The sequence below is a fragment of the Paenibacillus sp. FSL H7-689 genome (assembly GCF_000517905.1).
In the GTDB taxonomy this organism is placed as follows: domain Bacteria; phylum Bacillota; class Bacilli; order Paenibacillales; family Paenibacillaceae; genus Paenibacillus; species Paenibacillus amylolyticus.
The window spans coordinates 57,672-115,342 of record NZ_ASPU01000055.1; the positions used below are offsets into that span (position 1 = coordinate 57,672).

Consider the following 57,671-nt stretch of genomic DNA (forward strand, 5'->3'; position numbering starts at 1 on the left):
GATCAGCATGAGTTCAGGTGTATACGCCTCATCACCAAGTGTTTCTGACGGGAAGGTAGCCCCATATGCCAGTTGAGCTCGTTCATCGTAAGCAATCTCTGCCACACCTTCGTTCATGAGTTGCCGGAATATCATATTGACCGAATGCACGACTTCTGCTCGACTACGAAAATTCCGCGCAAGATCAATACGTTGACCTGTACGATGCAGACGTTCTTCCACCATTCCGTCCTCATTTGTGCTCGCTCCATATTGGCGATACTTGTTCATAAACAGACCTGGCTCAGCCAACCGGAAACGGTAGATACTCTGTTTGACATCACCGACCATGAATCGGTTACCCGGGTTTTCTCTGGAGATCAGTTTCACGATATCTTCCTGAACCGTATTGGTATCCTGATATTCATCAAGCAACACTTCATCGAATCGCGAACGGTACTCCATAGCCGCATCGGAAGGCATCGACAGTTCAGGCGTTGAATCCTCATGTCGCAAAATGTGAAGACAGTAATGCTCCAGATCACTGAAGTCAACTTGCCCACGTTCCTGTTTGGCCTGTCGATAACGTTCTCCAAATGTACTAACCAACCTCGACAACTCCTGCATGAGTGGTGCCGCTTGCTCCAACTCCTGCCAGAACGCAAACGCACTTCTCCCGAACAATGAACCTTTCAGGTCGGTAACTGCCTTTTTCGCAGCCTCACGGAGTTCCTTCACCTGATCTTGTAAAGCAGGGTCCGTCTGATCTTTCTTGCAAGGTTTCAATTTGCCAAATGTAGCGGGTTGAAACACTTCAGGCAACCTTTCCCATGGCATAACCTGGGCCGCAGACAACAGTTCTTCTACCATCACCAGGTCTTCTTTTAACGTATCTGCATAAGGTGCCGGACCTTCAGGCTGCATGGAAATATGAATGCCTTGACGGAGCAATCCTGCTGCACCACTTAAAGCAAGAGCCGCATCACGCAAAATACTCTGAACCCATGCTGAATGTCCAAGTGCCTCTACACTTTCCACCTGAAAAGCAGATGCCATCTCCGAGAGCCAATGATCCGGCCAGGAATGACTGCGGGAGAAATCATACAAACGTTGCACCAGTCGATGCATCGCATCATCGTTTCGTTCTCCACTGAACCAGTCTACTAATTCGCGGAATGTACTCCCTTCATCTTCTTCGCCATACTTTTCCTCAAATAGTTCTTCAAGCAGTTCCTGCCGCATGATTTCCGCTTCATTTTCATTCAGGATACGGAAAGCCGGGTTCAACGGAATTTGCTGATAATAACGGCGAATGACTTCCATACAGAATGAATGCAGCGTTGTAATAGATGCCCGTCCAAGCAGCGATAGCTGCTTACGCAGATGCTCTTCTCCAGGCTGTTCTTCCAGCGCACGTTCCAACGCTTCCCGAATCCGTTGTTTCATCTCGGCGGCGGCCGCTTTGGTAAACGTAGCTACAAGTAAACGATCCACACTGTATCCTCGGGAGGGATCTGCGATCTTGCGAATAATTCGTTCAACCAGCACGGCTGTCTTGCCTGATCCCGCCGCTGCGGCAACCAGTATGTCTTCTCCGCTTTCCGAGATGGCACTCCACTGGTCATCACTCCAGAAGCTACCCTCCGGTTTTGGCATATTCGTCATGATGTTTCCCCTCCCTTGGTGTGAGATAACATATCCCAGATTTGCTGTTTGCCCGGTTTGGACAACAGGTTGTATTCATTTCCTTCTATATTCTCATCAAACTGACAAACAGGCTTATACGGACAGAACGTACACGCCACTTCCTGCTGAATACGATAAGGCTCAATGGCCACATCCCCATCCGTAATCCGGGTACCAATCTCACGGATATTACTGCGAACCGAAGCAAGCAGCGTATCCCATTGCTCTGGCGTAGCTACAGCTGCACTGCTATAAAAGCTGCCATCTGCCTTAAGGGCAACCGGAATAATCGCTGAATACCCCTTATCCAGGGTGTTGTCCATTTGAGCGATTGCATCCCGATCCGCCAGCAGCAAACCTTTCATTTTGAACCGTTTCAGCAGTTCTTGTCCTGCCTGCTCCGATGTCATGCCGTTTGCGGATTGCAACAGCGGGTTATGCACATGGAAATACAACGTTCCTCCAGGCATCGCCGTTTCCCCAAGCCATTCTTCGGCAGCACTAAGCAGCACCTCCAGATAGGTGAGCATTTGCAATGACAGACCATAGTACACTTCATGTAACTTGAGGTCCGTCTGGCTTGATTTATAGTCAATGACACGCAGGAGCAGACCATTCTCTCCTTCTGCGACATCTACACGGTCAATTCGACCCACGATCTCCATCACACAGCCGTTCTCCAGTTCAAAACGTAGTGGCGGCAGTGTTTTATCGGGTCCAAAATCAAGCTCCAATCCAATCGGTTCAAAACTTCCACGTCTGGACTGTTCACCAAGAATAACCGATGCCCGGCTAACAATGTCCTTCAATTTGCGGAAAATATAACCGTATCGCTTGGTGCTTAGCAAAATCTCCCCTTGCAGCTGTGGTGCAATCTGCTCCACAGTTTGCTCGGCTTCCTGACGACATTGGTCTGGAGTCAAACTGCCCCAACTACGATTTTCTTCGCGCAATCGCATAGCCAACTGGCTTAGTGCAGCATGAAACAGCTGTCCGATATCAGGAGCCTGAAGGCGGTACAATTGCCGTTCTTTGAGACGCAGCCCATGCGAAGCAAAATGGGAGAACGGACAAGCGACGAACCGCTCCATTCGCGAGACACTCGTCCTCACCTCTGTACCATACAGTCTGCGACTGGTAGCTGTACGTAGTGGTAATGCCCGATTACGATAAAAGATTGATCCCATCAACCGTTCCAGCTGAGGTCTGCTTGTCTCTCGAGATACATGCCAATTGTAGACCGCCCACCACATTTCAGGGATGTCTTCTCCGCGGCGCCATTTGCGCAATTGTCCAATAAGCGTTGACAGACTCTGACCCGGATGGGTGACATAGGACCAATGCGCTTCTTCCGAGTTCGCAACCGGTGGTTGAGCGAGCAATGGCTGTTCTTGTAGACCAAACATCTTCCGTACATGGCGGACAATCTCGGAAGGAAGCAGTGCTTTCCCCTCATCATCAGCAACCGGGTAACTCAGCCACAACTGGCTGCTTGCCGCTGTAAGTGCCGTATAGATCAGAAAACGTTCATCCAGCATCTGCCTTGTTGCACCTGGTCCAAGCGCCATGCCTCTTTCCGTCAGTAACGCTCTCTCCAGTTCCGTTAATACGCCATCATCCTGAGGTACGGCGGGTAATTCACCATCAACGGCGCCAAGGATAAATACGTATTTGATGTCCTGAAGGCGTGTACGGTCCATAGAACCCATCAAAACCTGATCAAGTGCTGGTGGTACCAGACCCAGCTTCAGTTCCGTCAATCCGGTCTCAATCATCCCGGAAAACAGCGTGATATCCAGCCGTTCATTCCCCATCATATCGACCATCTGATCCAATAAATCTAGCACAGCTCCCCACATCTGCCGATGTTCTCTCGACCGTTCGGGGTCACCTTGTGCCTTAGCTTCAGCAGACATGTTTTCCAGCTTCCATGCGATCTCAGCATCTTCCAGCAGTCTGTATAGTGCCTCGCACTGGGCTTTGGCTGTCTTTGCCTTTTTCATTCGTTTCTCAAAAGCACCCAAGGAATCTGTAATGACCGTTCGGCAGCTCTCCATTAAAGAAAGCATCTGATCCCGTCCTCGACTACGGCCATCCTGACCGTTGTCTTCCAGCGACAGGCTTGGTACATACTTCCACGGTTTGCCGTCAGTCCAGCGATACCCGTGAATACCACAAGCCAGTACATAATTCTCAAGCTGGTCCATATCTTCACGAGTGATGGAACCATCACGCGGAAGCAGCAGATCCGTTTTGACACAGCGAAATACATCCTCGTAACGCCAGTGGCGCCGAACAATATCCAGTGCGGAACGGATAAACTCAGATAATGGATGATGAAGTTCATTTCTTCTCCGGTCGAGAAAGACGGGTACGTCATAATCCCTGAATAACGGTTCAGCTATATCAGCGTAGGTATCCAACTGCCGGACAAGTACCGCCATGTCCCGATAACGCGCACCTTCGTTTTGTGCCAAGCGCCGCATCTCACGCAGTGCTCCCTCCATCTCAGCTCGTCGGTTCTCCGCTGCAACCAGTTGGATTCCGGAATCAAGGCCTTCACTTTTCCAACGAATTCGTCGGTCGAAACCAGCCTCCAGATGAGCAAGTCCCGGACGATCCTTGTATCTCGGTGGAATCTCCGAATCTAGCACGGTTATATCGCTCGTTACACCCAGTTCGTCAGCCATTCCTTTCAGGCGCGCATAGGCACTTGCCGTAGGAAAAAATAGTTCCAGTTCTCCAGGCAGTGCGCCATGATCATAAGGACGATCCAATGTCAGTGCAATCGTCACGGAAGAGGACTGCAACATCAGCCGACCAATCACACTCATCTCCTGTGGTGTGAATCCCTGAAAACCATCAATCCAGATCTGGGCATCCTGCAGCAATGCACTTTCCGACAAACGATCTGTCAGCTCGGTCAACGTGTCTTCATCATCAATATATAAATTGGTCAGTTCCTGTTCATAGTCACGATATATCAGATTCAAGTCATGCAACTTGTCCTCCAGAATTGGCGAAGTGGATGAGGTATTCCCTCCAGACAGCCCGTCTTCCAGCAATGATGGATCAACTTCATAACGTTTAAATTCACTATATAAGTCATTTAATTCGCCTATAAAACCCAGCTGGCTGCCGGATGCACCAAACAGCTTTAATTCTTCCTTACGGCGCTGGATGACCTTGTAGAGCAGCATCTTTTTGCCTTCGGCTCCGATCGGAATACGAGCAGAACCACCTGCTTCTTGCATTACACGATAGGCTAGACGGCGAAAGCCGAGCACTTCTGCACGCATGGTACCTTTAATTGCTCCAGAAGACACCAATACCTGCTCTGTTCGAAAAGAACTCTGTTCGGGAACGAGTAAAATCAAAGGTGTGCCTTGCGGCTCCTTTTGAAGCAGGGATGTAATTTCCCGGGTAATCAGCAAGCTTTTTCCGCTGCCTGCCCGGCCAATAACAAAACGAACGGACATGTCTAATCCTCCAAACCACACGTACAAGATTTTAATTCCCAGTATAACATATCTGACTTGGTTCGGAACATACGTTTGCCACTATCCGGTAAAACCGGAGATCATCTCCGTTAACACAGCAAAACAGCAAAAAGCCCGCAGCTATCACACTGTGGACTTTTGACTTGATCTATACTTGATTGGAACGAAAATCATACGATTAATTCTTTTTACTGCGCACTTCGAAAATAGCAAATTTCAGGTAATGTCCTTCATCCACGCCCAAAATTTGTGGGTGATCCTTACCGGCTGCTTTCCAGTCGATCAAACGAAGCACTTTGCCTGCATCTTCCGCTGCATCGGCAATCGTATCCAGGAAGAGGTCTGGACGCATGTGATACGAACAGCTGGCTGTTACCAAATATCCACCCTCATTGACCAGTTTCATTCCTTGCAGATTGATATCTTTATAACCGCGACATGCACCTTTAACTGCTGATTTCGTTTTGGCAAATGCAGGAGGATCAAGGATGACCACATCAAATGTTTTACCGCCAGCTGCAAGCGCTTTGGATGTATCCACTTTCTGTTCGCCTGCACGTGCACGTGAGGTACGTTCATCCAGCCCTTTCACTTGTTCACGCAAGTACTGGAATGCATCAGCAACTACGAACTCGACCCGGTCAGTGAAACCGTTCAGCTCCACATTTGTTCGTGCACTCTCAATGGCATGCTCCGAAATATCAAGACAAGTCACTTTTTTGGCTCCATACTTGCAAGCATTCAACGTAAAGCTGCCCGTGTGTGAGAAACACTCCAGTACAGTGGCACCATCCCAATATGGGTATGTAACTACCTTACCGCTTTTATTCACAGGCAAGAGCTGCTCTGTGCCATCCTGCTCAGTCGTTTGAAGTGTGATTCCACTCTTGTAGCCCCAACCCTTCATGAGCGGTTCGATGGCTGCACGATTCTCACGTTGGTCGAAGAAGTAACCTGTCTTCTGCCCTTCCACGATATCCACTTTAATGAGTAGCCCATTCTCTGTAACAGTGACATGCCGTGGGCACTCTCCATACAGCGGACCTTTGGTCTGTTCCAAACCTTCCAGTTCACGAATCGAGACATCACTGCGCTCATATATGCCTTCCGGCTGCATTACTTCAATGAGTGCCTGTACGATGGCTTCACGGCAACGATCCATGCCAAGTGTAAGCAACTGTACAACGAGGATGCTACCGAAACGGTCAACGATCAATCCTGGTAGAAAATCAGCTTCTCCGTAAACGAGACGGTATGCCTCTCCATCATGGATAAAACGTTCCCGGTGACGCAAGCAATCGCGGAAACGCGCTGCAAAAAACGCGGTGTCCATCTGTTCGGACTCCAGAGGTTGATACGCTACAACCCTTACAGTGATCTGAGATGCAGGATTGTAATAACCTGTCGCCAGATAGCGACCTTGATGATTCAATACATTGACCAGATCTCCCGGTTCCGGGTTTCCGTCAACAGAGGCAATTTCATTGTTAAATATCCATGGATGTGCATGTTCAAGCCGCTTTTTGCGACTGCGTTCGAGTGTAACTGATGGCAAGGTAGATCCACTTCCTTTAATTTAATAGTTCAAAAGATAGGTTTGGTGCGGCGCGTAGGTGACGTTCCGGTTACGAATCGATCTTCTGATCGCTGTTGTCTCCAGAATTTTTTGATTCCCTTTTTAAAGGGAAAATCCGGAGACAAAGGCGCACGCTTCGCTTCTTCAGATTCGATTTCGTCCCCTCCACTACACTTGCACGAATCACCGTATCTTTCGAATTGGGGTGCAGCAGTTAAGTGACGTTCCGGTTACGAATCACCGTATCTTCCGAATTGGGGTGGGGTAATTTAGGTCGCTTCCCTCTGAATTCCTTTAGGCTTGTCATGGTTGTCTCTTCTTACTCATAGGATGAGTTAAGGAACCGGACGGAAGGAATGATGTTTCTATGTTTAGAGATGTGATATTGCCCCTACTCTATGGGCTTATTATCTTTTTTGGTGGCATGAAGCTGATGGAAACGGCCTTGCAGCGCATGGCTGGGCCCATGTTGGCAGGTTGGCTCAATCGCGCCACCTCTGCTCCATGGAAAGGCATGGCCTTCAGTGCAGGCGCAACGGCCTTGTTACAGAGCAGTACTGCGGTCACCGTACTCACCATTGGACTGGCTAATGCCAGATTAATTACCTATGGGCGCACACTTGGCATCATCCTTGGCACCAACATCGGGACATGCCTGACGACGGAGCTGGTGGGACTGCAGATCGGACGTGCTTCCCTTCCGCTACTCGTCCTGTCGCTAACGGGCTGGGCCATGTTTGTTGTTCTTGGTGAACGCAATCTGGCCGCTCCTGAACGCACGCGTCAGACTCTGTTTAACATCCAGTACAGCTTCCTCGCAGCTGCGGGATTTGCACTTGTTATGACAGGCATTCAGGTGATGCAATCCATTGCCTTACCCTTGCGGAGCATGGGCGTATTTCAATGGTTTCTCGACCGCTCTGCCGACAGCTTGTGGTGGGGCTTCCTGGCAGGTGCCTGTCTGACAGCGCTCATTCACAGCAGCGCAGCTGTCATTAGCATGGCGATTACGCTGGCAGCCACAGGGGTATTGCCTGTGGAGATCGGCATCGCCATTGTGATCGGGTCCAATGTGGGGACCTGCATCACCGCTGTGATTGCTGCCGCGGGCGGAGCATCCGCAGGCAAATTTGTCGCAGCCTCCCATGTTGTATTAAACATTGCGGGAGCGCTGCTGTTTATGCCGCTGATCGGCCAGCTGCATGCAGCTTCGGCTTGGCTGTCAGCGGACAACGGGGCACAGATTGCGCATGCCCAGACCCTTTTTAACATCACCAGTTCACTGCTTGCTTTACCGTTCTGTTACTTGCCAATCTGGCACAAAAAACCACCGGTCCACGCCCCCGCGGCGAAGTCACCCGTGGCTTGATGATCTGCCTATCCAAACCCACAGAGCGCGCGGCTAACTGACTCGAACAATAGTGCGTTATACGTTAATGCCTAACTTGTTCAGGGCTACACGCAAGATATCATCGTTATTATCATATCCGCTCTGCTGCTGTAAGGACCATGCTTCTTCCGGAGCATACCAATCCACACCCTTGATTTCTTCAATCTGAGGCTGTAGATCACCACTCTCGGCTTCAACGAGATAATAATGAACTTCCTTGTCCACCGGGCCAAAATCTGCATGTTGGTACGTGTAAGCAATGATATCAACCGGCTCTACAATGCGACCCACCATACCTGTCTCTTCCAAAATCTCGCGCAGTGCCGTCTGTTCAATTGTTTCTCCATCTTCCATTTTGCCCTTGGCGAGAGTTGTTTTACCATAACGATCTACGATAAGCTGAATTTGAAGACGTCCGTCTTCCCCTGTTCTATAAACAACTCCGCCTGCTGAAATTTCTTTTTTGTTCATCGTGCTCTCCCCCATCAACTTCGATATCTTTATCTTATTTTTTGCAAAAGAAGGACCTCATCTCCCCGGGTAAGCTCCCCAAGGAAATGAAATCCTTGTTTCTGACGCCTCGATCACATCGCGGCGGACTTAAGATTCTCTTCCAACACACGTACCAGCGTAGCCTGACTCTCGTTGACGCCGGCTTTAACCACTTTGACTCGGCACACTTTACCGACCATATCCATCGTTCCGTCAAAGACCAGTTGAATGTAGTTGTCGCTATAACCGTGCAGCTTGCCACTTCCCTCGCGGCCTTTGGCTTCCCCTTCGGGAATAACATCCAGTACCTGTCCAACAAACTGCTCAGCGTACTCCAGCTGCATCTGTTCAGACAAGTCAATCAGTTCATGCACACGTGCATTTTTGACTTCTTCGTCCACCTGATCTTCCATTCGTGCTGCTGGTGTACCCGTACGCTTGGAATAAGGGAATACGTGCATTTCGGAAAAACCGATCTTCCGCATCAACTCATAGCCATTACGGTACATCTCATCCGTCTCACCTGGAAATCCAACAATGATGTCTGTTGTAATCGCTACATCAGGCATTGCTTCCCGAATGCGAAGCATTTTGTTGTAAAACTCTTCTGTCGTATATTTACGGCGCATGCGTTTCAACACCGTATCATCACCCGCTTGCAGCGGAATATGGAAGTGACGAACGAGTTTATCCGAACGTTTGATCACGTCGAGCATGCGGTCATCGATCTGACTGGCTTCAATCGAGCTGATTCGAATACGCTCCAAACCCTCTACCTTATCCAAATCCCACAGCAGATCGGTCAGATCATAGTTCTCCATGTCATCGCCATACCCACCTGTATGAATACCGGTGAGAACAATTTCTTTGTATCCGGCGTGTACGAGTTGATGCGCCTGTTGAATAATGCTGTTTGCTTCCCGACTACGTGAGAGACCACGAGACCATGGAATAATGCAGAATGTACAGAAGTTATTGCAACCATCCTGAATCTTCAGGAATGCGCGGGTGCGGTCAGCAAAATCCGGTACGTCCATTTCTTCAAACACACGGGTTTTCATAATATTACGCACCGCATTAACCGGTTGACGGGACTCCTGAATTTCATTAACGTATGGTAAAATCTTGTCACGGTCCTGTGTACCGATAACCAGATCCACCCCTGGGATGTCCAGAATCTCTGCCGGAGAAGTCTGCGCATAGCAGCCTGTAACGGCCACAATCGCCTCCGGGTTGCGCCGAATGGCACGACGAATAATTTGACGGCTCTTTTTGTCGCCGGTATTGGTTACTGTACAAGTATTAATCAAGTATACATCCGCTGTCTGTTCATCAAAGTCCACTTGATCGTAACCTTCGTTTTTGAACAATTGCCAAATCGCCTCTGTATCATAGAAATTAACTTTGCAGCCTAAGGTGTAAAACGCCACGGATGGCATAATTACATTCCTCCCATTTCTCCGGATTCATATAGCACGCAAGTTAGTGCTGCCATTCCAGCTGTCTCAGCACGCAAAATGCGTTTGCCCAGTCCAACAGATACAGCACCTGCCTGATCAGCCTCTGCCGTCTCCTTCTCAGAAAATCCACCTTCCGGTCCAACCACGATCAAAACTTCTGCACTTGCATCAGGTGCAAGCTGCTCTATAAACGGCTTCAGTGCATCTCTCAGCTGTTTACCGTTTTCTTTCTCATAACAATAACATACCAGGCTATAGCCCTCAAAAGAAGATAACAGCCCTTTCCAGGAAAGCGGCTGTTCGACGGATGGAATACGATTCCGGTGACTCTGTTCGGCAGCTTCCTTGGCAATTTTCCGCCACCGCTCCAACCGTTTGCCTTCTTTCTTGGCATCATATTGCACAATCGTACGTTCTGATAGGAAGGGTACAAATGATACCGCCCCAATCTCAGTACATCTCTGGATGACTGTTTCCATCTTGTCACCCTTGGGCAAACTCTGTGCCACGGTTACACGAATCCGTGCTTCATGGTCCATCTCGAGAGGTTCCACAATATTGGCTGTCACTTGGCCAACTTCAATACTCTCAATTTCCACGAGTGCTTCTCTGGAGTTTCCGTCACTGACAATCAGTTTATCTCCAGGTTTACCACGCATGACCTTGCCAATATGGCGTGCATCATCACCTGTGATGATCACAGCGTGTTCATTAAACTGTTCTGCAGATACAAAATATCGCTGCATTAGTCAATCCACCCATTCTGTCCTGTTATGATTGGAATTCACCCCGCCTGATGGCAGGCGTGAATCCAATCGCCACAGATGATCATACAACTTTTACGTGTTTCTGACCAGTATTCCGGTCCATAAACAATGCGCTTTTAGCGATATAATTCGATAATCACCTTTGCCAGATCCACATACATCGTTTGCGCAAACTCATACAAAGGTTGAATCGTCACATTTTGCAACGGAGGTATAACAAGAATCAATAGGAAGATAAAAATAGACCATTGCTCCACCCCTTGCAGCTTGCGGCTGATTGAAGGTGGCAGTAGATCCTCTAGAATCCGATAACCATCCAGTGGTGGGAACGGAATCAAGTTAAACAGGAACAGGAAAAAGTTGGTTAAGTTAAAGATAGCGAAGAACGTTGTGATTGCTGTCAGTAACCGCTCATTATCAATGCCACCGAGTGCTCCCGAACCAACCAGTGAAGCATAGATAATTGTACCGATGATCGCGAGCAACAGATTGCTCAGAGGCCCTGCTGCGGATACGATAATGCCCATCAATCTAGGTTTGTCGAAATTAGCCCGATTAACGGGAACTGGACGTGCCCAACCAAAGCCGGCAATAATGAGCAGCAGCACACCAAACAAGTCAAAGTGTACAACCGGATTCAGCGTGACCCGACCCAACAGCTTCGCTGTTGGATCACCAAATTTGTTAGCAAAATACGCATGCGAGAATTCATGCACCGTAAATGCGATCAGAATGGTCAGCAGGAAAAACGGAAGCTGATCAATCGGATAACGAAAGAACGAATTCCAAAAGTCCATACGTTACCCCTTTCTGGCTACAAACGCCAGCCAATCCTCATCACGGTGGATCGCACTCACTTCAAATCCGGAGGCTACCAGTGCATCATGCACAACCTGCTCTTTGTTCTTCCAAATGCCGGATACAATATAGGTGCCACCAGACTCAAGCGCATGATAGACATCGTCTACGAACAACAAAATGATCTCAGCCAGAATGTTCGCCACGACAACCTTAACCGGCAGTTGTACACCAAGTGCAGGGTCCTGACTCCCAAGGACGGACAACAGATCACTCTCTTTAACCGTAATTTGTTGCTCCAGCCCATTCAGTTCCACATTCTCCCTGGCACTAATTACGGCAACTGGATCAAGATCGAGCGCCAGTACATGTTTTGCCCCAAGTTTTATCGCTCCAATAGCCAAAATACCAGAGCCTGTACCTACGTCAATAACTTCCTCGCCGCCCTGAATAACCGTTTCCAGTGTGCGCAAGCAGAGGGAGGTCGTTGGGTGGGTTCCTGTACCAAAAGCCATGCCTGGATCAAGCTCAATAATTTTCTCATCTGGACTTTCAGGCGTATACTCTTCCCACGTTGGCTTGATCGTCAAACGTTCCGATACACGTACCGGCTTGAAATATTGTTTCCAGGCTGTTGCCCAGTCATCTTCATCCACTGTACGCGTCTCATAACGAACCTCACCTGTATCAATTCCGAATTCGGAGAGTTCCTCAACTCTCGGATTAACTTCTAACTGTAATGCAACCATATCCGTACCTTCGGAGAAGTACCCTTTGATGACTGCAAAGCCTTCCGGAATATCATTCAAAGGAACGTCGTATAACTCACCATATGTCGTGTCCCGTTTTTTATTTAAAGTACCGGACTCTTCAATCGAAACCCCACCAGCACCCGCTTCATGTAAAAAATTCGAAATCATCTCCACAGCTTCTTCTGTGGTATGTATTGTTAGTTCATGCCATAACATACTTGGTTTTTCCTCCTCATTATTCAAACATCCCAACTATTGTACTACACAAGCTAGCCGGAGCACAAAGCCGACCACTAAAAGAAAAACAAAACAGGATATCCGCAACCTGACTGCTCGAATATCCTGTCATCTATTCATACATATCTGTTTAATTTACTTCAGCATTTTGCATAATTTGAATCTCACTTAGCAAAAACGCCCACCATTCTGCGTGATCATCTCTGCGGCTTGCGGGAGCGAATCGTTGGATACGGATACGGTCAGCAAAATTTCTTGTTTTAGCCTGTTGGCCGAGTCCTCTTTGGGTGTATCATACACCTGACCATTGGACAACATTTCCGTTTCATCACTAATCAAGGCAAGTACATTCAGTTCGCCACTAAATCCTCCGACGACGGCCGTAGGAGAATTATCGGAGCCCGTAACATCGTTTGAGCCCAATGCAGACGCTTCATTGCCAAGGCTCTCAATGCTTAATTGGTTCGGGTGCAAAAATTCCAGGGCTCTGCGTGCAGACTCGGCCTCAGTCCAGCTTGTAAAAACAGCTTCGAGGGTCACTGCCGAGCGATCTTCAGTCATGAAGCTCCCGTCCCTGTCTTCGATCAGCCGCTTCACTGCGGCGTAGTGCTTCTATATCTTCATGATCCGCAACTTCAGCGCTGAATTCCACATCCTCATTTTTCGCGGATTGCATACGTTTCATCTTTTCCGTTTTCGTTAAAATCTTACCTGGACGTTCATGTTCTGCCATTGTAATGCTCCTCCTTCAAATTAAAATGAACTAATATTTGTTACACTGTAAGCTCCGATTGTAGCCCCATCCTCCGATCGCTGTTATCCCCAGATTCCTTCAACTCCCTCCTTAAAGGGAGAAATCCGGGGATAGCGTATGCTTCCGAAGCAGCTTTCTTGCGAAAGCTTTTAGGCGAACGCTTCGCTTCTTCAGATTGGTTCTACACTCTCCGTTAAAGTGTAATTATCTGTCCATCTTATATGGATTTCTTGAAACTAGATCATTCCACCGGCTTGTTCGATAATAGACATAGCGCGGTGATGTACCGATTCATCTACGATGACAGTAAGTAATACATCTCTTCCTGTAGGTCCACCCTGTCCACCATCACTCATGCCGCTTGCAGAAGGGTCCGCCGCAGCCATGATTCCAGCACTGGCATTTGTTTGCATCGAATCGGGCACCCATGATGAAAAACTGCCGGAAACGCCCGGCTTGTAGGAAGCCCCGCTTGGTCCTACACCCGCATATCGGCTGAATCGATTAATCGACAGGTCCTCCACTCGCAATGCCTCCAGTTTTTTGGCCGCCCCTTGAGCCTGCTCCGGGCTGTGAAAGTACGCCAAAATATTTTTCTCGGTCATCCGCTTCACCTGCTTCCCTAATTTCTCGCATATCAGCTATGCATATCATTCTCGCCATGCTATCTTTCCGCAAGTTTGCTCAGAATATACCGAAATGCTCCCACAAATTGCTGTCGAGCTTCGTAGCATAGATCCATGGATTTCACAAAAACCACTGAACCACAAAAAAAGGCGCACAAAAAAGGACACCCTGCGGTAAAAACCACTGTGGTGTCCTTTTGGACTTGCTTTATTTTATTCTCAGTCGCCGCGGAAGGCGCGTTTCACTCTATCAAAGAAAGATTGTTCATGCTCATGTGTTTGCTCTCCATCCAGCGAAGCAATTTGGCGAAGCAGATCTTTCTGCTCGTCATTCAGCTTACTAGGTGTAACCACAACCACTTTCACATGCTGATCCCCTTGCCCCATACCGCGCAGGCGTGGTACACCTTTGCCTTTGAGGCGGAAATACGTTCCCGTTTGTGTACCAGCTGGTACTTTCAACTTCACTTTCTCGGTGAGCGTCGGGATCTCAACTTCATCTCCCAGAGCTGCCTGAGCAAAGGTAAGTGGGATTTCGCAATAAATATCGTCGCCTTCACGCTCGAAGAAATCATGTGATTTCACGCGAATGACAATATACAGATCTCCCGCTGGTCCGCCACGCAGGCCGCCTTCGCCCTCACCTGTCATACGCAGTTGCGCGCCATCATCTACACCCGCTGGAATGCGGACATGGATTTTGCGTTGCTTGCGGACTTTACCGCTGCCACTGCACGTTGTACATTTTTCTTTGATAATTTGGCCCGAACCGCTACAGTTCGAACATGCACGACGATTAACCATACGACCAAACGGTGTATTTTGCACGACTTCCTGCTGACCGCTACCTTGGCAGACCGAGCAGGTTTCCGGTTTCGTTCCAGGTTTGGCACCTGAGCCATGACAGGTATCACAGCCTTCGGTACGCGGAATCGTAATATCGGTTTCTTTACCGAATACAGCTTCCTTGAACTCAATCGTCATCGTGTATTGCAGATCATTCCCCCGTTGCGGAGCATTTGGATCACGTCGTCCACCGCCACCGCCGCCAAAGAACATGTCGAAGATGTCGCCAAATCCGCCGCCGCCAAAATCACCGCCACCACCGAATCCACCTTGATTCGGATCGACATGACCATATTGATCATATTGTGCACGCTTCTGACCGTCACTCACTACGTCGTAAGCTTCTTTAACTTCTTTAAATTTAGCTTCCGCATCAGCAGCCTTGTTTACGTCAGGGTGATACTGACGGGCAAGCTTACGGTAAGCCTTTTTAATTTCATCGTCGTTAGCCGTTTTACTAACGCCAAGCACCTCATAATAATCACGCTTTTCAGCCACTCTTCCACCCCCATATCATTCACCATATCGCACATCGTGACAAAAGGAAAGCCAAAGCGCGGGAGCCCCGGCTATGACTTTCCCTCTAATTCGAACGTCACCGATGTTTAATTCGCGTAGAACTACGAATTAGTTTTGTTTTTTATCTTCATCCACAACTTCGTAATCAGCGTCTACGACGTTGTCACGTTTAGCAGAACCTTGTTGTTGCTCTTCAGCACCTTGTGCTTCTTGCTCTTGCGCCTGAGCTTGCTCATACAGTTTCACAGACAGTTGTTGAACGATCTCTGTCAGTTCTTCTGTAGCAGCTTTGATATCTTCCAGGTTGTCGGAAGCCAGAACGCCTTGCAGTTTTTCTTTGGCAGCATTTGCTTTTTCAACTTCGCCAGCATCTGCTTTTTCGCCAAGATCTTTGATCGTTTTGTCAACAGAGTAGATCAATTGATCTGCACTGTTTTTCGCTTCAACGAGTTCTCTGCGTTTTTTATCTTCTTCAGCATGCAACTCAGCATCTTTCATCATTTGCTCAACTTCAGCATCGCTCAAACCGCTGGAAGAAGTGATTGTGATTTTTTGAGTTTTGTTCGTACCTTTATCTGTTGCAGATACGTTAACGATACCGTTGGCATCAATATCGAAGCTAACTTCGATCTGTGGAACGCCACGTGGAGCTGGTGGAATATCACCCAACATGAAACGTCCAAGCGATTTGTTACCCGCTGCCATCTCACGCTCACCTTGCAGAACATGAATCTCAACGCTTGGTTGATTGTCTGCATACGTGGAGAACACTTGAGATTTGCTTGTAGGGATCGTAGTGTTACGCTCGATCATTTTAGTGAATACGCCACCCGCTGTTTCGATACCCAGGGACAATGGCGTTACGTCGAGCAATACAACGTCTTTAACGTCACCTGTCAGTACGCCCGCTTGTACAGCAGCACCCAAAGCTACAACTTCATCCGGGTTAACGCCTTTGTGTGGCTCTTTACCCGTCAGTTTTTTGATTGCTTCTTGTACTGCTGGAATACGTGTCGAACCACCAACCAATACAATCTTGTCGATATCGTTAGGCGTCATACCCGCATCACTCAATGCACGACGAGTTGGTTCAAGCGTACGCTCAACCAGACCTTCAGAGATTTCTTCAAATTTCGCACGGCTCAGGTTCAACTCCAAATGCTGAGGAACGCCATCAGCAACTGTGATGAACGGCAAGGAGATCGTTGTAGTCAATACGCCGGAAAGTTCTTTTTTCGCTTTTTCCGCTGCATCTTTCAAACGTTGAACCGCTGCTTTATCTTTACTCAAGTCAATGCCTTGATCTTTTTTGAATTCACTTACGAGGTAATCAATGATCACTTGGTCAAAGTCATCCCCGCCTAGTTTGTTGTCCCCGCTAGTTGCTTTAACTTCGAAGAAGCCATCACCCAGTTCAAGAATGGATACGTCGAACGTACCGCCACCCAGGTCATATACGAGGATCGTTTGGTCTTCGGATTTCTCCATACCGTATGCCAAAGCTGCTGCTGTTGGCTCGTTGACGATACGCAGAACTTCCAAACCTGCAATTTTACCCGCATCTTTAGTCGCCTGGCGCTGACTGTCATTGAAGTAAGCTGGTACAGTGATAACTGCTTGAGTTACCGTTTGACCCAGATAAGCTTCAGCATCGGATTTCAATTTTTGCAGAATGATTGCAGAGATCTCTTGTGCGGAGTAGTCTTTGCTATCGATTGTTTCCTTGTGGGAAGTACCCATGTGACGTTTGATCGACATGATGGTACGATCCGGATTGGTGATGGCTTGACGTTTTGCTGTTTCACCAACAACGCGCTCTCCATCCTTTTTGAAACCAACTACGGATGGAGTTGTACGTGCGCCCTCCGGATTTGGAATTACGACAGCCTCGCCGCCTTCCATTACTGCTACGCATGAGTTTGTTGTTCCTAAGTCAATACCAATTACTTTGCTCATCCGAAAATTTCCTCCCTCAACAATTTAAAATGAATGGGTCTGATCTGACCCTTATTTAGATGTTCATGTTGCTAATCGTGCTCTATGTGTACAAACCTTTATATTAAACTTCGCCCACATTGTTCAACCATGGAGCCGACTCATTCCTTCCTATAAGGAATTTATGAGCTGACTTTAACCATAGCTGGACGAAGCACTTTATCTTTCAGCATGTAGCCTTTTTGGACTTCCTCAACAACGATACCTTCTTCGTACTCGTCGCTCTCCACTTGCATAATTGCTTGGTGGAATTCAGGATTGAACGGTTGTCCTACCGATTCCATAGCCGTCAGACCTTCATTATTCATCACGGTTTCCAATTGACGGAAAATCATTTGGATGCCCTTGGAGAAAGATTCGACCTCTGCTCCTTCCGGTACAGTAGCCATGGCGCGCTCGAAGTTATCAATAACCGGTACCAGTTCGGTGACCAGCTTCATCGAAGCGTATTTAGCCAATTCTTCTTTTTCCTTCTGCGTACGACGACGGAAGTTATCAAAATCAGCCTGTGCACGGACATAACGCTGTTGTTGCTCCTCAGCTTCTGCCTTCAGACGTGCAAGCTCATCCTGCTCCTGACCAGCCATCTCTTCAGCTTGTGCTTCTGCAGCGCCAGCTTCATTAATAGGCCCCTGCTCAGTTGCTGTTACCTCTTGTTCTTCTGTAAATGATTGCTCCTCTTTCAAGATGTTCACCTCCTTATACGAATGAAATGGTTCATTCCCGAATCTTATTTGAAACGATGTGTCAGCATCGCCGTCAAGTCACGGGATAGTGTATTTAGAATATGAATGACACGTGCATAATCCATCCGCGTGGGTCCTAGAATACCGATCGAACCCAAAGCCTCACCGTCCAATGAATAGGAGGCTGTAATCAGGCTGCAGTTGGCAAAGGCTTCATGATCATTTTCAGTGCCGATTCGCACTTGAATACCAGATCCACCTGGCACGGGCATCATCAATTTCATGAGTGTTGGTGTCTCTTCCAGCAGGTCAAGAATATCTTTTACCTTTTCGATATCTTTAAACTCCGGTTGAGTCAACATATTGGTGGCACCACTGAGGAAAAGACGATTATCATGTTCATTGTCAAATGCACTGTTCAGCACCTGCATAACTTCCTCGTAACGTGTAATATGCCGTTCCATCTCTTGCCCAAGTTCGGTATAAAGACGGGATTTCAATTTGTAGATTGGTACGCCCACAAGCTTGGTATTTAACAAGCGAACCACATTTTCCATCTCGGCTACCGAGATTTCTGGTGGAATCTGCACCGTCTTGTTCTCCACTTGACCTGTATTGGTCACGATGATTGCCACAGCTTCACTCTCGTTCAGCGGAAGCAATTGGAAGTGACGTAAGGACGTATGGAATACTTCCGGTCCAAGCAGGATCGAAGTATAATTCGTCATATGTGACAAAATATTGGATGCATGCTGAATAACTTGTTCCATGACGTTCAGTTTTTCAGCGAAGAACGACTTGAGATCATCCAACTCCTGAGGCTCCACCTGATTCCAAGGGACCAAATGATCGACATAATATCGATAGCCTTTATGAGAAGGAATGCGTCCTGCCGATGTATGCGGCTGTTCCAGGAAACCCATATCTTCAAGGTCCGCCATTTCATTACGGATCGTCGCCGGACTGTATCCAACATCTCCCCTTTTGGAAATGCTCCGGGACCCTACGGGCTCAGCTGAACGGATATAGTCATCCACTATAGCGTTCAGAATCATTCGTTGACGCTCTGTTAACATGGTGAGTATCCCTCCTTCTGACTGTACTGTCCCATGTCGTTAGCACTCCGGTTAGATGAGTGCTAAGCGGTAATACAAAAATACCAAACTGACGTGAACATTGTCAAGTGAGTTTGATGAGTGGGCTCATCTATTTATAGTATAGACCAATGTCGACGAGTCCTAACAACTTTATTGAACATACTTTGAAGTAAAAAAGGACTGCATGTAGGGCAGAGGCAGACTCGGCTCGATCCATGCAGTCCATTCAGTTGTTAAGCTGAAACGTTAAGCTCTTTTAATACCGCGATCTCATCGCAACAATCCTGCTTGCTGCAATGAACACAGTCGGTCCATACTTTCTCAGGGAAAATCTCTTTTTCCACTACGGCAAAACCGTTTTTGAGGAAGAAGGATACTTCATATGTCAACGCCATAACCTTAGGAATCTGTTGTTTCTCCGCTTCTTCTACCAGTCGGTCCAGCAATCGGGAGCCAATACCGAGCCCTTTGTGTCCTTCCGAGATACCGAGTGATCTGACTTCCACCAAATCATTCCCCAGACGACAAAGCGATCCGCAACCCACCACTTCACCATCAACTTCGGCTACAACAAAGTGCTCCAGCTGTCGGTGCAGTATTTCCCGTGATCGCGGAAGCATGATCCCACGCTCTGCATAGCCCTTAATCATTTCATACAGTGGTTCAACATCTTCCGGCACGGCTTTTCTGCATATTACCGACATCCTGCTCTCCTCCTATTACCAAGCTTTCCAGAGGAAAGCTGACTTCGTAGTTGTTAAATTAACACGCTCTGTAAAATCAATATGAATAAATATACAACAGAGCGTATAGAATTTCAAGCTATGAATTCAGCGATATGGACCCGATAAACTCCGCAAAAACGTCATTTCCGAACAGGATACCCTTCTCGCTCAGTCGGAAGCCGTCTGCCGTCCGCTCAAGCAACCCTGCGTTCAACATTTTGCCCAAAGGCTTCGCAAACACTTCTTCCATGGACTCTCCGAACTGTTCGCTAAAGCGTGAGGCCGAAGCTCCCTCCAACATTCTCAGTCCAACCATCAGATAATCTTCCATAGCTTCCGGGCGAGCAATCTCAAAATGATCCAGACGAGGCAGTCCTGCTCGTGAAGCTTCAACATAAGGATTTATACCTTTAATATTCATATGCCGTTCGCGGCCCACATATCCATGCGCACCTGCACCCAGACCATAGTAGTCCTCATTACGCCAGTAGGTAATATTGTGACGACTCTCAAAGCCCGGCTTGGCAAAGTTACTAATCTCGTATTGTCCATAGCCCGCTTCTTTCATACGTCTCATTAATAGAAGATACATCTCCAGCTCATCATCTTCATGAGGAAGTGGTAACTGGTTCTTCTGATACAGGGTATGGAAAAGTGTATTCTCTTCCACTTTCAGGCTGTAGATGGAGTAATGCGGCAGATCCAGTTCCAGCGCTTTGTCGATACTCTCATTCAACATTTCAACAGTCTGGTTTGGCAAACCAAACATCAGGTCAATGGACAGGTTATTCAAGCCTGCTTTTCGAGCATTCTCCAAACTGCGATATACATCATCCGTATTATGAATACGGCCAATGCCTGTCAGCAGATCATTCTGAAAAGCCTGCACGCCAAAACTGACGCGGTTGACGCCGCCTTCTTTCATCGCAGCGAGTTTCTCCGCATCCGTTGTTCCCGGGTTGGCTTCCATCGAAAATTCAATATCGTCCGCCCAATTTGGGAAATACGTCTTCACGGAACGAAGAAATACGGCCATCTCATCCGGTTTCAGAGCTGTTGGCGTACCCCCACCTACAAATATGGTCTTGATCTCACCCGGTGGATTGGCCTTAACTGTATGTTCCATCTCCCGTTCCAGCGCTTCGAGATATTGCATCACGGGCTGATCTTTCAGAACGTAGGAGTTAAAGTCGCAATAAAAACATTTATTCGTGCAAAAGGGAATGTGAAGATACACCGCTTGGGGCGCACCTGTCTTCCGGCTGTGTGCTGCCAATGTCATGGCAAGTCCCCCTCTATTTGAAAAAAGGAAAGCCATCCGGCTTCCCTTTCAGCTTAGTTATTTTAATATTCTGTGTTGTACCCATGTTTGCAAGCAAACGTCCTACAATTCAATTTCGATACACACAATCTGTGTTGTACCCGAGACAAAATATCGTTTATCCTTTCATACACAAATTATTGATGTACCAAAAGGATTCACGTGACGTTTGCAAGCAAACGTCCTAGTCATCAATTTTCAGTACCGCCATGAATGCCTCTTGTGGCACCTCAACGTTACCAACCTGCTTCATCCGCTTCTTACCTTCCTTCTGCTTCTCAAGCAGTTTCCGTTTCCGCGAGATGTCACCACCATAACACTTGGCAAGTACGTTTTTACGCATTGCTTTTACCGTCTCACGAGCAACGACCTTGGTACCTACAGATGCCTGAATTGGCACCTCGAACATTTGCCGTGGAATCAGCTCGCGCAGTTTCTCACAGACAATGCGTCCGCGGTTATAGGCACGATCACGGTGAACGATGAAGGACAAAGCATCCACCTGTTCGCCATTGAGTACAATATCCATTTTCGCCAGATTGGACTGACGGTAACCGGACAACTCATAATCCAGGGATGCATATCCTTTGGTACCGGATTTCAACTGGTCGAAGAAGTCATATACAATCTCGGACAACGGAATCTCATAGGTAATGGTAACCCGGGTTGTGTCCAGATATTCCATATTTACATATTCACCGCGTTTAGTCTGACACAGCTCCATAATGGTACCTACATAATCATTCGGTACGATAATATCTGCCTTGACGTATGGTTCCTCGACGTAATCAATCCGTCCCACCTCAGGATAGTTGGATGGGTTGTCGATTTTCATCACTTCACCATTCGTTAAGGTAACGTGATAGATTACACTTGGTGCCGTTGTGATCAACGGAATGTTAAACTCCCGCTCGATCCGCTCCTGAATTACGTCCATGTGAAGCAGTCCAAGGAATCCGCAACGGAATCCAAAACCGAGTGCACTGGATGTTTCCGGTTCAAAGCTCAGAGACGCATCGTTCAACTGCAATTTCTCCAACGCTTCACGCAGATCAACATAGTCCGATGTTTCGATCGGATAGAGACCACAATACACCATTGGGTTAATTTTACGATAACCCGGCAATGGTTCCGGTGTTGGATTTTTGGCATCCGTTACCGTATCCCCGACTTGTGTATCGCCAACATGCCGGATACCTGCAACGATAAATCCAACATCCCCGACGTTCAGCTCGTCCACGATGGTCATACGAGGTTTGAACGCTCCAACTTCAATGACTTCAAATGATTTTCCTGTTGCCATCATTTTGATTTTGGAACCGGATTTGATTTTGCCGTCAACAACACGCACATATACGATTACACCTTTGTACGGATCGTAGTGCGAGTCAAAAATCAGCGCTTTCAAAGGCTGGTCAGGATCACCAGTTGGTGCCGGAACACTCTTCACCACTTGCTCCAAAATTTCTTTGATTCCGATTCCTGATTTGGCCGAAGCCAAAACCGCATTACTTGTGTCCAAACCAATAACATCTTCCACTTCCTGCTTCACCCGTTCAGGATCAGCGCTCGGAAGGTCAATTTTGTTGATAACCGGTAAAATTTCAAGATTGTTATCCAATGCCAGATACACATTGGCAAGTGTTTGGGCTTCAATTCCCTGAGCCGCATCCACAACCAGCAGAGCACCTTCACATGCAGCAAGACTGCGTGATACTTCATACGTGAAGTCTACGTGTCCCGGTGTATCAATCAGATTCAATAAATACTCTTCACCATCATCCGCTTTGTAAGTCAAGGCTACTGCTTGTAGCTTGATCGTTATTCCACGTTCACGTTCAAGGTCCATTTTATCCAGAACTTGTTCCTGCATTTCACGTGAAGTGAGCGCACCTGTGTGCTCCAAGATCCGGTCCGCAAGTGTTGATTTGCCGTGATCTATATGTGCAATAATAGAAAAGTTACGAATTTTACGTTGTCTTGCCCGAATGTCAGTCATTCCTTACCCCCAGAAACAGCCTAGTGTCAATCACTTCATTATAACAGTTGAAGCACAGTGCATCAATCCCGTGATGTCTCAACTTTATAATAAAGTGTCATCATGCACTCCCAGAGGTTATATTGTACCTTAAAATTATGGTATTTTATTCAGCAACGCCGCTAAAAAGAGAGACCACCCACTTGATTCCACTATGTGAGAGATTTTGCAGTAGTCCAGCCGTTTTGTCTGCCAACACATCAACCGGAGCCTTATCTTGATCCGCCCCAAGCACTTGGCTTGGTGACTGAACAGGTACAAATGGTGGTTCTTTAATTTCCTTTTGGACAGGTGCAGTCGGAACAGATTCGGTCACCGATGAAGTGGGCTCAGTTGTTACAACGGTTGACGTGCCTCCTGATGGATTGCCCATGTGAAAGTTGCTGCCAGCCAGCTGCATTCCAAACAGCACACCCAGCAACATTAATACAGCGATGGATAACAGTCTTTTACCGAATCTGGACATATGCTTTGCCTCCTGTCACTCTCTACTATTTTGTTCTTCATACATATATAGTCCCTATCCACCCTGTGATGACGTTTCTGCACTGGCTTTGTCCACCTTCTGATCTTCCCAATACACTTGGGCAATCATGTCTGCTAGAATCTTCGATGTCCGTTGGAGCTCAGCTCCTGTGTTGTCGATGCCGCCAATCTCAATCAAAATGCTGTTGGGTGAAAGGGTTTGGTTATACTCTCCATTGTTGGCTCCTCCACCATCTTTGCCCCACACACCACGGGATACCCCAGGATACTTGGCTTCCAGTTTCTTATGAATTTTCGCTGCAAAGGCTTCATTTTGCCGCCAATTTGGATTTTCATGCCCAATAATGAAATACACTTTGGCGTAGCCCAAGTCATTAATAGTGGTTGTTGTTTTGCCATGACGCTGTGAATCGCGATGAATGTCTATGAGATATGTCAGATCATCATTTTGAGCGAGTGCCGCTTTTACCGTTTGACGGGAGTATTTATAAGAATAGTTCCAGTTATAGTCCTTTACTTTAGTGGGGTAATCATCCTTGGCGTGTTCTACGCCGATTCCCAGCTTCTCCAGACTGTCTGAGAGGTAGGTTCCCACTTGAAATACATTGCCTGTTGATTTGCCTGATGATGGATTATCACTTTTCGTACCTAGCAGTGGGTTGTAGCCTTCCCGTGGATGGGAATGATAGATAAGAATTGACTTTTGGCCTGTTGTCGGTGAGCCTGAATTGTCTTTCTCACCATTCTTCGCTGGGGGATCTTCTTTACCTTCTCCATCTCCAGGCTCACTCGACTCAGGTGGGTCCGTATTGTCCTGGCCTGGTGGAATATGCAGCTCACTACCGGGTTTTCCTCCACCTGCGGAAGCCGTATCCGTAAGACCAGGACCGGGCTGATAATCTTCGGGAGCCTCTGCTTTTTCGTTACCAGATCCAGGGCGGAGCAGAACAGGTTGGTTGGAACCCATGCCCGGCATTTCTCTCGCAATCAAGCTCTTCGGATCTTGAGGATTTACATTCGTTAGTAATTGGAAAACAAATGAGGTGAGGTTTTCACCGGATATAGCAGAGGTCTGTTCCTTCTGGGTGAGATGAGGCATCTCCATACCGAGCATATCGACGAAAAAACGGCTTGATACGGCACTCGCAAATCCTTTCATGGAAGAAACGGGTGAATTATTCAAGCGTTTCTCTGCCATCCCCCCCAGACCCAGTACGACAAAAAACAAGGCAGATATGATCATAAGCAACAACAACGTACGGCCCATGGCCAGCACGTGCAGACATCTTTTTTTCCACTTCCCAATATTCCAGGCCAATATCTTGTTCATTCTGCTGTCTCCTTCCCTGCTGGACAACTCTTATACTTCAACTCTATGAGCCCGCCCAAATTGATAGAACAGGAAAATGAAAGATTCCAAAAACAAAAAAAAGAAAGTCCGATAGATTCGGACCTTCTTCTCAGCAGTTTTAAGTTTTAATGTGTATAGGCCGCTACGTTATCTGGATTCACAGCATCATGGAGTGCCGCGTTAAGTCCTGTAGCAATAACATTGGCAATTCCCTCAATAAACTCATCGATTTCCTTTGGGGTAACAATGAGGTCATGACCCAGTGGTTCCAGTACCTCTTTCACCAGACTCAAGCGATCCTGCTCACCGATGTCGTCCAGCATACCCATGATCTGTTTGGTCTGATCCGTTTCCTGGCGGAAGTGTGAGCGCATCATCTCAATCACATTGTTCACAATGGTGGACGCATAACATACGGTTGGTACTCCGATGGCGATGCAAGGCACACCTAATATTTCACGAGTCAGGCCACGCCGTTTGTTTCCAATACCGGAACCCGGGTGAATACCAATGTCCGCTACCTGAATCGTTGTATTTACACGTTCCAAGGAACGGGAGGCCAGCGCATCAATCGCAATAATGGCATCCGGCTTGGTCCGATCTACAATCCCCTGTACGATGTCACTGGATTCAATGCCCGTTGTACCTAACACGCCGGGAGCAATCGCGCTGACTTCCCGATACCCTGGCGCAACCTGATCTGGCACCAATTCGAAATACTGACGCGTCACCATCAGATTTTCCACAACAAGTGGACCAAGTGAATCCGGGGTGACATTTAAGTTGCCCAAGCCAACAATCAAGACCTTGGATGTTTTGTTAATTCCGGCCTTAACCATAAAATCTTCCATTTCACGGGTGAACTCGGCAGCAACTCGCTCCTGTAACTCGGTATCACCATTCCGTAGTGAAGGTACTTCCAAAGTGACATAATGACCTTTCACCCGACCAATAGCCGTGGCTGCTTCTTCAGTCAGGACATCAATACGTGTAATCGTAATGCCCTCTTTTTTCTCTACATCTTCCTGTAGTCCGGGAATCGTCTGTTTCTGTCCACCTTGCGCCATTTCCTTGGAGTCGATCGCCAAATCGGTACGAACTGTATAGTTTTGCAAATCCAGTGTCATTCTGTCCTTGCCTCCCTTACCGCATTTGAGCATATTGTGTGGGAAAAAGGGTTTCTTTATACAGCATGTCGAACATCGTAGGAATATCTGTTGCATTTTACATGCTAGCGTGATAGAATATTTTAAGTTGTGAAACGTTTGTATTCATGCAAATGCCTTACAGGAGGTGAATGTAATGCCAAACATCAAATCCGCTGTTAAACGCGTAAAAACGAGCGACAAGCGCCGCGCACTCAACGCTTCCCAGAAGTCTGCACTCCGTACAGCTGTTAAAGCTGCTGATGCTGCTCTGGTAAGTAACGAAGTTGATACTGCAAAAGCTGCGATTCAAGCTGCTTCCAAAAAGCTGGACAAGGCTGTAACTAAAGGTCTGGTTCATAAAAATGCTGCAGCACGCAAAAAGTCTCGCTTGGCGAAAAAACTGAACGCTCTTTCCGCACAAGCGTAAGAAGCGTTACTTATACGATCCAATGGAAAAATCCTGAACAGCATAGGCTTTCAGGATTTTTTAGTATCTGATTCGATAAGTATAAGACAAAGATAAAGCGACCTTTATTCAGATGATTTAACTATCATGGAGCAAAGGTCGCTTTGTTTGTTATTCACACTAGTAATCTATTACGTTTACTTATCCATTCATGCACCAAGTCTCAATAAGAACAGTTCCAGACCAAGAACTTTATCCACCGCTCCTGTTTTCATCTGGTAATCCAGTTCGCTGAGGTGACTCAAAATCATTCTCAGACGTTCCGGCTGAAACTTACGGGCTTGCTCACCTGCAATCTTAACAGCATACGGATGCAAACCAAGCTGACTGGCAATCTGCTGCTGGGAGTAACTTTGTTGTCCCAACTCTTTCACCTGGATCATGATCCGAAACTGGCGTGCGATTAAAGCCGCAATTTTAATCGGTTCTTCCCGCTGCTTCAACAACTCATAGAAAAGAGCCAACGCTTTCTCCAGTCGCAAATTAGCAAGTTCCTCCACCAGTGAAAATACATTCTGCTCTGTACTACGGGCAACCAGTGACTCGATATCAGCACGTTTGATTGTCCCCCCATTACCCGCAAACAAACATAACTTATCTACTTCAGCAGACAGGGTCTGAAGACCCGTTCCTGCATAGCTGATCAACGTTTCCGCCGCTCCCGTCTCCAAGGAAACATCCCGCTGCTTCGCAAGTTTCACTATCCAATTCAATAACTCTTCTCCACTGAGTGGAGCAAAAGCAAGAACTACTGCCTGTTTCTTGACAGCTTTCACCAGTTTCTTACGCTCATCCAGCTTATCCCCTTGGGCCAGGAAAACAATCGTACTGTAATCTGCCGGATTTTCCATATATGTAAGCAGACGATTAACCTGATGTTCAATCTTGGATTCTTTACCTGCGGTAAACAGGCTCGCATCCCTTACAATAATTAATTTGCGTGGAACCAGAAAAGGTACGGTCTCTGCTTCTTCAATAACGACCTCCACAGCCGTTTCAGACAAATCATATGGAATAATCGCAAAATCACGATGTTCTTCTTCAATAACCTGTTCTTTTAACATATCCGTAAATTGCTGTATCTGGTACTTCTCCGTTCCGTACAGCACATAGATCGGTGCCGTTTCTCCATTACGTATTGCCTTTGTTGCACTTTTTACATCCATTCACGGCGCCTCCTTATCCCTCTTATCCTACCAGAAAAAACGCAAGACAACAAAGGGACCTTACATCCAGTTATGGATGAAGGTCCCCTGTCCTACATCTATATAAACGCTGACACCAGCAGTTCTAGAAAAAGCCGGTGCGCGGTCATACGACGTCAGTTGTTTGAACTGAGATAGGACGTTTTGTTACTTCCACTATATGCTTGTCATACTGAAAATGTTCTTTCGTTTAGAGGAGCGCACTCCCCATTTTTAATTATTTCGCAGGAGCTCCCCCTGAAACAGCAGGTACATTAAACGAGTTCTTCGCCGTTGTTCCGTCCTTGTCCGTTTCGTAATTAAAAAGGGTACCATCCTTCGACCAACTCGCTGACTTCAGTGTCCCCTCTATGCTGCGTTGTTCAACCAAATTTAGAACATCCGGTTCGCTCACAGGTTTGGAGTATATGCTGATTTGATCACCAATAAGCATAACTACATAGGAACCGTCAGGTGACTTCCATTCTTTTGGTGCTACTGTTGTAGCCATTCCCTGATCCGGTCCTGCTGCGACTCCTTTGTTTCCTCCAGAAGCGTCTGCACCTGCACTGGAATCAAGTACAGTGTTACCTTCAACCGGAACATCTTCAGTCATATTAGGTGTTGTATCCTGAGAAGTGAAGGATTGCGCATCTCCATTTTCTGTTTCTGTTTCTCCATTCTCTTCCCCATCTGCAGAAGATTTAGGAGAATCTCCTGATCCCTGAATTCTCTGCTCAGAATCTTGGTTCTGAGCCGGATTCTTCTGATTATCGGTCGAAGGAGTTCTGGACGAATTATCCTGCGGTCCTTTATTCGGAGCAGGCGTTGATTCAGTAGCCGGTTGTTTAGGTGTCGGATCTGACTGAACTTCAGGCTCCTGTACCTCATCTCCACCGTTCTCTTCAGGCATTGTTTCTACGTCTTGGTTATCTGGTTTAGTTGGTGAATCATTCGATTGACCCACAAACACATCGTTGCTACTTGGTTGGGACGAAGTGGCAGGATCATAATTTTCAATATTCTTGCTTAATGAATTCTCATCCAAATTGCCGCTCTCTTGAGAAGCTCCAGAGCTCATCAGCATGGAATCGGCATTCTCAATCTGTTCAGGCGGATTTCCCCAGATGGCGAATCCCAATATAACTGCCGCAGCCGCTGCACCCATGGACATACGTCCTGCCATCGAGTTAAGCCATTTTTGCTTCGTTTTCCGCTCACTTGAACGTTGTAAATTCTCAAATGTAGCGGGGACAGGATTCATTTCCTGTATGGTGCTACTTTGTTCCTTCCGCGCTTCGTCAATGGCATCAAGCTGTGGCATTATCGCATCAACCAGACTAAATTTCGGGCTTACTTGCGGCAATTCTTCCAGTTCTCTGGAAAGAGCTCTGAGTAAACTAAAATTCTCGGCGCACTCCGGACACTTTGCCACATGCTGTAGCATCTGCGCGGTTTCCGCCTCGCCCAGATCATGATCCAGATAGCGGTGCATCCATTCCACCACCTCTTCGCATTTCATCCTGTCACACCACCTTTCTGATATTCCTGTAGTAGATTCTGTAATTGCTGCCTGGCTCTAAATAAATAAGATTTCACCGTATTCAACGGAAGATCGAGACAATCCGCAATTTCATTGTAGGATAAGTCCTGCAAATATCTTAGAACAATAACGGTACGATGATGCTCGGGAAGCTTGTTGATCGCATCCTGAATGTCCTGGGCCACATATGTAGACATGACCTCGTACTCCACATCCTGATTATCCTGAAAAACCATGTCATGTTCGTCAATGGAGACGGACGGTTTGGTTCTTCTGAATTTATCAATACAGATGTTCGTGACGATGCGTTGTACCCATGTTTTGAATTGGGCCTTTTCTTCGTATGAATTGATTTTGGTGTAAATTCGGATCAACGCTTCCTGAGCAGCATCCAAAGCGTCCTGTTCATTATTTAGAATGTAATATGCGGTCCGATAGACATGTTGTTCAATCTCCCGCAATAGGGTAATTAGAGCGTCGCGATCGCCCGATTGAGCGGCTCTGATGAGTTCCGGCTCTACCACAAAGGATCCCCCTCTCCCTGCAACCTTACAGACGTGATCATCAATAAAATTGTTGCAAAGTTAAGTATTTTTTTAATTTGCCATAACAAAATAACGGCGTATGTATTAGGGCCGCTGAAATCTTCTCTTAGAATAACAGAAATTGCATAACGAGTCACCAAACGTATCCAAAAGTGATTCCATTACTTACACGACTCAATTCAAATGCAATGGCATACATTATAGATAAGCACTTTTTTGGTTCCTAAAATAAAAAAAGTCGAAATTTGTCCAAATTTAAGCTGATTTTAATGCAATTTTCATGAAAATAGTGTATTGTAAATTTACATTCATAAACACGAGGTGATGAGCATGCCAGCTCTTGCGAAAATTCAAGCTTTAAAAGAACAAATGCCCAAAGAATATCAAAGTATTTCCCACTTTGTTGAACATGCATTGGAGTCCATTGATACTCTGGTCGAGGAACATCGGAAGTACGTAGCTGCACAGGCATTATACGGCGATAAAATCGTTGGATCGGAAGAACGCTTGTACAGAGAAACCGTACTGGATGTCAGAGCACAGCTATTGATGACTCTTGAGAAAACGGTAGAAGATCTGTTGCACAAGGGCGACAAACACTGGAGCAAACACTTTAAGGATGGCGTAGAGTAGTTCTTATATTTCTTCTACATTTTGAAAAAATGGCCCGTTTTCCGATATTCTCCCTCCTGGGGTGTAACGGAAAGCGGGCTTTTTTTGTACTGTGACTTGCAATCAAATGATATGATTAATTGGTATATTCATCAGTAAATCGCCATCAGTTTGCCATTGAGAAACCCTAAAGCTCTTATGCCTGCGGAGCTGGCATACACCCAAACCTCGATTTTGCCTTTTGAACTCGTTTCATACGTAATGCTCGATGGATCTCCCCAAGCAAGGCGCACCTGAGTTATGTTCATTCCTAAAGCTACTTCTCCAGCAATGATTTTATTCCAAGTGGACTTGGACCAATTGTATTTCTTATACGGATCAGAAGAGAAGAATTGGTTGGAATCGGCAAGCATCTCCGTCACACTGGAAGGTGCACCTCCTGCGTAGGCAGAAACGGTTTTTCCTTTTGCATTACGGAAGATAATAGAGTAACTTCGATCACCGTATTTAATCTTTTCAATTTTGATATCTGATATGGTCACTTTACTGAAACGTTGCCCTAAACTCGTATCACTGTTGATCCAGTAGGACTTGCCAATGAAGCGAGCAAGATTCCCCAACTCTTTTTTCTTGATCAGTGCAAGTGTATCCTTCGATTCCACCAGAATAGAAGAATTTCCAACCAGCACCTTGGCCTGCTTTAGCTCAGCATCCCATCGAACCTGAATACCCGCAGCCTGTCTTAACAAGTCCGCAGGAAATACAGTTTGCCCTCCAATGGTTTGTACTTTCCCTTTCAACTTCAGCTCTTTGTTGTTTAATCGCGCAACAGCACTCCCTTTTTGCAAAACAATACTGTCATCTCCAAATTGAATTTCAAAAGATGAACCCTTCACATCAATTTTGGCTCCCAAAGTTTTGAACACCGACTGTACTGGCAAGTATACATTTCCATCCAACAATGTGGCGCCTGTTAACTTTTGCTGTGAATCAACGTTCAGTTGAAGACTTGAGGCAAAATCACCTATCTTCAAAGTCACTTTGGTTGTTCCCATGCCCGTAACCTTCAGTTTGCCTCCTGCCTGAATTTGTGCAACTCGGGGCTGCTCCACTATAATTTCTTCAGGCAATGGCGCACGCTTGTTTTTGAAACCATTACTATAATTCTCCTGAACTGCAAGCGTGATCGTATCCCCAATATTAGCTTCCTTGGAAGATGCCGTAAGTGTCACTTGATTTAACGCGGGAGCTGATAGAGGAGTTAACTTTCCATTATCATATGTAGCCCATGATCCATCTTGTAACTGTGCATATAGCTCATCCAGATTAGGCGCATACACCATCCGCGATACGTTACTTAAACCAGGCAGTTGCTCGCCCTTATATTTGGCAGTTCGATCGTAGCTCCAGACGCTTCCATCCTGTTTCACCGTGAGCAGCTTATGCGTACTCCCCCACCAAATCAAAGATTGCACATTATTCGCAACCGTGATGTAGTCATCCTCATACAGCATACTTACGATCACTACCGAGCCATCATCTTTTAACACTGCTGCGTAAACACCATTCGTTGCAATTGCTTTACCATCAGGTACATTTCCAGCTTTACGTATTTTGTTGTATTTGTCATAATATATATCTCCCGATGAAGATAATGCGCTATAAGAAGAATCGCTTCCAGTACTACTCCAATAAGAATCCGCATCGATAATCGATTCCAAAACCTTAGCCTGATCATCAAAATTATAAAGGTTTCCATCCTGAAGCTGAACCCATCCATGGCCATAAACTTTCACAACGCCATTGAATTGTTTCGTTACTGGTTTATGCGCATTGTCCTTATTCCACCGAATCACTTGGCCATCGGCAGTCCACCCAAAGATGGAATGGTCTTCTGATTTTGAAATACCAATCAGTTTTCGATTTTGTGTCCATACTCCACTTGTGATCCCTTTAGACCAAAGTGTACCATCGTCCAGCAAATAGTCATTTCGGTCAAGAACTGAAGTGATGGAATTACCCGATCCAGATGATGCAAAAGCGGAGGACTGTCCTACGATCAAACCGATAACTAAAAGTCCAATGCATAGGGCTATCGCTTTTCTAATCCATTTCACTCTAAACTTCTGAGTTGCATTTCTGTTCTTTTTACTTTGCGACATTTCTACAAGTTCCATTTTCTTGATCCCCTCATTATTATGTATAGTGCTACGATCCCTAAGTATCTCTATCCCTCCTCTAAGGTGGGCCTAACTATTATTCGGTAAAAACAACCATAATCCTGCAACAAAAATCACCTAACAATAATAAAACCATATTTTTACATAACTTCAACAAAACAAATACAAATGATTGCATTTAATAATCTAAAATAGAAAACATATTACAAACTAAATAGAGCGTGCAACCGTAACAAAACTATAAATGGATATGCGGGAGATTAAATGAATCTAATAATATTTTTCAAATACTTCCTGGGATTTTTTCTACTCAGTAGTGTGTTATTCATTGCATTTAATATGATAATAGGGCATAAAAGTTGGGATCAAATTGATCACATACTCAACTTGTTCAGCGCAACTATAATTAGCTTGATAGTTGGCATATCAAAGGCAAGAGAGTAACTGATTTTTAGTCAACTATCCTAAGTGATAGTCTAGATGTCCTTACACTTCATGAAGTATTACTTACTTCTAGTACGAAAAGTCGAAAAAAAGATGACTGCATAACTAAAATATTATAACGCTGGAACCATCTGTCGCTAGCGAGTGAAGCAGCTTATGGACAAAATGTTCGTTAGAAAAACTCTTACATCCGTATCTGAATATAAGGAACTATGGAGAAATCGGAACAGCAAGGAATTATTTCAAATCCAAATTCTTATAGAAAAGGTACAAACCTTAGAAAAACGAAGGTTTGTACCTCTTTTGTGTGATGAACTTATTGATTATAATAAGGGCCATTTCCTGTGGATTTATTCAAGGACAACAACTGAGACACCGTTACGAATTGGTAGCCTTGCTTTTTTAGTGATTTAAGCATGTGGGGCAGTGCATCAGCTGTAGAAGCGTGAATATCATGCATAAGTACAATCGAACCTGATCTGATGTTTTTAGCAACCTCTTTATTTACAGCTTGGGCGTTCCGGCTTTTCCAATCCAGCGAATCCACAGACCATAAAATAATGGGTGTTTTCTGTTCTTTGGTGACTTTTTTGACTGATTCATTCATAGCACCATAAGGCGGACGGAATAGGGTTGGTTTTTCTCCAGTCGCATCTTTGATTCGGTGCGATGATTCTATGATTTGTTTGCGCACCTCACTCAGGCTCATATTCGCAAGATTCGGATGACTCTTGGAGTGATTGCCGATCTCGTGGCCGGCCTTAGCAACCTTTTTAGCCATATCAGGATAATACTCTACTTGTACGCCCAGCATGAAGAAAGTAGCCTTCGTGTTGTACTCCTTCAAAGTCTTTAGAACTCTAGGTGTCACCTTTGGGTGAGGCCCATCATCAAAGGTAAGAGCCACATATTTCCCTTTAGGATCAAGCGGAGGCTGAGTTGGCCTCTTCCCTTTTGGTTCATCGTTATTTTCATAAGTAATATTCCATTTTTTAGTAAGGTCCTTCTTCAAGTAGGAATGCAAGGATTTCAGTGGAATGTTCACTTGGACCGTTCCGGCTGCACCAGCAGCGATCTCGTATTTATTAAAGTATAAAGTAAAGACTCCGTTACCTATGGACCATTTCCATCCAGATGGATTTTTTATAGATTTTTGAAGTTCTGCTTCGAATACATAAGAGTGAACGTTTTTCTGTTTCTTCAATTCTTCCTTCACGATGGACATAATATGGTTAACAGTTGCTTTGTCATAAGTCATGATATCAGATAAATTCAATATTTTATTTTCAGCTGTGTCGATATTAAAAGATTTTATTATCGATTGTCCATTAGCACCGCCTGTGGTGATTTGATAGGAAGTGAACACTAAACTATATAAATGGTCATTAATTTTATTCGTATCTACTGTAATATTCAATTCAGCACGATGATCGCCTTGAAGCGTTTTTGTACCGGTTTTAACCTGGGTTAAGAATTTCTTTTCCTGATCATTGACCCACGTCTGAATAGGAGTATTAATCTCCTTGTTGTTTGTGAGAACGTTGCTAATCGACAGTATATAATGCTTCGTTTTCTTCGTCCTTGTTTCGATATTTAAGCCTGGGTATGCACTGGGCGACACTTCAACGTTCTCTGTAACGCTGTGGTTTCCAGCTAGAACATTTTGCACCATTAGATTGATTCCTAGAATCCCGCCAGCTAATACAATAAATCCAACCAGCCAAACGGGCCACCGTGTTTTCTTCCTTTTGTTCATTTCAAATCATCCTTATCTTTATTCTAGTCATAAAAATGCAAGTCATTGTCTATCATTTCTTCCGGCGATGGTAGGCCATGACAGCCATGACGGATAATGCCCTTAAGCCATCAAATCCTGGTATATAACGTTTACCATCGCCTCGTACCGGTGCAAAGTTCCGGATTAAACTTCCGAAATGATTCATGTTGTCGTGCATTTTGCTTTCGTCCCTATCCTTTTTGATTTGTCGCTCATAGGCAGGACGCCGAGCTTGTGAAAAAAGTTTTCTCCAATTAATTTAATCAATGAAGAGAACAAAACATTTTCATGGAACTTCTACCTTTAGAACTAAAAAAAGCATCCCGTAAGAAGAGAGTCTTCGGGATGCCACATTCAGAATAATCGTCATGTTTCCAGCATAAGACTTGAATTAATGTTGTACTTGTACATTTAAAATGTCGGACACAAATTGGATTGCGCGGAAAACTGATTTTTATGAATCGAAGTGGCTGCGCCGAGCGCTTTGGGAGCCATTTTCGAGAAGAAGCAAGCTGCCACCTTTTTCAGATCCAATTTTACTGCGATTTCTGGCTTCATATCATTCGCCTTTGCCTCAGAGGCTGGCATTCTTCAAATTGAAACGGAACTCCGGTGAACCCACATATCCCGGCGCGATACTGTATTTTGGGAAGACGATAACCAGTTCGCCTTTTTCAATATAAAACGACTGTTCCGTGAACGTCCCTTTGAATTCTTCCAGGAAGTATTGATCGGGATCCTTTCTCATTTGCGCAAGAATATCTGCATCAAGCTTTTCTTTATAGTTAGAACCGAGGAGATCCTCCAGTGTCACGCGCTGAGCCGCAGAGGCATTTTTCAAGTTGTAGGTATCGATCCGGGGCATGCTTGTTCCGCCCCTGTAACCTTCCGTGATTACTTCAAGCGAAACTACTCCTGCCGGGTTTCCAGTTCCGTCCGACTTTAGCTTATAGCTGACGTAAAATTCATAGGGGTGGAACTTCTGGTGATTTACTTTTGCCTTTTTGGCCGTTTTTGCGGCATCCTTCTCCCACTGAGCAAGATCCTTTTGCGCACGGGATAAAAGGATGCCATTCAGTTCATTCTGGTATCTGGTGTCCAGCATGCCGTCCAGCTGCGGTACCTTGATGTTCACAATAAGGTTCTTGCTTGTTGTGCTCAGTACCTTCTCCACGATTTTTACACCTGTAGCCGAAGGGACGGTTGCTTGTACCTTAGAGCTGACAGTTACGTTCGCTGAAACAGGTGCCGAGGCCAGCGCATATGCAGATAAGCTCGCTGCGCCGACGCCGAGCATGGCTACACAGCCCATGGCCCCCATCTTCATGTATTTTATCGTTTTCTTTTTCATAGCTTCCATCCTCCATCTCTTTGTATGAGTGTCTAATCACGCACACTCATTGGCTAGACGCATGAGATGGTTCAGAAAGTTTTGGAAAATCAAAAACAGAACAATGTCTCTTCGACCAAAGTACTAACAAAAAAAACCGGCGCGGGGTACCCCATCACCGGTCTCTTCCATTACTTAATGTATTTGTTATTAATCAGAACGTCTTTCAACACATCCGTGGGAATGACGAATTCCACAGAACCCATATAGCCTGGCGCAACGTCATATTCGTTGAAAGCAATCACCAGCTTGCCGCCGTTGTTGATATAGAAGCCTTGATCCTTCGCGATGCTCTGGAACTCACTGGTGACCGGCACGTCGGTAGCTCCCGGAGCCCAGTAAATCTTATTAGGGTCCGCTTTCATTTGCCCCTGCATCTGCTCTTTAACGTTGTCGCTGATGAGCCGTACATAACGATCGTCCTTGAACAGCATCGGCAGAGTTATGAGGATTTGGTTTTTCTTATCGATCGTATCAAACTGAAGCTCCTCCGAGGATGAACCGGCGGTCTCGACCACGTATCTTTGTATAGATAAAATCTCGTCGTTGTCCGTCTTTACTTCATATCCGACATCAAGTCCCAGATGGCCTCCGCCTTGCTTCTTCAATTCGCTGATTTCCGCCTGGAACTTTTCGTAAAGCGCTTTGTTCTCCTTCATATATTTCTCGTTCAACCCGCTTTGCAACTGCTCATTCTCCATATCGGTAATGGAAGGCACTTTGATAATCGCATTGTAATTAGACTCGTCAACCACGTATTCCTTGAACGTGAGCACTTGGATAACCCGGTCCACACCCGGTATGGATGACAAGGCTTTCGCTACAGGAGGGCTCACATTGATCGCAACAAGGAACATGACCGCAGCCGCACTGGAAACGGCTAACCATCTGTAATTTGAGCCGCGGCCCCTCCTTCCCTCCTTAGAGAATTTATGAATCGATTGGTTTACAATGCTATCCAATTCATCTGGAATGGGTATTTCTTGATATTCTTTTCGCAAATGTTCCATGTTATTGTTCATCTTACTCGATCTCCTTTGGTTGTTTCATCATTCATTTTGATTCGCAATAGCTGATGCGCCTGATACAGCCTTGTTTTAATCGTATTCACATTCTCATCCAGCACAGCCGCAACTTCTTCGATCTTCATGTCTTCAAAATATCTCAGTATAATGACGCTCTTGTATTTATCCGGCAAGGATTCGAGCATTCGCTTCAAATCAATGTCCGTATACGTATCTTCTTCCCCGGGGCTGTAGGTTTCGATCATTTCATGATCCATCGCCTGAACCTTTTTGTTACTGCGCAGAAAATCCAGGGCGGTATTCACCACAATCCGGTAAAACCAGCTTTTGACCGCATCTGGGTTCTTCAAAAGTTCGAGATGCGTCATCGCTTTGTATATGGAGTCTTGTACGATATCCAGGGCATCATCCTTATTTTTGACATAGCTATACGCAAGTCGGTATACGTTCTCTTTATGCTCGGTAATACAGTGTGTCAGAATTTTTTCAGTTTTCCTATTGAACATGGCCGATTATTCCTTTTCTATATAAATCTTTTGTCGTCACAAGAAGTAAGACGTATACGGGTTCCCAAAAAGTTTTGGCATCCAAAATTTTTTTTAATTCTGCAAATCGTTCAAGGCCCTCACAAGCAGCTCAGCGTAAACCTCGGTGCCTCTATTAAATGCACCTCGTCCTTTTAAAAATAATCTTCCCATCCTTCACTTGCCGAATACCAGTCTACTACCGATGACCGAATTCATTTGAAACTTTCGAAGGTTTCTTTCCGAAAAAACAATGTATCACTCGGAACCGAAAGTTGTTTGGTAGTCTGTAGCGCTTTTGTCGTTGTAGGCTTTCTATAGTAACGATATTTCATATTTTTAATCCGTCTCCTTCTGATCTGTGCCGGTGGAACCACGCTCCCCTCCCTCATTCCCTACCCTGCCACTACCAAAAAATATGTCACCACCATGCAATTAAGAAAAAAGTCGTTTCGCAGCGAAACGACTTCTTTCTTTTATAGGTCAACTAAGTACTTTCTTTCTCTAATTCCCACTTTTCCTCAACCTCTGTATGTTAAAATATAGTAACGCCTTAGCCTATCTCTTATTGAATATAGTTATTTAGGGAGGTCAATATTTAAATGACAAAAACCCATAGAATCAATAGGCCGCGCGGAAAAATAGTTGCAGCTGTATTAACTGCAGTGTTCATTTCACTTGCAATGGGGATATATCACTATGTCCCTATAGATGAAAGATTAGAGAATACTTACTATTATTCATTCGGGTATAAATTTGCGGTTGGATTATTGATTAACCTCGCTATTTTACTTTTCTTACTTACGCCACTTTCTATATTGGTGGATGGATTACTTTTATACAGAAAAAAAGATAATACGTATAAAAGATTGCTCGTTGCAATCGTTGCATATGGTCTATTAGGCTGCATAGGTGGGATCATCTACTCGATATTTACACGTAACTTCAATACTTTTTCTGCTCAAACTATCCACATTGTTGTATGTTCTCTTGTCTTTTTAACCTTCCAGTTGGTATTAAATCGGAGTTTTCTTCACTCATCTTCATACCGATAAATAGATTGCCTGCCTTCACTCAACTCCAAACAACTTGTACCGGATATCAATCTTCCCATCTTTCACCCTCATCTGAACCTCTCCCATCTGATCTGTCCGATAAATATCTGACCCGGTAGCCTCCAGACGTTCCATCACTCCCGGATTGGGATGCCCATATGTATTGTTAACTCCTGCAGATATCACAGCGGTTTTGGCGTTCCAGTATTGGAGCCAGGCTTCAGTGGACGACGTTTTACTACCATGATGAGCGACCTTTAGAACATCAATGGATACAGACGCCGCAGCTGCAGCATCATTTAAATTACCTTGCAACGGGCGTGTAAATACCCTTTGTACAACTCCCTCTGTAACTCCAATATCTGCACCTTTCTGTTCAAACTGGGCAGCCAACGAGCCATCCTGAATCATATAGAGCAGGTCCTGCTCGGCTGCTGCATCCATATCTCCGGTGAACAACATGGAAGCCCCCGCCATTTCCAGCAAAAAGACAACGGAATCGTGATTCTGGTGTTCAGATACAGGCAAATTGCCCGATACATTTACATCCATATGTGCCAGATCCGGAGCTATAAAATGTAAACTTGTCTCTTTATCAGCCTTATAGGACATGCCCTGCTGAATAGCGTACAGAGGAATTTTGCGTTCCATGGCTGTGTCCAGTAATTTATCAAAGTTATCCTTACCGCTGGTCGTTCCATTAAACATGAAACGTTTAACCGGAATCTGTTCCAGCACAGCCTGTAGTCCTCCGGCATGATCCTGATCGGCATGCGTTACAATTACAGTGTCCAGTTGATGGATGCCTCTCTTTTTCAATAGAGGAACAACCACCTTGGCTCCCACCTCATACGGATCACGCCTTGTTTTCCACGATTGTTCGTTGTTCCCAAAACTAACCGTTCCCCCGCCATCCACCAGAATGTGTTTGCCTTCCGGGGTTGTAATCAATGTACTGTCTCCCTGGCCAATATCCAAAAACTGCACGATGCCGGTTCCAGCAGGCTTGGGAGTCTGATATGCCCACCATAATCCAGCAATAAAGCTGATTGCGAGCAACCCGCACAACCATTGCTGAGCTTTACTCATTCGTTCATTTGAATAATAACCTGCGCCTCGTGTAGTAAATGCACTTGTATATTCCGGCCAGGCAATACTGGCTCCTAATGTCGTTAATGAAGTTTCTTTTCCATCTACACGGTTCTTACCTTGATCCTGTAACACGGTAGACATCGAAGAGCGAATGCCCATATTCGCCATTGAAACTGAAGGTTGTCGCCTCACAAGAGGAGCCGTCTCTTCCTCAACAAACGCTGTTTCTTGCTGCTTACCATTGCCACGATGCAACAGGTAGAGTAAGGCATACAACACAGCATAATAGGCGGCAATCCATAACAAGGGCGGTGTTGCCCAGATCAATACAAAACCTGGCAGGCTGTTCATCCACTCCACGCTTACAAAAGTCAGTTGATTCAGTTGCATCGCTATCCATGCGAGGGGTTTCGCCAAGGGAACCCATATGAATGACAGTAACATGGCGACCGTCCCCAGAGGTAATACAATGGCACTAATCAAAGAAACCAGCAGAAAGTTGGCCACAAATGAGAGTAATGAGAACTGATTGAAATACAAAATGGTTACTGGGAACGAAATCAACTGAGCGGTCACTGTAACGGATGCCGTTGCAGCCAGAGATTTCGGCCAGCCGCTGAACAGCCGGTTAATCAATGGCATGTAGATCATCAAACCTGCGGTCACGAGAAAGGATAACTGGAAGCTCACGCTTAGCAAAAAGTACGGGTCCCACCACATCATCAGCAACGCTGCTGCACTGATCATCTGAAGACCGTCTCTGGCGAGACCACGACGTGCCATATACAACCCAATCATGGACATAATTCCTGCCCGAATCACTGAAGGTGAACCTCCGGATAACAGTACATAAGCTGGCACCAGGATCAGAACAATCGTGAGTGCCGTCTCTCTGGTAAGCCTTAGCCAAGATAGAATGAGAAGTAACGACGCAACATATACAGCGACATGGGTTCCAGAGATAGCCAGGATATGCGTTAGACCCAGTTGTGAAAACTGACCATAGGTACCTGGATCGATATCAGTAGCCATCCCGATAATAAGCCCCTTCATATATCCTGCATGAGGCTCTGGAAATAACTGCTCAACCGCCGAGCCCAACTTATGCCTAGTCCAATCCGTCCACCTTAGTATGTTATATTGTCCAAGTCCCTCAGGAGCAACTGCTGTTACCGAACTGGCTCCCTTCACTTTGAACAACCAGTGGATATGCAGGGTGCGCAAGTAACTGCGATAATCAAACCCGCCAAAGTTCCTGGCTTCACCAGGAAGGACAAAAGAACCATTAAGCGTAATCAAATCTCCCCTCTTCCAGCCCGCTGCTATCTGTTGTTCTTCTTCCTCCAACAGTCTGACTTGTACCATCAATTGTTCATCTATGTTGAATGCAGATAATGCTGTTGCCAGATCTGTATCTGCTAACGAATCCAATGTTGGCAATATTGAAGACATCTGTATCTTAAAGTCAGCCCGATCTCCATCAATACGTACATCTGACACCAGCTCACCCTGAATTTCAGCTGACCATCCGTCCAACTCATGAGTAGCGATATGCATGGTCTCCGGCAGACTACTATGATTGCGTGCGTCATTCCACTCCCAATGTGCAACACCTCCAATAAAGGCAGCAAGTAAAAATAAAACAGACCATCCACGCACATCCATAAAACGAAGTAAAAGTGGTAAACATGCCAGAGCTCCAATTAACCCCCAGATTAACGCCCAGCCTGTTAACGCACATGCTATCCCGCTCCCGCACAACCAACAAATCGTAAAACTTAATAACGGTCTGCCTTTCATTTCTCCCCCTCCTTCATTTCACCCGTTGAACGCAGAAAAACCCCCGGAAAGCCAATTCAGGCTTGCCGGAGGTTCTCCCTCACATATTCGACCATATTCACATTAATTGCTCACAGTCATCATCGTTTCCCGCGGGGGCTGGTAATTCTCCAGCCTGCGGAACGTTATGCCCTTCTGTTCCATCATATTTGTAACCTTGCCGGTATCTTTAGGATAAGAACGATGAAACACGATTTCTGTAATCCCGCTATTCGCCAGCATATTGGCACATGTCCAGCACGGTTCGTCGGTCACATACACGGACGAGCCTTCGCGGTCGATTCGATCTGTGAATAAAAGTAAATTTTGCTCCGCATGAATTGTGCGAATACATCTTTGCTTTTTCACCATTTCTTCTTGCCCATCGGTCACGACCAACTCATACTCTTCCGATATCATGCAACCTGCTTCAGAACAATCCGGGACGCCGGTTGGTGCACCATTATAGGCTGTTCCCAGCAGTTTCTTTCCCTGAACAAGAACGGCACCCACATGACGACGCGAACAGCGGGAACGGGTGGAAACCATATACGCGATGTCCATAAAATACGTATCCCAGTCCTTGCGTACCTCAGTACTCATGTTGCATTCCTCCCGCTCAACACATTTTTCATTCTAATATTACCGGATCTGCACATACGGCGCCATCTTCTCCAGCATCTTCATCCCAATTCCTTTGACCTTTGTCAGATCACTGACTTTTGCAAAAGGACCATGTGCATTCCGATAGTCCACAATAGCTTGAGCTTTCTTCTCTCCGATTCCGGGAAGCTCTATAAGCTTGGAGACAGGAGCGGTATTCACATCAATCTTGCCATTGTCGCTAGCTTCCTCACGAACTACAGGTGGATTACTGTTCGAGCCCGTCTCGGAGGTAACCGAAGGATTCGATTTCGTACTTTGCGTAACTGGTTCAATCGAATTTGAGGTGTCCGGTGGATTATCATTCGTCTGACTTGTAGTTTGAACAACTGATTCACCTTCAACCCCAATGCTCGCAAGCCCTTTAGACTCTTCTGCCTTTGTCTCATTCCCAGTCTGCATCCCACTTGCATCCGCTCCCGAAGATGCTCCTGTATTGCCCTGAACCGAAGTAGCCGACTGTACAACAGGGAGTTCCTGCTCTATCGTCGGCTTCTCGGTGCCGAGCTGCAAGGGTTCCCAGCCACTAGGTGGTTGTTCACTTTTGCCCGACCATAATATAAGTATACTTCCAACCACCGCAGCAGCAATGGTCATCCCTTTGTTCCATCTCATTCTTCCACACCTCTCCCTGAATTCAAAATCATTCATTTCGAACACGGGCGGTGCTTCCGAACCGTTGAACTTTCCTGATGAAACAAGTTGTGCATTTTTCATGTCATGTGAAACAGGTCCTCACGCATAGAATAGAGGGAATGAACTGCGCCAGTACCGTAAAGCATGAAAGGAGGCCTGAAACAATGAAGGTTGGATTTATCGGAACCGGCAGCATGGGCAGCCTGCTAATCTATGCCCTGATCCAATCGGGTGCACTTGAGCCCCGGCAGATCGCGGCCAGCAATCGAACCCCGTCCAAAGTACGTCAGTTATCCCTCCGTTACCCCGGTCTGCATGAATCCCAGAGCAATCGGGAAACGGTGATCCGAAGCAACATCATCTTCCTGTGCGTGAAGCCGCTTGAATTCAAACATGTTATTGACGACATCCTGCCTGTCGTGAATCCCAATCATATAATTGTCTCGATCACCAGTCCCGTGCAGCTGCGACATCTGGAATCTTCACTTCCTTGCAAAGTCTCCAAGGTAATTCCCAGCGTCACACACCAAGTCGGCAGTGGAGCATCCCTCTGCATACATGGCGAACGAATGACCAGTGAAGACCGCGCTGTGTTGGAAAGTCTGCTCAGTCATATAGGCAGGCCGTACCAAGTGGATGAAGCCTGTACACGAATCACATCCGACTTCTCCAGCTGCGGACCTGCATTCATATCGTTCTTTTTGGAACAGTGGATCGAAAGTGCAGTGAAGCTGACAGGCATCAAAAGGGCAGATGCCTGCGCTCTGGCTGGCGAAATGCTCCTGGGAACAGGCAAGCTGCTCACCGAAGGAGGATACACCCCGCAAGAGCTTCAGGCTCGTGTCGCTGTACCTGGCGGTATTACCGCTCAGGCACTTGCACTGCTGAAGGTTAGTCTTGACGGCGTTTTCGACAGCCTGATCCACACGACACATGACAAATATGATGAAGATTTGTTAAAGCTGGATGAACTATTCCGAGCCGGTGAGATTAACCGGCAACAATATTAACGAGTTTGCCTGGAACGGCAATGACCTTACGAATGGTCTTGCCTTCCAGCGCCTGCTTAACAGGTGCCAGCTCCATCGTAAAGTCCTGCATACCCTGTGCATCCAGATCCTTCGCGATTGTAGCACGAGTTACAATTTTACCATTTACCTGAACAACGATTTCTACTTCCGCATCCACTGTCATGGACTCATCATATTCAGGCCAAGCCACGTAAGAGATCCCACCTTCGTGACCCAAACGGCTCCACAGTTCCTCTGCCATATGCGGTGCCAGTGGTGACAACAGCTGCACAAATTTCTCCATCGCTTCACGAGGCAGTGTGTCCGCTTTGTATGCATCGTTGATGAAAATCATCAGCTGGCTGATGGATGTGTTGAAGCGCAGATGTTCCAGATCATCCGTAACCTTTTTGATCGTTTTGTGAGCAGTCCGTTTGAACTCATCCGTTCCACCGTCCACCGTAATCTTGTCATTGATGGCTCCTGTGTCTTCGTTAATGAAGAGACGCCATACACGTGACAGGAAGCGGTGCATGCCTTCAACCCCGTTTGCATTCCACGGTTTTGTCGCTTCCAATGGTCCCATGAACATCTCGTACAGACGCAATGTATCTGCGCCGAATTCATTGACGATTTCATCCGGGTTAATGACATTACCACGTGATTTACTCATTTTCTCATTATTGGTACCCAGGATCATACCTTGGTTCACCAGTTTGTGGAAAGGCTCTTTAGTCTCAACAACACCCAGATCATACAGCACTTTGTGCCAGAAACGAGCGTACAGCAAGTGAAGTACGGCGTGCTCTGCTCCGCCAATGTACAGATCAACTGGCAGCCACTGCTGCTGTTTCTCCTTGGAGATCAGTTCCTTGTCATTGCGCGGATCGATAAAGCGCAGGTAATACCAGCAGCTACCCGCCCATTGTGGCATGGTATTGGTCTCGCGACGTGCCTTCATTCCCGTTTCCGGATCTACCGTATTCACCCACTCCGTAACATTCGCCAGTGGTGATTCTCCTGTACCCGAAGGTTTGATCTGGTCGATATCAGGCAGCAGCAGTGGAAGTTGATCCTCAGGTACTGTCTTCATCGTTCCGTCTTCCAGATGCAGAATCGGGATTGGCTCACCCCAGTAACGCTGACGGCTGAACAGCCAATCGCGCAGACGATAGGTCACTTTCCCTTGTCCTTTACCGTTCTCTTCCAACCAAGCAATCATCTTGGCAACCGCTTCTTCATTATTCAGTCCGTTCAAGAAATCGGAATTCACATGTGCGCCATCACCCGAATATGCCTCTTGTGTAACGTCTCCACCTTGAATAACCTCGATGATATCCAGACCGAACTGCTTCGCAAATTCCCAATCACGCGCATCATGACCCGGAACTGCCATAACCGCACCTGTGCCGTAACCTGCAAGAACGTAATCAGCAATCCAGATCGGCAGTTTTGCACCATTAACAGGGTTGATTGCATAAGCGCCAGTGAATACACCTGTTTTGTCTTTGGCCAAATCTGTACGTTCCAGATCACTCTTACGAGAAGCCTGCTCCTGATAAGCCTGAATAGCTTCACGTTGGTCATCGGTTGTAATTGCTTCTACCAACTCATGTTCCGGAGCCAGTACTGCAAAGCTCGCACCGAACAATGTGTCCGCACGGGTAGTGAACACCTTGATAACTTCCTCGCGACCCTCAATGGCAAATACAACTTCCGCCCCTGTCGATTTACCGATCCAGTTGCGCTGCATATCCTTGATGCTTTCAGACCAATCCAGCTCTTCCAGGTCTTCCAACAGACGCTCTGCATACTCGGTAATTCTCAGAACCCATTGACGCATCGGTTTGCGTACAACCGGATGTCCTCCGCGTTCACTCTTGCCATCAATAACCTCTTCATTAGCAAGTACCGTTCCAAGGGCTTCACACCAGTTAACTGCAACTTCATCTACATAAGCCAGACCTTTGTTGTACAGCTGAATAAAGATCCATTGCGTCCATTTATAGTATTCAGGGTCCGTTGTGCTGATCTCACGATCCCAGTCATAGGAGAAACCAAGCGATTTGATCTGGCGACGGAAATTGTCAATATTACGGAATGTAATATCTCGTGGATGTTCACCTGTATCCAGTGCATGTTGCTCAGCAGGCAGACCGAAAGCATCCCAACCCATTGGGTGCAATACGTTGTAACCGCGCATACGTTTGTAACGGGAAACGATATCCGTTGCCGTATATCCTTCCGGGTGACCTACGTGCAGACCTGAACCGGATGGATAAGGGAACATATCCAGTGCATAAAATTTCGGTTTAGCAGGGTCCTCACCCGTTTTAAACGTTTTATTTGCATCCCAATATTGCTGCCAACTTTTTTCCATGACTTGTGGCTGATAGCCGTGTTTCGGCTGGTTATTCTCACTCATCTATTGTTCCTCCTTCAGGTTATTCACTTTAGCTTTAATTGCAACAAAAAAACCTCAGCATCCCGTAGCGTTTGCAGCGCTAGGGACGAGAGGTTGAATTCCCGTGGTACCACCCTAGTTAGTGGACGAACGTGCTTCGTCATCCACTCCCTTTGGACCTGTAACGGCGGTTAACCGATGCGGATTTCCATTCCTGAACCCAAGCTTTATACAAGCAGGTTAAACAGAATGGTGTAATCACCGCATTTCTCCAAGGCGAGTTCGCAAATCACTGTCAACCGGCTTGCACCAACCGCCGGCTCTCTGTTATGTACAGGAATTACTACTGATCCTTATCATCGAAATATGTATACAATATCGGGACCATTATATAAAAAAGCAAGCCCAAAGTCAATATTACACGTTATAATGACCCTTTTAAGTCACACGGTTCGTACCGTTCAATAATACTCGTTGCTGTTCAGGATAACCGAAAACGCTCAATGCCTTCCTCCAGATTATGAATGGTCCAATTCACATGTTCCTGATTATCATATTGACGATAAGCGCACTCAATGCGCAGCACCAGATCAAAGTACAAGTCATAGAGACTTCTTCTTTTCAGCTCACTTTCAGTCGTAATCTCATGCCCATACCCTTTCACAAAACCGGGTGTATAGTTAAAATGACTGAAATAATGCTCCATCAGAGGATCTGCCCACAGTGAACGTTCAAAATCAATAATCGCTGTGATACGACCTTTGTCTACTAGAACATTGCCATCCCACAGATCCCAACTCACAAGAACAGGTTCTTTTACATCGTCCAGCACATCCGATTTTTCTTCAATCAAGCGTCTCAATTCAGGATAATCGATTGAAAATGTAATTCCGGCTTCTTCCCCGTCGGTAAGAATATCATCCATCAGATTCATAAATGCTTCTTTCCATGTGGAATATTGCTGTTTTTGCTCCGAGAAATATCCAAACTTCTCGCCTTTGATTTCATTAATTCGACGATTGTACCGACCGAGCTGGTGTTCAATGGCCTCCTGCTCTTCCGCAGAATATTGATCCTTGACCTGATTATAGGGTGTTCCAGACATGTACTCCATGATAAAATAACACGCTGAAGCCATAGTTAACGAATCATCATAAGCCAGCACTTGGGGTACGGGAACATCCTGTAGCTCCGTGATGAGGCGTAGTGCCTCAATCTCAGCAATCATGAGATCCTGCTCACAGCGCATCAGATTTGTCGAAGCCGACGGTGCAATTTTGAGTACCACTCGCTGTGCGTCACTCAGTGTAATGAGATATGCATGATTGGCCCAGCCATCCACCATTTCCTTGTAGTCCTGTATACTTGCAGAGAAATGCTGCTCTATTATGGCATTCAACTGTTCTGACGTAAGTCTTGTTTTATATGTACTTTCCACTTCTACACCTCACATTGACAATTGATTTATTTTCTCAGAAAACGCTTTCTATCCGACTATTATCGCCTCCTTTACTTTAACTGGCAATACTTTTTGTCACGTGATTATGTCTTTTCTTGCATTCCTTTACCCTATTTAAGACTATTGCTACTCATTCTCCATGAAAACCAAACAAAAAAACTGCCCTTATGCACCACCATAAGGACAGTTGTCATCTTTCGCTCTTACTTCACAGCCACGTAGAACAAGCGCTGTGCGCTGTCTCCGGCCTCTTTCCATTCAAAATCCGCATATACCTTCACGTCTCTAAAACCTGCCTTGGACAACTCAAGCTTCATCCAGTCCGGGTTATATGCACGCTGGACATGAACTTCTTCAAACCGCTGGTACATATCCTTGCTACCATCATCCACACGCGAAAAAATACTGAGATGATGCTCAATCTCACAGCGATCCTGGTCCAGATCACAAGTCCAAATATAAGATACGGAGCGCTCATCCAGTACAAAAGGCTGCTCCTCATCATAACGAATAAGGGTATTGGGATGATGCACATCAAACAGGAACGTTCCACCAGGCTTCAGCATTTCGTATGTCCGCTGGAAAGTACGAACGACATCTTCTTGTTCAAGCAGGTAATTGACGCAATCACAGAAAGATATCACCGAATCCACAGGTTCCGGAACTCGCCATTCCCGCATATCCTGCTGCACCCAACGGACACTGCCCTCGCGATACAAGCGATGACCCTGAGGCGTAGCCTCCATCTTGCTGCGTGCAACCGACAGCATATCTGATGAGAGGTCAATGCCTGTAACTTCGAAACCGGAGTTCACGAGCGGGATCGTAATGGAGCCCGTTCCACAGCCAAGTTCAGCGACACTTTTGGGCATTCCATGCTTTTCCCATGCTGTTCTTGCAAACCTTATCCAGTCCGGATAAGGCATATCTTCCATTAATTCATCATACACATAGGCAAATTTCCGGTAAGACATGTCAGGCACCGCACTTTCAATTTCATTTTCGAATTGATCTATATAAGTTGAACCAAAGAATATTTACACTGGACACTCCAATGACAGAACAACCTTCCGATCGCTGTTATCCCCAGATTTTTTTTATTCCTTTTATAAAGGTTTAAATCCGGGGATAAAGGCGAACGTTCCGCTTCTTCAGGTTCTTTCTGTCCTCTCCGTTTCGTGTAAATGTTTAGTTCAATTTATATAACAAAAGAAAAAGCAGGGGCATCCGGTGTTTACCCAGCCTATCCCTGCCTTATCCGAGTTCCATATTACAACTATTTAATCAGGAAGATTACTTGTTTTCACTTTGATCCGCAGGAGCAGATTCGGACAGATACGTCCAGCTTTCCTTTTGGACCACCAATCCGTCTTTCATCAATTTGCCCAAGGCACGCTTGAAAGCAGACTTACTGATGCCAAAGCGCTGCTTGATGATATCCGGCGGAGTTGCATCCGAGTATGGCATGCCACCCATAGGGCGTTCTTTCATGAAAGCGAGCAGCTTGTCTGCATCTTCGTTACGTCCAAATTGTTTGAGTTGTGTCATGGCCAGATTCACACGTCCGTCTTCACGTACCAGTGTCACCCGACATTTCACTTTCTCACCAAGACGCAGCATATGACTACGTTCGGATGAATGAATCATACCAATCGCGCCAAAGCCCAGTACACCGCCCTCTACAAGTACAAAAGTACCCATCTGCAGTGGCTTGTATACCGTCGCTTCAACCCACTCGTTTAACCATGAAGTTGGAGCATGGAAAGACAATGGTGAAAGCTCACGTTCCCCGGCCAATTTGGCACGCAGACGTCCCTGCTTATCATGTTCCATGATGACAAAGACTTCATCCCCCACTTGAGGACGCAATTCTTCCAGTTCAGGCAATTCACGAATAGGAAGTAGCAATTGCCGTCCAAGGCCCATTTCCAGGAAACAGCCCAGTCGTGGGTGAACATCAGCCACAACCAGTCGTGCCATTTCGCCAAGCATGAGATAAGGCTTTTTCATCGTTACGGCCAGACGATCTTCTGTATCAAAGAATACAAATACCTCAAGCGTCTCACCAATTTTAATATCCCGTGTTAACTCGGTGTAGTGAAGCAGTACATCTTCCGATCCTGTCGTCAAAAAGAAGCCAAACGGAGACACTTCACGTGAAACCGGCAAAGAGACGACTGTTCCAGCAATCAAACTCATACAGTTTCCACCACTTTGGCATCAGACCAGAGTCGTTCAATGTTGTAGTATTCACGCTCGTCACGGTGGAAGATATGAACAACAACATCGCCCATGTCCATCAATACCCAACGTGCGGAATCCATACCTTCGATACCTTTGATCGTCGCTCCGGCTGCATGAGCCTGTTTGCGAATTTCAGTGGCAATGGCTTGTACCTGTGTATCGGAATTTCCGTGACAAATAACAAAATAATCTGCCACCAGGGAAACATTAATCAGATCCAACGCTACAATGTTGGATGCCTTTTTGTCGTCAGCGGCAGCAACCGCCATATTCATAAGTTCTTTCGATGATACTGTCATGAACCAACCTCCATAATCTATAATTGTGCAATTAAGTCATTCCGCGACAGCATGGTCAAAGGATAAATGACACGTCGTTGCGAGATCAGCAAGCTGATCGTCGAATCGAATCCGGCAATTAAACCTTCCTCCAGACTACGTTCAGCCTGTTCGCGAATGTGATCCACTCCCGGGAAATCTCGTCCCGGTTCAATGTAATCGGCAAGACATACCACTTTGTCCAGCAAGCTCATGCCTACCCGACCCGAGGTATGCCACCGGATGGCATTAATAACTTCGGAATCTTCCACACCGTAATCACGCATGGCTACAAAAGCACCGACTTCGGAATGCCAGAGTTGCTTGTCATGCTGCAGAAGTTCCTGGTTTAATCCGTTATCACGAATGACCGCTTCCATCTCCGCTACGGGCCAGTACTTCGCCACATCATGCAATATCGCTGCCAGATCTGCTTTCACAGGATCAGCACCGTATTTTTCAGCCAACATCACTGACGATTCCATTACACCCAGTGTATGCTTCCAGCGTTTTTCCGGCATTTGTCCGGATACGGCTTGAATCAGTTCCTCACGGCTTAGTGCCATATAAACCGCTCCTTACAATGTATTGGTGCACTTCATCAGGAATCATGAAGCGTACCGAATGTCCTTTGGCCAGACGTCTGCGTACGGCTGTCGATGAAATATCGACCAAGGGCATCTCGGCCAGCAGGACCCGATCCTGTAACTTGTCTGGTAAATCATCGAGATGTAACTGGAAGCCCGGCCGACCAACTCCGATAAAGGTTAAGCGTTCTGCAAGCTCTTCAATCTGCTCCCATTTGGGAAGATAGTTCACCATATCCGCCCCGATAATGAAATAGAATTCATGTTCAGGATGGCGACGCCACAGTTCCTTCATCGTATCGATGGTATAAGACACGCCGCCCAATTCCATTTCGATACCCAGCACCTCATATTGCTGCACACCCTTCACAGCCGCTTCCGTCATATCGAGACGTTGCTGTCCCGAAGCTCCGGCTCCGCGTTTGTGAGGTGGAACATGGGAAGGCATGAACCAGATCTCATCTAGTGCATGTGAATCCCTTGCCGCTTCAGCTGCCAGGAGGTGTCCCATGTGGATCGGATCAAACGTACCACCCATGATACCGATCTTCACCCGCGTCACGCTCCCTTATCTAGGTAGTTCGATTTGTTTGTTATCGCGAGATTCTTTGTACAGGATGATTGTGTTACCAATCAGTTGTACAAGCTCACTTCCCGTTTCACGGGCAACTTCTTCTGCCATCTCTTTTCTGTCCTCGTCATTGTTGTTCAACACTTGCACTTTCATCAATTCGCGCTTCTCAATCGCATCTTCGATGTGACGAAACAGGTGCTCGTTGGTTCCACCTTTACCAATCTGAAATACAGGGGTCAGGTGATGTGCCTGTGACCGCAAAAAGCGCTTTTGTTTACCGTTTAACATGAATACTCCATACTCCTTATGTTGAGCAGGCCCTGATCGACAGCGCAAAAACTGTCCGGACCTGACCATTCAATTATTATTTTTCAATGGTAAAAATGATCACTGAGTACACAAGGTAACTCCGATTGCAGTACCATCTTCCGATCGCTGTTATCCCCAGATTTTTCTGATCCCTTTTCACAAAGGGAAAATCCGGTGATAAATGCGACCACTTCGTTTCTTCAGATTGGTTCTGCACTCGTCGTCTGCATGTACTCTTAATATCATTTTCACACTTTAAAACTGTTTAGTACAGCACGTCTCATCGTCTCCACAGGAGCCGGGATGCCGAGCCAATGTTCAAAGGCCACTGCGCCCTGATATACAAACATCCCCAGACCACCGTGCACCGTGCATCCTCGTATCCGCGACTCTCGAAGCAGACGGGTCTCCAGCGGATTGTAGATCAGATCACTCACCGCTGCTCCTTCACGGATCAGTGCAGGATCAACCGGTACGTCATCCACATGAGGATGCATTCCGGCAGCCGTTGTGTTAATCACCATATCAGCCGTAGCCAGTACCGTTGCAGCGTCATCCAGGCCACTGCCCGAGATTTCTCCCAAGCCATGGCCTCTTAAATCCGAAGCAAGTGCAATAGCTCTGTCCGCTGTACGGTTCAGAATGTGGATGCGTTCAGGCTTCTCCAATGCAAGTGCATATATGACACCTCTCGCTGCTCCACCTGCTCCCAGTACAGCAATACGTTTACCCGCAAGCTCAGGCACAGCCTCTTCCTTCAGCGATCGGACATAACCAATACCATCCGTATTGTACCCTGTCAGTGTTCCACCTTCATTAACGATGGTATTCACCGCACCAATCAGGCGAGCACTTTCATCGATCACATCCAGATACTGCATCACCTGCTCTTTGTGCGGGATGGTGACATTAACACCACGATAGCCCAGTGCCACAATTCCGCGAACTGCCGCTTCCAGTTGATCCGGATAAACATGCAGTGGCATATACATTCCATTCACTCCTGCAGCCTGCAGAGCCGCATTGTGCATTGCCGGAGACTTGGAGTGAGCAATAGGATCACCCATAACACCAAGCAACACGGGAAGTGAAGAGTTGAATTTGTTCTGCTCAGACATAGGTCCGCCTCCGATCCATCTGATGTACAGCTTCTGAGATTACTAGATCAAGGATGGGCGGATCTGTACACGAATGCCTTTTGGAGCATGAACAGCAACAAGCGCTCCAATATCGCCATTAACCTTAATCCAGCCCAGACCCGAGATGAATACATCCGATTGACTGCCGCGTTTGATGCGGAATTCATGTCTGGTCCATTCAGCCATCTCTGCTGCATCCTCACGGGTTGGCGGAGACAACAATTCTCCCAGATGGTCGCGGTACAGATCATCTGCACGCTCCAGCTTCGTCCGGTGAATATCAAGCGCAGTGCTGATAAAACAAGTGAACGACTGGCGATCACCTTCCACAAAGTCAAATCGAGCCATGCCGCCAAAGAACAGCGTCTGACCGGAATTCAACTGATACACAGCCGGTTTAAGCGGTTTTTCCGGCATGATGGCAGCGAGATCCTTACGTGAAACAATCTCGCTGAAACGCCATGGATATACGATTCCAGGCGTATCAATGATATATTTTCCATCATCCAGCGGAATGTTCACCATATCCAGCGTCGTTCCCGGATAACGGGATGTGGTCAGTTCCTGCTCCAGATCGCTGTAATCACGGATCAGACGGTTAATCAGTGTGGATTTGCCCACATTGGTGCCGCCAACCACATATACGTCACGATCTTCGCGATAGGTTCCAACAAGCTCAAGCAGACGGTCGAAGCCCTGATTTTGCTTCGCACTGCACAAGACTACGTCCACTGTACGCAAACCCTGTTCTTTGGCTTGCTTTTGTACCCAGTTGCGAATCTTGTTCCAGTTGGTTACTTTCGGAAGCAAGTCCGTTTTGTTCACAGCAAGCAATACCGGATTGTTGCCTACAAAACGTTGCAGACCAGAGATAATACTGCCATCAAAGTCAAACAAATCAACGATATGGATGACAAGTGCATCCTTATCCCCGATTTTGCTAAGCAGCGCCAGGAATTCGTCCTGATCCACCGTAACGGATGATGACTCATTGTAGTTTTTGATGCGGAAACAGCGCTGGCATATAACCGGTTCACGATCCAGTGCCTTCTCTGGGATAAACCCTGGTAATTCCGAATTTTCTGTTTGCAGATGCACGCCGCATCCGCTGCACCTTACGGCAAGATTGCCGTTATGCGGTTCTGTCATTTCTTCTTTTCCTCCTCAAGCCATAAGCCTTTCCTGCGTAAACTCGTTAGAGCAATCCGTTCCACGCGTCGATTGAAGCGGGTCATAAAACCTTCGTCCCCAATGGAGATTGGCAGTACCAGAACGGTATATAACCCCATTCGGTTCCCTCCATAAACGTCCGTAAGCATCTGATCGCCTACTACAATCGTGTTTTCAGGAGATAACTCCATCATTTTCATTGCTCTACGAAACGGTACATTCGATGGTTTGCGTGCACTATGCACAAACTGGATATCCAGCGGGGTCGCAAACAGGGATACACGATTCAAATTGTTATTGGACACAATCATCAGCTTGAAACCTGCCTCTTTCACACGTGCAAACCATTCAATCAGTTCGGGCGTAGCGTCAGGGGCTTTGGCTCCAACGAGTGTGTTATCCAGATCAGTTATAATTCCACGGTAGCCTTGAGCGTACAGCTCTTCCAGATTAATGTCAAAAACCGTGTCTACACGCAGCTTGGGCATTAACATTTTAAACAAAGAAGTCACCTCAGTTTCATACGACACACTATATCACAAATCCGTCTTTCCTGAAAATGCATACAGCGCCTGATGGCATAGGAAAAAAGGAAAAACGGGACGGGCAACAACTATGCCCGTTCCGCTTTCAGTTCCTTCCGCAGCTTCAAGGCGGTCTGATAGACGCCCTTCCAGTCGTCGGCAGTTACGGACGCCGGACTGTAACGAGTCTGTTCAAACTTCGTGAGAAGCTCATACAATGTTGCTTCTGCAGCAGGTTTTGCCTGGCTCCAGCGGGCTACCGATTCACGAAGTGTCTCGTCTCCGCTCCGGGTCAACCCTTTGCGTTTCACATACTGAATCCAACGCTCGGTCTCTGCCACTACCTTCTGTTCAGGGGTGAGCGGTCCACCTGTCCGTAGACGAAGCAGGAAGAATCGCATAGAGAAACGATTACGCCAGAACATATATGCTACCCACAATACAATAATGGCTCCTGCAGCCCAGATAACAAAAGTCGGGATGGCAGACGATGTCTGCTCAGGTGCAGGAGTCTGCTCTTCCTCTTGTACCGGCTCCTCTTCTGGCTCTTCTTCAGGCTCATCTACAGGTTGTACATCAGGCTGTTCCGTCAGCAGCGGCATATCAAAGCCCGGCGTTGCTTCAACAGGAATCCAGCCATACTCACCAAAATAAACCTCTGCCCAGGAGTGTGCATCTGCATTGGTAACGGTGTAGGTCGTCTCAATCTCCGCACCAGGTTGACGCGGGGCCTGCATGTCCGAATTCAGGGACAATTGTCCAGGCGCATAACCTTTAACCCACCTTGCAGGAATGCCCTCCGAGCGCGCCATCATCACCAGCGCAGTGGAGAAGTAGTCACAGTAGCCTTCCATAATATCGAACAGGAAACCTTCCACAAAGTCGCTGCTTACTTTTCGAGAAAAATCCGGATTGTTTGTGTATTCAAAATTAGTTTGTAAATAGTTTTGCAGTAATGCCACTTTTTCATACGGAGTATTCGCAGATGCCGTTATCTCGGCTGCCAGATTCGACACCCGGTCAGGGAAACGGGATGGTAACTGCAAGTACATATCATCTGCCGGATTACTGTTATACAGATCTTCAAATGACTTCGTACGAAGCTCATCTTCCACAATCACAGGGGCTTCCGATACGATAGTATACGTCTTGGGATACTGCGGTTGCTGACGGTCTGTCACCACATGCAGTTCAGCCTGTTCAGCATTCCACAACATCCGCTCCGTTCTATCCTCACCATTAATCGAGCTCACTTCCGAGATCGAATAAGCACCAAAGAGAATCGGATAGACATTATCATTCAGCATCGTTACGTTCTGAGTCACTTGTTTGGTATTCACATTACCGGATTCCTGGTTCTCCAGAGGCTGTCCAGCTTGAACATTATCTGTCGTACCCCGTCCACGGTCATCCCAACCTGTGCCTGTATACTCTGCACGTGTCTCACCGCGCCAGTAACTGCGCTCATTGGTCGTGACAGACATGACAGGGGTATAGTCGAAGTTAAAACCTCCACCAAGCTGATTGTCTTCCCTGCTGTATCCCGATTCGGTAGCCGCGGGAATATCAAGGTTTCCGTTACCAGCCTGACTTGTGGAAGTTCCGGTATAGTTACGCCACGCCGTATATGGGTCCGTCAAGGTGGGTGGAATCTCCGGCATATTAACGCTGGCTACAATAATCAAAGAAAAGATAATGGCAATATTGGCCAGGACTTTATAAGGATACCGGATGATTCGTTTCCAACCTTGTGGATACTGTAGCTGATAGTTACGGAAATGCTGACATACGAGCCATCCCATCCCCGCAAACATCACCCACGCGATTTCAATCCAGAGTGGAATCTGAGTGAAAGAATCGAGAATCCCCATCGAAATGATGTTAACACCCAGAAAAACAAGAATGCGACGTGTTGTGGTCACGAGTCGAAGCGCAGCTTCAAGCATCACCCATGCACACAGGGAGAACCAGATGTACGGCGTCATGTGTAATATGAATTGCTCCGCTCGGTCCGTTAAAGAGCCATAAGGGATGTATACCGTATAATCAATCAGCGTTTTATGCAAAATGTAACCAACAACGACCGCCTTGATGATCGCCCGATAGATCGTTTTGAAGGGCAGAATGACCTCCAGCACACTGACCGCTGCAAGTGTCCATAACACCAGAGAAGTTGTCTCCGTGTACCACGATTCCTGCGTAAATGAAATCCACTGCATTCCAATCAGGAAAATCCAGAGCAATGACGCTGCATGATACCAGGATCGTTTGCCTGTAACACTTTCATTTCCTTTTGTACTCATACAGAACCTCCCCCCATCACCGTTGGAAGCTCCTGCAAGTGAGAAACAGTGAATGACCTCGTGCCTCTTCCACGCAACATGGCATTCCACTCGGCACTCCGGCGAGATTCACTGGTATCGATCAGAATATGACATGGCGTCATGCCCCGCGTATCGGCCCAGCGCAACAGTTCCATTATTTTTTCATCCTTCTGGGGAGAAATCACAACAAAGTAAGCTCCCTGAGGCAGTTGACGTGCGATTCTTTCCACGCCGGGCAACAGATGGGTATCCTGACCGTTATATTGAATATCCACCAGATGATGCATCATCTTCTGTCGTTCCATCAGACTTTCACTGGGGGCCATGAAGGATGTCTGGTCTGACAATGTCAACAACCCCATCCCCATTCGTTCCCTTACACCATACTCCAGCAGAGAGGCAGCCGTGGAAACGGCAATTTCAAATG

50 protein-coding genes and 1 other annotated feature (2 of these 51 cut by a window edge) are annotated in these 57,671 nt (G+C 46.5%); of the genes, 5 read left to right on the forward strand and 45 right to left on the reverse strand.

Features of this window, described 5'->3' with window-relative positions:
* From addA to C170_RS24390, 3 genes are all read right to left on the reverse strand, one after another.
* On the reverse strand, positions 1 to 1,644 hold the 5' end (the start) of the coding sequence (gene addA, locus C170_RS24380; protein WP_036615061.1) for a helicase-exonuclease AddAB subunit AddA. It extends 2,784 nt beyond the left edge of the window; 1,644 of the gene's 4,428 nt are visible here — the first part of the coding sequence; the start codon lies at positions 1,642 to 1,644; its stop codon lies beyond the left edge, outside the window.
* Entirely contained in the window at positions 1,641 to 5,144 is a 3,504-nt protein-coding gene (addB, locus tag C170_RS24385; protein WP_036615064.1) for a helicase-exonuclease AddAB subunit AddB, read from the reverse strand. The genes addA and addB overlap by 4 nt, the downstream gene beginning before the upstream one ends.
* 199 nt (positions 5,145 to 5,343) lie before the next feature.
* Positions 5,344 to 6,720, reverse strand: a complete 1,377-nt coding sequence (locus tag C170_RS24390) for a class I SAM-dependent rRNA methyltransferase (RefSeq protein WP_036615067.1) — start codon at positions 6,718 to 6,720, stop codon at positions 5,344 to 5,346.
* A 388-nt stretch (positions 6,721 to 7,108) separates the two neighbouring features.
* Here C170_RS24390 and C170_RS24395 point away from each other — a divergent pair, with 388 nt between their 5' ends.
* Positions 7,109 to 8,110 carry a Na/Pi cotransporter family protein gene (locus C170_RS24395; protein ID WP_017687227.1) on the forward strand — a complete coding sequence of 334 codons (1,002 nt, stop codon included), beginning with the start codon at positions 7,109 to 7,111 and terminating at the stop codon, positions 8,108 to 8,110.
* Positions 8,111 to 8,167: 57 nt separating this feature from the next.
* Here C170_RS24395 and C170_RS24400 read toward each other — a convergent pair whose 3' ends face one another.
* The 18 genes from C170_RS24400 to gpr all read right to left on the reverse strand — a co-directional run bounded on the left by C170_RS24400 (position 8,168) and on the right by gpr (position 26,208).
* Positions 8,168 to 8,602, reverse strand: coding sequence for an NUDIX hydrolase (locus C170_RS24400; RefSeq protein WP_036615070.1), 435 nt, complete (start codon positions 8,600 to 8,602; stop codon positions 8,168 to 8,170).
* A 113-nt stretch (positions 8,603 to 8,715) separates the two neighbouring features.
* The gene (gene mtaB, locus C170_RS24405) at positions 8,716 to 10,062 is read right to left on the reverse strand and encodes a tRNA (N(6)-L-threonylcarbamoyladenosine(37)-C(2))-methylthiotransferase MtaB (RefSeq protein WP_036615072.1); all 1,347 of its coding nucleotides are present in this window, start codon (positions 10,060 to 10,062) and stop codon (positions 8,716 to 8,718) included.
* A 2-nt stretch (positions 10,063 to 10,064) separates the two neighbouring features.
* On the reverse strand, positions 10,065 to 10,829 hold the full coding sequence (locus C170_RS24410; protein WP_036615075.1) for an RsmE family RNA methyltransferase: 765 nt from the start codon (positions 10,827 to 10,829) through the stop codon (positions 10,065 to 10,067).
* Positions 10,830 to 10,966: 137 nt separating this feature from the next.
* The gene (locus tag C170_RS24415; protein ID WP_036615077.1) at positions 10,967 to 11,647 is read right to left on the reverse strand and encodes a site-2 protease family protein; all 681 of its coding nucleotides are present in this window, start codon (positions 11,645 to 11,647) and stop codon (positions 10,967 to 10,969) included.
* Between the two features lie 3 nt (positions 11,648 to 11,650).
* Positions 11,651 to 12,616 (reverse strand): 50S ribosomal protein L11 methyltransferase, encoded by a 966-nt coding sequence (gene prmA / locus C170_RS24420; protein WP_036615080.1) that lies wholly within the window; start codon positions 12,614 to 12,616, stop codon positions 11,651 to 11,653.
* 189 nt (positions 12,617 to 12,805) lie between these two features.
* Positions 12,806 to 13,198: a hypothetical protein gene (locus C170_RS24425; RefSeq protein ID WP_036615083.1), complete on the reverse strand. Its 393-nt coding sequence runs from the start codon at positions 13,196 to 13,198 to the stop codon at positions 12,806 to 12,808.
* Positions 13,191 to 13,370, reverse strand: a complete 180-nt coding sequence (locus tag C170_RS24430) for a YfhD family protein (RefSeq protein WP_036615084.1) — start codon at positions 13,368 to 13,370, stop codon at positions 13,191 to 13,193. The genes C170_RS24425 and C170_RS24430 overlap by 8 nt, the downstream gene beginning before the upstream one ends.
* Positions 13,371 to 13,627: 257 nt before the next feature.
* Positions 13,628 to 13,996: a hypothetical protein gene (locus C170_RS24435; protein WP_017687219.1), complete on the reverse strand. Its 369-nt coding sequence runs from the start codon at positions 13,994 to 13,996 to the stop codon at positions 13,628 to 13,630.
* A gap of 240 nt (positions 13,997 to 14,236) precedes the next feature.
* Positions 14,237 to 15,361, reverse strand: coding sequence for a molecular chaperone DnaJ (gene dnaJ / locus C170_RS24440; RefSeq protein ID WP_036615086.1), 1,125 nt, complete (start codon positions 15,359 to 15,361; stop codon positions 14,237 to 14,239).
* Between the two features lie 129 nt (positions 15,362 to 15,490).
* Positions 15,491 to 17,338 carry a molecular chaperone DnaK gene (gene dnaK / locus C170_RS24445; protein WP_036615087.1) on the reverse strand — a complete coding sequence of 616 codons (1,848 nt, stop codon included), beginning with the start codon at positions 17,336 to 17,338 and terminating at the stop codon, positions 15,491 to 15,493.
* Positions 17,339 to 17,499: 161 nt separating this feature from the next.
* The gene (gene grpE, locus C170_RS24450) at positions 17,500 to 18,063 is read right to left on the reverse strand and encodes a nucleotide exchange factor GrpE (RefSeq protein WP_036615089.1); all 564 of its coding nucleotides are present in this window, start codon (positions 18,061 to 18,063) and stop codon (positions 17,500 to 17,502) included.
* Between the two features lie 44 nt (positions 18,064 to 18,107).
* The gene (gene hrcA / locus C170_RS24455) at positions 18,108 to 19,139 is read right to left on the reverse strand and encodes a heat-inducible transcriptional repressor HrcA (protein ID WP_036615092.1); all 1,032 of its coding nucleotides are present in this window, start codon (positions 19,137 to 19,139) and stop codon (positions 18,108 to 18,110) included.
* A 254-nt stretch (positions 19,140 to 19,393) separates the two neighbouring features.
* On the reverse strand, positions 19,394 to 19,864 hold the full coding sequence (locus C170_RS24460; protein ID WP_017687214.1) for an N-acetyltransferase: 471 nt from the start codon (positions 19,862 to 19,864) through the stop codon (positions 19,394 to 19,396).
* Between the two features lie 118 nt (positions 19,865 to 19,982).
* Positions 19,983 to 21,167, reverse strand: a complete 1,185-nt coding sequence (gene hemW / locus C170_RS24465) for a radical SAM family heme chaperone HemW (protein WP_036615094.1) — start codon at positions 21,165 to 21,167, stop codon at positions 19,983 to 19,985.
* Between the two features lie 223 nt (positions 21,168 to 21,390).
* A complete protein-coding gene (lepA, locus tag C170_RS24470; RefSeq protein ID WP_036615097.1) occupies positions 21,391 to 23,205 on the reverse strand; it encodes a translation elongation factor 4 in 1,815 nt (604 codons plus the stop codon).
* Between the two features lie 145 nt (positions 23,206 to 23,350).
* Positions 23,351 to 23,710: a hypothetical protein gene (locus C170_RS24475; RefSeq protein ID WP_036615099.1), complete on the reverse strand. Its 360-nt coding sequence runs from the start codon at positions 23,708 to 23,710 to the stop codon at positions 23,351 to 23,353.
* Positions 23,711 to 23,764: 54 nt separating this feature from the next.
* Positions 23,765 to 25,060, reverse strand: coding sequence for a stage II sporulation protein P (locus C170_RS24480; protein WP_036615100.1), 1,296 nt, complete (start codon positions 25,058 to 25,060; stop codon positions 23,765 to 23,767).
* A gap of 146 nt (positions 25,061 to 25,206) precedes the next feature.
* Entirely contained in the window at positions 25,207 to 26,208 is a 1,002-nt protein-coding gene (gene gpr, locus C170_RS24485; RefSeq protein WP_036615103.1) for a GPR endopeptidase, read from the reverse strand.
* A 175-nt stretch (positions 26,209 to 26,383) separates the two neighbouring features.
* Between gpr and rpsT the strand changes: the two genes are divergently transcribed.
* Positions 26,384 to 26,656, forward strand: a complete 273-nt coding sequence (gene rpsT, locus C170_RS24490) for a 30S ribosomal protein S20 (RefSeq protein ID WP_024628504.1) — start codon at positions 26,384 to 26,386, stop codon at positions 26,654 to 26,656.
* A 188-nt stretch (positions 26,657 to 26,844) separates the two neighbouring features.
* On the opposite strand, the gene holA is transcribed toward rpsT, so the two are convergent.
* The 3 genes from holA to C170_RS24505 all read right to left on the reverse strand — a co-directional run bounded on the left by holA (position 26,845) and on the right by C170_RS24505 (position 29,946).
* The gene (holA, locus tag C170_RS24495) at positions 26,845 to 27,861 is read right to left on the reverse strand and encodes a DNA polymerase III subunit delta (RefSeq protein ID WP_036615106.1); all 1,017 of its coding nucleotides are present in this window, start codon (positions 27,859 to 27,861) and stop codon (positions 26,845 to 26,847) included.
* Between the two features lie 256 nt (positions 27,862 to 28,117).
* The gene (locus C170_RS24500; protein ID WP_036615109.1) at positions 28,118 to 29,401 is read right to left on the reverse strand and encodes an anti-sigma factor family protein; all 1,284 of its coding nucleotides are present in this window, start codon (positions 29,399 to 29,401) and stop codon (positions 28,118 to 28,120) included.
* Positions 29,398 to 29,946 (reverse strand): RNA polymerase sigma factor, encoded by a 549-nt coding sequence (locus C170_RS24505; RefSeq protein WP_017687205.1) that lies wholly within the window; start codon positions 29,944 to 29,946, stop codon positions 29,398 to 29,400. Before C170_RS24505 ends, C170_RS24500 begins: the two co-directional genes overlap by 4 nt.
* A 351-nt stretch (positions 29,947 to 30,297) precedes the next feature.
* On the opposite strand from C170_RS24505, the gene C170_RS24510 reads away from it, so the two are divergent.
* Positions 30,298 to 30,600, forward strand: coding sequence for a hypothetical protein (locus tag C170_RS24510; protein ID WP_017687204.1), 303 nt, complete (start codon positions 30,298 to 30,300; stop codon positions 30,598 to 30,600).
* A 131-nt stretch (positions 30,601 to 30,731) separates the two neighbouring features.
* Here C170_RS24510 and C170_RS24515 read toward each other — a convergent pair whose 3' ends face one another.
* The 5 genes from C170_RS24515 to C170_RS24540 all read right to left on the reverse strand — a co-directional run bounded on the left by C170_RS24515 (position 30,732) and on the right by C170_RS24540 (position 37,901).
* Positions 30,732 to 32,756, reverse strand: a complete 2,025-nt coding sequence (locus C170_RS24515) for a copper amine oxidase N-terminal domain-containing protein (protein ID WP_051447376.1) — start codon at positions 32,754 to 32,756, stop codon at positions 30,732 to 30,734.
* A gap of 763 nt (positions 32,757 to 33,519) precedes the next feature.
* Positions 33,520 to 34,959 (reverse strand): polysaccharide deacetylase family protein, encoded by a 1,440-nt coding sequence (locus C170_RS24525; protein WP_036615114.1) that lies wholly within the window; start codon positions 34,957 to 34,959, stop codon positions 33,520 to 33,522.
* A 595-nt stretch (positions 34,960 to 35,554) separates the two neighbouring features.
* On the reverse strand, positions 35,555 to 36,331 hold the full coding sequence (locus C170_RS24530; RefSeq protein ID WP_051447377.1) for a DUF3298 and DUF4163 domain-containing protein: 777 nt from the start codon (positions 36,329 to 36,331) through the stop codon (positions 35,555 to 35,557).
* Positions 36,332 to 36,501: 170 nt separating this feature from the next.
* Positions 36,502 to 37,392: a DUF3298 and DUF4163 domain-containing protein gene (locus C170_RS24535; protein WP_036615115.1), complete on the reverse strand. Its 891-nt coding sequence runs from the start codon at positions 37,390 to 37,392 to the stop codon at positions 36,502 to 36,504.
* Positions 37,389 to 37,901: an RNA polymerase sigma factor gene (locus C170_RS24540; protein WP_036615117.1), complete on the reverse strand. Its 513-nt coding sequence runs from the start codon at positions 37,899 to 37,901 to the stop codon at positions 37,389 to 37,391. The genes C170_RS24535 and C170_RS24540 overlap by 4 nt, the downstream gene beginning before the upstream one ends.
* A 620-nt stretch (positions 37,902 to 38,521) precedes the next feature.
* Between C170_RS24540 and C170_RS24545 the strand changes: the two genes are divergently transcribed.
* A complete protein-coding gene (locus C170_RS24545; protein ID WP_036615118.1) occupies positions 38,522 to 38,974 on the forward strand; it encodes a hypothetical protein in 453 nt (150 codons plus the stop codon).
* Between the two features lie 15 nt (positions 38,975 to 38,989).
* Here C170_RS24545 and C170_RS24550 read toward each other — a convergent pair whose 3' ends face one another.
* The 3 genes from C170_RS24550 to C170_RS30935 all read right to left on the reverse strand — a co-directional run bounded on the left by C170_RS24550 (position 38,990) and on the right by C170_RS30935 (position 43,162).
* On the reverse strand, positions 38,990 to 41,866 hold the full coding sequence (locus C170_RS24550) for a ComEC/Rec2 family competence protein (RefSeq protein ID WP_036615120.1): 2,877 nt from the start codon (positions 41,864 to 41,866) through the stop codon (positions 38,990 to 38,992).
* Positions 41,867 to 41,968: 102 nt separating this feature from the next.
* Positions 41,969 to 42,487 (reverse strand): deoxycytidylate deaminase, encoded by a 519-nt coding sequence (locus C170_RS24555; RefSeq protein ID WP_017687196.1) that lies wholly within the window; start codon positions 42,485 to 42,487, stop codon positions 41,969 to 41,971.
* A 39-nt stretch (positions 42,488 to 42,526) separates the two neighbouring features.
* Positions 42,527 to 43,162, reverse strand: coding sequence for a ComEA family DNA-binding protein (locus C170_RS30935; RefSeq protein ID WP_051447378.1), 636 nt, complete (start codon positions 43,160 to 43,162; stop codon positions 42,527 to 42,529).
* Between the two features lie 185 nt (positions 43,163 to 43,347).
* On the opposite strand from C170_RS30935, the gene comER reads away from it, so the two are divergent.
* Positions 43,348 to 44,193: a late competence protein ComER gene (gene comER, locus C170_RS24565; RefSeq protein WP_036615122.1), complete on the forward strand. Its 846-nt coding sequence runs from the start codon at positions 43,348 to 43,350 to the stop codon at positions 44,191 to 44,193.
* On the opposite strand, the gene leuS is transcribed toward comER, so the two are convergent.
* The 13 genes from leuS to C170_RS24630 form a co-directional block, all read right to left on the reverse strand.
* A complete protein-coding gene (gene leuS / locus C170_RS24570; protein WP_036615125.1) occupies positions 44,174 to 46,618 on the reverse strand; it encodes a leucine--tRNA ligase in 2,445 nt (814 codons plus the stop codon). The genes comER and leuS overlap by 20 nt on opposite strands.
* A gap of 78 nt (positions 46,619 to 46,696) precedes the next feature.
* Positions 46,697 to 46,966 (reverse strand) — a binding site (T-box leader).
* A 112-nt stretch (positions 46,967 to 47,078) separates the two neighbouring features.
* Entirely contained in the window at positions 47,079 to 48,035 is a 957-nt protein-coding gene (locus C170_RS24575; RefSeq protein ID WP_036615127.1) for a phosphotransferase family protein, read from the reverse strand.
* Positions 48,036 to 48,259: 224 nt separating this feature from the next.
* Positions 48,260 to 49,030 carry a class I SAM-dependent DNA methyltransferase gene (locus C170_RS24580; RefSeq protein WP_036615129.1) on the reverse strand — a complete coding sequence of 257 codons (771 nt, stop codon included), beginning with the start codon at positions 49,028 to 49,030 and terminating at the stop codon, positions 48,260 to 48,262.
* A gap of 319 nt (positions 49,031 to 49,349) precedes the next feature.
* Positions 49,350 to 50,255: a CvfB family protein gene (locus tag C170_RS24585; RefSeq protein ID WP_036615132.1), complete on the reverse strand. Its 906-nt coding sequence runs from the start codon at positions 50,253 to 50,255 to the stop codon at positions 49,350 to 49,352.
* Complete coding sequence (rsfS, locus tag C170_RS24590; protein ID WP_036615136.1) at positions 50,252 to 50,599, reverse strand: ribosome silencing factor; 348 nt, start codon at positions 50,597 to 50,599, stop codon at positions 50,252 to 50,254. Before rsfS ends, C170_RS24585 begins: the two co-directional genes overlap by 4 nt.
* Before the next feature lie 17 nt (positions 50,600 to 50,616).
* The gene (gene yqeK / locus C170_RS24595) at positions 50,617 to 51,183 is read right to left on the reverse strand and encodes a bis(5'-nucleosyl)-tetraphosphatase (symmetrical) YqeK (RefSeq protein WP_036615138.1); all 567 of its coding nucleotides are present in this window, start codon (positions 51,181 to 51,183) and stop codon (positions 50,617 to 50,619) included.
* The gene (locus tag C170_RS24600) at positions 51,167 to 51,757 is read right to left on the reverse strand and encodes a nicotinate-nucleotide adenylyltransferase (protein ID WP_036615140.1); all 591 of its coding nucleotides are present in this window, start codon (positions 51,755 to 51,757) and stop codon (positions 51,167 to 51,169) included. Before C170_RS24600 ends, yqeK begins: the two co-directional genes overlap by 17 nt.
* A 15-nt stretch (positions 51,758 to 51,772) precedes the next feature.
* Positions 51,773 to 52,066 carry a ribosome assembly RNA-binding protein YhbY gene (yhbY, locus tag C170_RS24605; protein WP_017687186.1) on the reverse strand — a complete coding sequence of 98 codons (294 nt, stop codon included), beginning with the start codon at positions 52,064 to 52,066 and terminating at the stop codon, positions 51,773 to 51,775.
* Positions 52,067 to 52,335: 269 nt separating this feature from the next.
* The gene (aroE, locus tag C170_RS24610) at positions 52,336 to 53,205 is read right to left on the reverse strand and encodes a shikimate dehydrogenase (protein ID WP_036615142.1); all 870 of its coding nucleotides are present in this window, start codon (positions 53,203 to 53,205) and stop codon (positions 52,336 to 52,338) included.
* A 42-nt stretch (positions 53,206 to 53,247) separates the two neighbouring features.
* On the reverse strand, positions 53,248 to 54,375 hold the full coding sequence (yqeH, locus tag C170_RS24615; protein WP_036615146.1) for a ribosome biogenesis GTPase YqeH: 1,128 nt from the start codon (positions 54,373 to 54,375) through the stop codon (positions 53,248 to 53,250).
* Positions 54,372 to 54,899 carry a YqeG family HAD IIIA-type phosphatase gene (locus C170_RS24620; RefSeq protein ID WP_036615148.1) on the reverse strand — a complete coding sequence of 176 codons (528 nt, stop codon included), beginning with the start codon at positions 54,897 to 54,899 and terminating at the stop codon, positions 54,372 to 54,374. The genes yqeH and C170_RS24620 overlap by 4 nt, the downstream gene beginning before the upstream one ends.
* A gap of 110 nt (positions 54,900 to 55,009) precedes the next feature.
* Positions 55,010 to 57,223 (reverse strand): DUF4129 domain-containing transglutaminase family protein, encoded by a 2,214-nt coding sequence (locus tag C170_RS24625; RefSeq protein ID WP_036615151.1) that lies wholly within the window; start codon positions 57,221 to 57,223, stop codon positions 55,010 to 55,012.
* Positions 57,220 to 57,671 carry the final stretch of a DUF58 domain-containing protein gene (locus C170_RS24630; RefSeq protein WP_179086484.1) on the reverse strand. Its footprint extends 796 nt past the window's final position, so the window shows 452 of its 1,248 coding nt (coding positions 797-1,248); its start codon lies beyond the right edge, outside the window — the gene reads right to left on this strand; it ends in the stop codon at positions 57,220 to 57,222. The genes C170_RS24625 and C170_RS24630 overlap by 4 nt, the downstream gene beginning before the upstream one ends.

Bases quoted from the DNA above. Each gene is read 5' to 3' on its own strand.
- addB (WP_036615064.1), bottom strand. From the start codon at position 5,144: ATGTCCGTTCGTTTTGTTATTGGCCGGGCAGGCAGCGGAAAAAGCTTG.
- C170_RS24395 (WP_017687227.1), top strand. From the start codon at position 7,109: ATGTTTAGAGATGTGATATTGCCCCTACTCTATGGGCTTATTATCTTT.
- C170_RS24400 (WP_036615070.1), bottom strand. From the start codon at position 8,602: ATGAACAAAAAAGAAATTTCAGCAGGCGGAGTTGTTTATAGAACAGGG.
- mtaB (WP_036615072.1), bottom strand. From the start codon at position 10,062: ATGCCATCCGTGGCGTTTTACACCTTAGGCTGCAAAGTTAATTTCTAT.
- C170_RS24410 (WP_036615075.1), bottom strand. From the start codon at position 10,829: ATGCAGCGATATTTTGTATCTGCAGAACAGTTTAATGAACACGCTGTG.
- C170_RS24415 (WP_036615077.1), bottom strand. From the start codon at position 11,647: ATGGACTTTTGGAATTCGTTCTTTCGTTATCCGATTGATCAGCTTCCG.
- prmA (WP_036615080.1), bottom strand. From the start codon at position 12,616: ATGTTATGGCATGAACTAACAATACATACCACAGAAGAAGCTGTGGAG.
- C170_RS24425 (WP_036615083.1), bottom strand. From the start codon at position 13,198: ATGACTGAAGATCGCTCGGCAGTGACCCTCGAAGCTGTTTTTACAAGC.
- C170_RS24430 (WP_036615084.1), bottom strand. From the start codon at position 13,370: ATGGCAGAACATGAACGTCCAGGTAAGATTTTAACGAAAACGGAAAAG.
- C170_RS24435 (WP_017687219.1), bottom strand. From the start codon at position 13,996: ATGACCGAGAAAAATATTTTGGCGTACTTTCACAGCCCGGAGCAGGCT.
- dnaK (WP_036615087.1), bottom strand. From the start codon at position 17,338: ATGAGCAAAGTAATTGGTATTGACTTAGGAACAACAAACTCATGCGTA.
- hrcA (WP_036615092.1), bottom strand. From the start codon at position 19,139: ATGTTAACAGAGCGTCAACGAATGATTCTGAACGCTATAGTGGATGAC.
- C170_RS24460 (WP_017687214.1), bottom strand. From the start codon at position 19,864: ATGTCGGTAATATGCAGAAAAGCCGTGCCGGAAGATGTTGAACCACTG.
- hemW (WP_036615094.1), bottom strand. From the start codon at position 21,167: ATGACATTGGCAGCACACAGCCGGAAGACAGGTGCGCCCCAAGCGGTG.
- lepA (WP_036615097.1), bottom strand. From the start codon at position 23,205: ATGACTGACATTCGGGCAAGACAACGTAAAATTCGTAACTTTTCTATT.
- C170_RS24475 (WP_036615099.1), bottom strand. From the start codon at position 23,710: ATGTCCAGATTCGGTAAAAGACTGTTATCCATCGCTGTATTAATGTTG.
- C170_RS24480 (WP_036615100.1), bottom strand. From the start codon at position 25,060: ATGAACAAGATATTGGCCTGGAATATTGGGAAGTGGAAAAAAAGATGT.
- gpr (WP_036615103.1), bottom strand. From the start codon at position 26,208: ATGACACTGGATTTGCAAAACTATACAGTTCGTACCGATTTGGCGATC.
- rpsT (WP_024628504.1), top strand. From the start codon at position 26,384: ATGCCAAACATCAAATCCGCTGTTAAACGCGTAAAAACGAGCGACAAG.
- holA (WP_036615106.1), bottom strand. From the start codon at position 27,861: ATGGATGTAAAAAGTGCAACAAAGGCAATACGTAATGGAGAAACGGCA.
- C170_RS24500 (WP_036615109.1), bottom strand. From the start codon at position 29,401: ATGAAATGCGAAGAGGTGGTGGAATGGATGCACCGCTATCTGGATCAT.
- C170_RS24510 (WP_017687204.1), top strand. From the start codon at position 30,298: ATGCCAGCTCTTGCGAAAATTCAAGCTTTAAAAGAACAAATGCCCAAA.
- C170_RS24515 (WP_051447376.1), bottom strand. From the start codon at position 32,756: ATGGAACTTGTAGAAATGTCGCAAAGTAAAAAGAACAGAAATGCAACT.
- C170_RS24525 (WP_036615114.1), bottom strand. From the start codon at position 34,959: ATGAACAAAAGGAAGAAAACACGGTGGCCCGTTTGGCTGGTTGGATTT.
- C170_RS24530 (WP_051447377.1), bottom strand. From the start codon at position 36,331: ATGAAAAAGAAAACGATAAAATACATGAAGATGGGGGCCATGGGCTGT.
- C170_RS24535 (WP_036615115.1), bottom strand. From the start codon at position 37,392: ATGAACAATAACATGGAACATTTGCGAAAAGAATATCAAGAAATACCC.
- C170_RS24540 (WP_036615117.1), bottom strand. From the start codon at position 37,901: ATGTTCAATAGGAAAACTGAAAAAATTCTGACACACTGTATTACCGAG.
- C170_RS24545 (WP_036615118.1), top strand. From the start codon at position 38,522: ATGACAAAAACCCATAGAATCAATAGGCCGCGCGGAAAAATAGTTGCA.
- C170_RS24550 (WP_036615120.1), bottom strand. From the start codon at position 41,866: ATGAAAGGCAGACCGTTATTAAGTTTTACGATTTGTTGGTTGTGCGGG.
- C170_RS24555 (WP_017687196.1), bottom strand. From the start codon at position 42,487: ATGAGTACTGAGGTACGCAAGGACTGGGATACGTATTTTATGGACATC.
- C170_RS30935 (WP_051447378.1), bottom strand. From the start codon at position 43,162: ATGAGATGGAACAAAGGGATGACCATTGCTGCTGCGGTGGTTGGAAGT.
- comER (WP_036615122.1), top strand. From the start codon at position 43,348: ATGAAGGTTGGATTTATCGGAACCGGCAGCATGGGCAGCCTGCTAATC.
- leuS (WP_036615125.1), bottom strand. From the start codon at position 46,618: ATGAGTGAGAATAACCAGCCGAAACACGGCTATCAGCCACAAGTCATG.
- C170_RS24580 (WP_036615129.1), bottom strand. From the start codon at position 49,030: ATGTCTTACCGGAAATTTGCCTATGTGTATGATGAATTAATGGAAGAT.
- C170_RS24585 (WP_036615132.1), bottom strand. From the start codon at position 50,255: ATGAGTTTGATTGCTGGAACAGTCGTCTCTTTGCCGGTTTCACGTGAA.
- rsfS (WP_036615136.1), bottom strand. From the start codon at position 50,599: ATGACAGTATCATCGAAAGAACTTATGAATATGGCGGTTGCTGCCGCT.
- yqeK (WP_036615138.1), bottom strand. From the start codon at position 51,183: ATGGCACTAAGCCGTGAGGAACTGATTCAAGCCGTATCCGGACAAATG.
- yhbY (WP_017687186.1), bottom strand. From the start codon at position 52,066: ATGTTAAACGGTAAACAAAAGCGCTTTTTGCGGTCACAGGCACATCAC.
- aroE (WP_036615142.1), bottom strand. From the start codon at position 53,205: ATGTCTGAGCAGAACAAATTCAACTCTTCACTTCCCGTGTTGCTTGGT.
- yqeH (WP_036615146.1), bottom strand. From the start codon at position 54,375: ATGACAGAACCGCATAACGGCAATCTTGCCGTAAGGTGCAGCGGATGC.
- C170_RS24625 (WP_036615151.1), bottom strand. From the start codon at position 57,223: ATGAGTACAAAAGGAAATGAAAGTGTTACAGGCAAACGATCCTGGTAT.